Origin of the sequence: Oceanobacillus sp. E9, from assembly GCF_001741975.1 — a bacterium.
In the GTDB taxonomy this organism is placed as follows: domain Bacteria; phylum Bacillota; class Bacilli; order Bacillales; family Amphibacillaceae; genus Oceanobacillus; species Oceanobacillus kimchii.
The window spans coordinates 57,672-115,342 of sequence record NZ_LSNA01000008.1 but is presented as its reverse complement, the minus strand read 5'-3'; the positions used below and the strand labels follow the sequence as shown (position 1 = coordinate 115,342).

The window sequence follows — 57,671 nt, the reverse complement described above, 5'->3', positions numbered from 1 at the left end:
CGTGAAGAACTGTTTATAACTACAAAAGTGTGGAATAGTGATCATGGCTATGAAAATACATTAAAAGCGTTTGATGCTAGTTTAGAAAAATTAGGTTTAGACTATGTCGATCTATACTTGATCCATTGGCCAACTCCAAACTTTGACCAATATGTAGAAACATATAAAGCTTTAGAAACGTTATATAAAGATGGAAAAGTTAAAGCAATTGGTGTATGCAATTTTGATATTGAGCACTTAGAAAGAATTCTTAATGAATGCGAAGTAGTGCCGGTACTTAATCAAGTAGAATGTCACCCGTATTTACAACAAAAAGAGCTCCGAGGTTTTTGTGAGAAACACAATATCTATGTAGAGTCATATAGTCCATTAATGAATGGGAAAGATGTGCTTCAAAGTGAAGAACTACAAAATTTAGCAGGAAGAAAAGGAAAAACGGTTGCCCAAACGATTCTCCGTTGGCACTTGCAATCTGGAATGATTGTTATTCCTAAATCCGTTACACCTAATCGCATTGAAGAAAATCTAGATGTATTTGATTTTGAACTAACGGATGCTGAAATGCAGGAGATTAATGAATTGGATAGGAATGTAAGAAGTGGTGCACTACCAAGTGAAATGAATGTGAGATAAGTAATGAGACTCAGCAACAGTCTAAAATGTATAGACATTATTTGAAATAATAAAAACACCTCCGAAATGTTACAAAGAAATATGTACAAAATCGGAGGTGTTATTTTTGAGGAAATACACGCTCGACAGCATTTTCATACTCTGAAAAATAACCTGGTACTTCTGATTTATCCAATCCAGCATACATATATTTAACAATCGATTGATTATACCATTTTTGTTGTTCATACCCTGCATTAAAATTTGCCCAAATGGCTTCTCCTAGAATTTGATATTCTTTTTCAAGTTCAAGTAAATTGTCTAATTTATCAGCGATAATCAAATATTTTACTTCTTTAGGGGCGTTTTGAATGCTATATATTGTGTGTTGTTTTCTTTCTTTCCAAGTCTTAGATTTATCTTCTGTATGAGCAGCTACAAGTTGTGCGATTTCATTACCGAACTCATGTTGAATGTCATCGATTGTTACAGGAGTATCTTCAACAACATCATGTAGATAGGCTGCACAAACGAGTGAGTCCGAACTGCCTTCTAGCTCAAGCCTTTGAGCAACACGGATTGGATGTGTGATATAAGCTTCATCAGAATTCTTTCTAGTTTGTCCTTGATGCGCCTTTGTAGCAAAATTTTTTGCCTTCTCTTTTAACATAGCTTCCTCCGAATATAGATGTTTAGTATTAATAGAATATGAAACAGAATAAGTTTGTGTTCAATTATAATTATCAATTAATTCAGTTAAATTAATTTATTCTATATTTAATAGTATCTTAATTGCCGAAAGGATACAATCAAATTTTAAAAGAAGAGGTAAGTTATCAAATTGAGATTCAGTGGTATTAATAATTCAATTTTATATTACCGGTAGTGAATACATATCTTTAAATCGAATTAGTTTATATACGAATATATTTCATTTACGTTGAAATAGGAGAGTTGTTTTTCTTAGGAAAGCTCTTTCTTTATTTTCAGTACATAAACCATTACACTAGAGGTAATGATATAACATTAGCGGAGGTCACATCAATGGAAAAAGGAATTAACCAACGTAAGACAGAGCATATACGCCTTTGCCTTACTGGAGATGTAGAAGGAGTAAATAAATCTACAGGATTAGAGGGCATTAACTTTATACATAACGCATTACCAGAGATTGATTTTGCAGACATTTCTTTGGATTCAAATTTCTTAGGGAAACAATTAAAAGCGCCGTTCTTGGTAAGTTCGATGACTGGTGGATCGGAACTAGCGACAACTATTAATCAGAATCTTGCTATTGCTGCAGAAGAGAAAGGATGGGCATTAGCAATTGGTTCAACAAGGGCTTTCTTAGAAAGTGATCAACATAAAGATTCATTTCTAATCAGAAATCAAGCGCCTACTGCACCATTAATTGTTAATATTGGAGCTGTTCAATTAAATTACGGCTATGGTCCAGAAGAGTGTCAAAGAATTATTGATAAAACCAATGCAGATTCTATTGTTCTTCATCTAAATAGTCTACAAGAAGCGGTTCAAGATGGAGGGGACCTTAATTTTAAAGATTTACTACCAAAAATAGAGCAAGTCTGTAAACAAGTAAATGCTCCAGTGGGAGTTAAAGAAGTAGGTTTTGGTATTGACGGTGAAGTAGCAAGACGCTTGTATGATGCAGGTATTTCCTACATTGATGTAGCAGGTGCTGGAGGTACATCTTGGAGTCAGGTGGAAAAATTACGTTCCAAAGATCCATTAAATAAAGCAGCTGCAGAAGCATTCAATAGCTGGGGAAATCCAACAAAGGATTGTCTTGTTTCTGTTCGTGGAGAATTACCTGAAGTACCATTAATCGCAAGTGGAGGAATGAAAACAGGTTTGGATGCAGCGAAAGCAATTACGATTGGAGCTGATATCGTAGGCTTTGCAAGACATTTATTGAAAGCTGCAATGGAAACACCAGAAGATGTTATCCAAACAATGGAACAGCTAGAGTTAGAACTGAAAATGACGATGTTTGGAATTGGGTCTGTTAATTTAGAAGAATTAAAAAATACTTCACGAGTAACTATTATGGGACAATCATTAATGGATAAGTAATATGGCGAGTTATGAAAGGGAATTCCCCTTTTATGGCTCTTTTTTATATCTTAATTTATGATGAAATTGATTTAAATACATAAGAATAGGGAAGTCAATATAAAAAAGGAGTGAAGATGTATGGTGTGGACAATGCAAGATTATCCAAGTTCAATGAAGAATCTTGATAAAGTTACAAGAAAAAAAGCGATTGATATTGCAAATTCCATGATTGATGATGGTTACAAAGAAGGGCAAGCAATTCCAATAGCAATTGAACAAGCAAAAAATTGGAAGCAAAATGCATCACAAAGCGAAATAGATACGTATCATGATCAAGGTAGTCCGACTAAACGATCGGAAGAAGGAAAACAATCGACAAGTAATCCAGAGCGATTAGAAGAAGGCGAAGAAGTTTATAAGCATGAAGATGGTTGGGCAGTTGCATCCGTTGGTTCTGATATAGCAAGTGAAGTATTATCGACAAAAGAAGAAGCCGTAGCAAGAGCAGTAGAAATTGCACGTAAGAAAGCAACTTCACTAACCATCTATAAAGAAGATGGCTCTAAAGAAGAACAGCGTTCATACGCTGACCAATGATATAAGCATTATACAGAACAAAAAATAGCAGTATAAGGGATAAATATCCTTTTACTGCTATTTTAATTTTCTTGATTATTATCCATATATGTATAATTGTTCTCTATAACACTAATTTTCTAATGTTGTTTTGAGTAAAGTAGGTTGATTTTACACCAAGCCTTATATATAATTAAAACCGTACTTAGTAATGATAATCATTTTCAATTAAGTCGAAATATACTAGGATATGAGGATTACTTATGAAGTTATGGATATTAATTATTTTTACTGTAATCTTATCATTTGTCTCTCTTTTCATAGGAGCAATTGATATTAAGGTAACGGATTTACTAGATTGGGAGTCTGATAAGACCCAAACATTTCTCATCAGTCGAGTACCTCGTTTAATGGCAATTATATTGGCAGGAGCTGGAATGAGTATTGCCGGTTTAATTATGCAATCACTTAGCAGAAATAAATTTGTTTCACCAACTACTGCTGGTACATTAGATGCAGCTAAGCTCGGAATTTTGATATCCATGTTGTTTTTTACAAATGTTACATATACACAACAAGTGGTCTTTAGTTTCGCGTTTGCATTAATTGGAACTTTCGTCTTTATGCAAATTTTAGATCGTATTAAATTTAAAGACGCAATATTTGTTCCGTTAATTGGTATCATGTATGGGAATATTTTATCTTCTATAACAACGTTTTTTGCATATGAGGCAGACCTTCTCCAAAATATATCATCTTGGTTAATGGGGAGCTTTACATTAGTAATTGCTGGTCGATATGAATTGTTATATGTGAGCGTTCCAGCTGTCATATTAGCATATATATACGCTAATAAATTTACAGTAGCAGGTATGGGTGAAGAATTCGCAAAAAATCTAGGATTGAGTTATAAAGTTGTACTGAATATCGGGCTTGTACTTGTAGCTATTATCTCAACAACTGTTGTACTTACTGTTGGAGTTATACCGTTTTTAGGGTTAATTGTTCCAAATATTGTTTCTCTATATTTAGGAGATAACTTACGTAAAACGATTCCACATACAGCGGTAATGGGAATTGCGTTCTTACTAGTATGCGATATTATTGGGCGTATTGTGGTACATCCGTTTGAGATCCCTGTGAACGTAACTGTAGCAGTTATTGGTAGTGCGATCTTCTTAATTATGTTGTTTAGGGGGAGAGCATATGCGAAAAAATAGTACGAAGTTGGTATTTTTAGCCGTAATAGGATTACTCTGTATTTTGTTTTATGCTTTTTATGATATTAAGGGTGGTTTTGACTATGCCTTCCCTAGAAGAATGAACCGAGTTCTTGCAATGGTAATAACAGGTATTGCTATTTCTTATGCGACAGTTATCTTTCAAACTGTTACTCGAAATCGAATTTTAACACCATCGGTAATGGGAATAGATTCCATGTATGAAGTAGTTCAAACACTGATTTATTTCTTTGCAGGTTCTATGTCGATGTGGGTCTTGAATAAGTACTTAAACTTTGGAGCAGCATTATTGGCAATGGTTCTTTTTGCATTCCTTTTATATCGCTTCTTATTCAGAGCGGATAAGCATCCAATTTATTTATTATTATTAATAGGAATGATTATAGGTACATTTTTAGGAAGTTTTGTAACGTTCCTACAAGTGCTAATTGATCCAGTCGAGTATTTAGGATTGCAATCACTATTATTTGCTAATTTTTCTAGAGTAAATGTTGAAATTTTATATATTGCTGTAGGGATCCTGCTAATTTCATTTATATTAGGCTATTTTATGTTAAATAAACTAGATGTAATGTCGCTAGGTCGAGAAAATTCAATTAATCTAGGTATTAAATATGATCGAATGGTAATGCAAGTACTAATTTTATCATCTATACTAATTGCTACTTCTACTGCTTTAGTAGGACCAATTACATTTTTAGGGTTAATTGTAGCGAATTTAGCTTATCAATTTTTAGCCTCCTACAAACACTCTGTTTTAATTTTGGGATCTAGTTTAATTAGTATAATTGCACTGGTAGGTGGTCAATTTCTTGTTGAGCATATTTTTGAATTGCGAACGACGTTAAGTGTAATTATTAACTTTGTTGGTGGGATTTACTTTATTTACTTATTATTAAAAGAAAGTAGGTCGTCAAAATGATAGAAATGAAAGCTTTGACTAAGAAATTCGCAAAAAAGAAAGTTGTTGATGATGTATCGGTAACGATAAAACCAGGGACAATTACATCTTTCATAGGACCGAATGGAGCTGGTAAATCTACATTATTGTCCATGGTTAGTAGATTACTGGACTCTGATTCAGGGGAAGTGTTATTGGATAAAAATGAAGTCAACAAATGGAAGTCCAATGAATTTGCGAAAAGAGTAGCTATATTACGGCAAGCAAATTTTATTAATGTAAAGCTTACTGTACGTGAGTTAGTATCATTTGGACGTTATCCATACTCGAAAGGCCGTTTAACGAATGAAGATCAACAATATGTTGATCAAGCGATTCAATATATGAATCTGGCAGAGATGGAAGATCAGTTTTTAGACGAATTATCTGGCGGACAAAAACAAAGAGCTTTTATTGCCATGGTTATAGCACAAGACACGGACTATATTCTTCTTGATGAACCATTAAATAATTTAGATATGAAGCATTCTGTACAAATTATGAAGATCTTACGTAAACTTGTTGATGAATTGGGTAGAACGGTAGTCATCGTTTTACATGATATTAACTTTGCATCTGTATACTCTGATCAAATTGTTGCGTTGAAGGATGGAAAGCTTGTAAAAAATGGACCAACCAATGAAATAATTAACTCTACTGCCTTAAGAGAAATTTATGATATGGATATACCTATTCAAGAACAAAATGGATGTCGTATTTGTGTTTACTTTAATTCACATACAGAAGTAAATTAGGATATCTATTTAAAAATTGTACCTAGAGAGAAGTATTTAATTTTGATCTTTTCTCTAGGTTTTTTATAAGACAATAAATAAATATGTGACAAAAAGTTAAAATAATATTACAAAGGAGTAATATTTATGTTGACGGGAGTCTAAAAGGTAATTATAATAAGAAATATATTAATTGATAATGATTATCATTATTAATTAAATACATAGTACATACACAGAAGAGGAGAGAAGTACATGAAGAAATGGCAATTAGCTATAGCACTTATAGTTTTAGCTTTAGTATTAGCAGCATGTGGATCAGATGAGGAAAATGCTTCTGAAGAATCTACTGATAGTAATGCATCAGAGGAAACTACAGAAGAGGATGAGAACGCTGCATATCCGATGACGGTTTCTCCAACTGTATCTTCATCAGAAAGTAGAGATGGTGGTAGCTATACTTTTGAAGATGTTGAATTTGAGTCTATGCCAGAAAACATTGTCGTGTTTGATTATGGTATGTTAGATACATTAGATACACTAGGTGTAGAAGGAATTGTTGGGGTACCAAAAGATTCTACACTTCCAGAAAATCTTTCGGATTATGAATCAGATGAGTACGCAAACATTGGTACATTAAAAGAACCACGTCTTGAAGAAATCGCTTCATTAGAACCAGATGTGATTTTCATTTCTGGACGTCAATCAGCTTTCTATGATCAATTAAAAGAAATCACTCCGAACGTTATTTTTATCGGAACACAACAAGATGACTATTGGAATACGTTCTTAAAATCGGTAGATATTGCTGCGAAAATGTTTAATAAAGAAGAAGAAGCTCAAGAATATCTTGATAAATATGATGCAGCTCTAGCAGAATTAGAGGAAAAAGCAGGCAATTATGAAACAAGTCTTGTAACGATGTACAATGAAGGAAATCTATCAGGATTTGCAACAAATTCAAGATTTGGATACATTTATGACCTATATGGATTTGAGCCTGTAACGGAAGATATTGAATCTTCTTCTCACGGTTCTAACTTTGGTTTTGAAGCAATTCTTGATCTCGATCCACAAGTACTATTCGTCATTGATCGTACTGCAGCAGTTGATGGAGATTCCAACATTGAATCTGACCTAGAAAACGATATTATTAAACAAACGGCAGCTTATGAGAATGAAAACATTATTTACCTAGATGGACCTCTTTGGTATCTAGGTGGTGGCGGATTACAATCTGAACTGGATAAGATTGATGAAGTCCTTAATGAATTAAAGTAAATAGTTTATAAGGGAATCCGAACTTATTTCACATTATTTGTGAAGCAAGTTCGGATTTTTTGCGTTTTGATAATATTAGGGTATAGCTATCAAAAAATCTGATGAAACAAGTAATTTTTCCTTTTACATACGGTTGTGCTACAATTACGTCTAGAAAAGGGGGCTTTTGATGAAAATAGAAGTTTGGTCTGATTTTGTATGTCCATTTTGCTATATTGGAAAAAGAAGACTAGAGAAAGCATTAAATAAATTTGAACAAAGTGATAAAGTTACAATAGAGTATAAAAGTTATCAATTAGATCCAAGTGCAAAACATATCCCAGGTAAAAATTTTTATGATACATTTTCTGAATTAAAGGGAGTTCCGCTTGATCAAGTAAAAAACATGAATCGTCAGGTAAAGGAACAAGCATCTGAGGTTGGTTTAGATTATAACTTTGATGATATGAAATATTCGAATACATTCGATGCTCATCGTGTTGCCAAGCTTGCAACAATGCGAGGCAAAGGGAAAGAAATAACGGAACGACTCCTGTATGCTTATTTTACAGAATCAGAATTACTAAGTGATCATCAGACTTTAATGAGATTAGCAGAAGAAGTAGGATTAAAAACCTCCGAAGTGCAAGAAGTGATGAACACTGAAAAATTTAGTAATCGGGTTAATGAAGATATTGATACAGCACGTCAAATTGGAGTCCAGGGAGTGCCTTTCTTCGTATTTAACGAAAAGTATGCAGTGTCCGGAGCACAGCCTGAAGAAGTATTTCATGAAGTGCTAACCAAAGTATGGCAAGAGGAGAAAGAAAATCCTAAATTGAAGACAATTCATACTGGAAATAGTGAAACTTCATATTGTACAGATGAAGACTGCGGTTGTTAATAACGTATTTAATTTTTATCGTAAAAGTAAGTAAAATTTGTTATCAAACTGTAACCAAATGCTTGTTTTTCCCGTTATAAGGCGATTTGTATTTATTACAGATAATTCTGACATTTGATAATGGAAATGATGTATGATTGAATGAAACCAGACTTACTTAAGAAATGAGGGATGTAGCGATGAAAAAATGGACGCTATTGATAATATTAAGTTTAACCATGTTCCTTGTAGCATGTAGTGATGATGAAGCAGAAAGTGATGAACAAGCTAATCAAGCTGAAAATCAAGAGGATCAAGCGCAACAACAAGAGCCCTTAGAAATCTCAGATGAAGAAGTTGTTAATGAGGGTGAATCTGTTGTAGTCGTAAATGGTTCAGAAGTTAATGGAACTACGTACAACGCTGCATATTCTCTTGTGAAATCAATGATGCATCAGTCTGGACAAGATACAAGTGATTTAGATGCATTAAAGGATCAAACAGTAGATTTTCTTGTTGAACAAGAATTAATGCTTCAAGAAGCGAATAATGTAGGAATTGAAGTAACAGATGAAGAATTAGAAGAAGAATTGAAAGCATATAAAGAGAGTGCAGATGAAGGACAATTCAATACGATGCTAGAGCAATTAAACATGACGGAAGAAAACTTTAAGAATCAACTAAGATATGATTTGACAACGATGGAATATGTAGAACAAGAATTTGAAGTAGAAGTGACAGACAAAGAAGTAGAAGAACTCTACAATCAAATGACAGAACAAAGTGAAGGAGAAGCTCAAGAACTTTCTGAAGTAGAAGATCAACTAAGAGCTTCTATAGAACAACAAAAACAACAGCAACAATATGCTCAAAAGGTAGAAGAACTTAAAGAATCTGCGGAGATTGATAAAAAGATTTAAGAATAAAGACAGAAGCACCCATCTAACACTTTTTTACTAATAAAACCATCGCTAACATTATGGCGATGGTTTTATTATGTGGTCAATTTTCTTTAGAAGCTTATCTATTTGTTCAGGTGTACCAATTGAAATACGCAAGAAATTTTCCAGACCGGGTTTTTGAAAATACCGTACAAGGATCCCTTGTTTCTTTAATTCTTGATATAATATTTCAGCGTTTACCTCTTTATGAGATACAAGCAAGAAATTAGCTTGTGACGGGAGAATGTCGAAATGTCTTGCTTCTAATTGCTTTTTTAAATAAGATCTAGATTCAATAATCTTACTAGTAGTTTGCTGAAAATACTTATTATCTTTTATTGCTTCGATGGCACCTGCAATAGCTAATCGATCAACAGTATAGGAATTAAATGAATTTTTTATTCTTTCTAATCCTTTTATTAGTTCAGGATTACCGATGGCAAATCCAATACGCAATCCTGCAAGTGAACGAGACTTTGACATGGTTTGGATAACAAGTAAATTCGGAAAGGTATCAATTAATGATACTGCACTCTCCTTTGCAAAATCGATATATGCTTCATCAATAATCACCACATGGTTAGGGTTATTTTCAATTATTCGCTTAATTTCTTCTAATTCTAAGTAAATTCCAGTTGGAGCATTAGGGTTAGGAAATATCAACCCACCGTCGGAATCATAAAAATGCTCCACAGGTATCGTATAGTCGTCATTTAACTGGATTTGCTCAAAAGATATATTAAATAACTTTGCATAGACTGGATAGAAACTATAAGTGATTTCTGGATATTTGATCCTTTTTCCTGGCTCAAAGAATGACATGAAACTAAAAGCTAGTACCTCGTCAGATCCATTTCCAATAAATATATGATCTTGACTTAGCCCATACATATTTCCAATTTCGCTTCTTAATTCATCAATTGTTGGGGAGGGGTACAACCTCAAGTTTTTAGACTCTTTATCTATAGCTTGGATTACTTGGTTAGACGGTGGGTATGGATTTTCATTTGTATTTAATTTGATAATCGTCTCATCATTTAACTGTTCTCCGGGAATGTATGGATTCACTTGTCTAGCTAAAGAGCTCCAAAATTTACTCACGTTGTTGGCCTTCTTTCTCGACATGACGTTTATATAGCTCTTTTTTAATATCTTCTAAAGTGACTCCTTGTTGTTCCATAAGTACTAGTGAGTGATATAAAAGATCTGACAACTCGCTTGTTAATTCTTGCTTATCCTCGTTTTTAGCAGCTATAACAACTTCCGCAGCTTCCTCACCAATTTTTTTTAAGATTTTATCTACCCCTTTTTCAAATAGATAAGAGGTGTATGCACCTTCTACCGGATGTTCATGCCGTTCCTTAATTTTAGAGGTCACTTGAGGGATAATTTGAAACAACGCAACATTATTTATATACAAATCTTCATAAAAACAGCTTTCTTCGCCTGTGTGACATGCTGGACCTTGTGCTTCTACAAGTACAAGAAGTGCATCTGCGTCACAATCAGAGTAAATTTGTTTTACTGTTTGTTTATTTCCTGAGGTAGCCCCTTTATTCCAAAGCTCTTGTCTTTTTCTAGAATAAAACCACGTTTCGTTTGTTTCGATTGTTTTGGTGATAGAATCGCTATTCATATAAGCTAAAGTTAATACCTGTCCAGATCGATATTCTTGGACAATTGCGGGTATTAATCCATTCTCGTCAAATTGTAATTTCTCGATGGAGATCGTTTTGGTCATTTCGTATTCCTCCTTACTGGAATTTCCTGTTCATTTAAATATGTTTTCAGTGCTGGTATTTTAATTTCACCATAGTGAAAAACAGAAGCTGCTAGAGCGGCATCTATTCCTAGTGAAAGCACTTCTGAGAAATGTTCGATGTTTCCAGCTCCGCCACTTGCAATTACTGGTATATTTACTGCTGTTGCTATTGCTGTCGTTAAGGGAAGGTTGTAACCATTTTTTTCTCCATCTGCATCCATAGCATTCACAACTATTTCACCAACACCATAAGCTTCACCTTTCTTAGCCCATTCAATAGCATCCATTCCGGTATCTTTTCTACCTCCATTGATAAAAACATTCCATTTTCCAGATGCCACCTCTTTTGCATCAATAGATAGGACTGTACATTGACTACCGAATTTTTGTGCTGATTCGAAAATAAGATCAGGACGTTGAACAGCTGCACTATTTATCGATACTTTATCAGCTCCAGAACGGAGTACTTGATGAATATCTTTGGTTGTACGAATACCCCCACCTACCATAAAAGGGATGGCGATTTCTTTTGCAACTTTTTCAACAACGTCTAAAAATATTCCCCGTTGTTCGTTAGATGCTGTAATATCATAGAAGACAAGTTCATCAGCACCTTCATTGTTATAGCGTTTTGCTAATTCAACCGGATCAGCAACATCTTGTATATTTTGAAATTTCTTCCCCTTTACTACCCGTCCATTATCAACATCAAGGCAAGGAATAATTCGTTTAGCGAGCATCCATTTCACCTTCCAATATGTCTTGTAATTTTATGGAACCGTCATAAAGTGCTTTTCCGATAATTGCACCGTAGAGATTCATACTTTCAAGTTGTTGAATATTTTCTTTTGTAGTAACTCCTCCAGAAGCAATAATGTTCATGGTAGTAGCTTGTTGTACAGCTTCTAGTTCTTGGAAGTTAGGACCGCTCATCATTCCGTCTTTTAAGATATCCGTGTAGATAATTGTTTTTACTCCAATGGTTTCTAATTGCTGGATAAAAGGAATTGCTTCAATCGTACTGTTTTTTGTCCAACCATCCGTAGCAATAAAGCCTTTTCTGGCATCAATCGATACTGCAATTTGCTCAGTGTATCTTTCAACGGCAGTTTGTAAAAAAGCAGAATCTGTTATCGCTGCTGTTCCAAGAATCACTCGACTCACACCTGCTTGAATATATTTGTCAATGACTTCGAGCGATCGAATGCCTCCTCCTACTTGAATTGGAATAGAGAGCGTTTGGGCCACATCTTGGATAATTTTGACGTTAATTGATTCCCCTGACTTTGCCCCATCTAAGTCTACAGCGTGTAAATATTCAGCACCGGATGCTTCCCATTCTTTCGCCATTTTAACAGGTGAGTTGCTATAGATTGTTTCTTGATTATAGTCGCCTTGCCTTAATCGAACACATTTACCATTTCGGACATCAATTGCTGGAAAGATAATCATACAATCATCTCCTCATATCTTTTTAGTAATTCAATTCCAAATTCTCCGCTTTTCTCCGGATGAAATTGCATACCAGTTATATTTCCTTTTTGAACGATAGCTGGAATGAGCTGTCCATATTGAGAACTAGCAAGTAATGTACTTTCCTCGTAAGAAGAAACGGCATAGGAGTGGACGAAATATACATAGGGATTTTCTAGCTTTGATTCAAATAATGGGGAAGCTTGTTGAATGTCTAATGTATTCCAACCCATGTGTGGTACTTTAACTTCACTTGAGATTCGTGTAATGGAACCTTTTAACAACCCTAGGCCTTCCCAATCACCATTTTCAAGGCTTTGTTCATAAAATAGTTGCATACCTAGACAAATTCCTAATATTGGTTTTCCTTTTTGCGCTTCTTCTTGTAGAACTGTATCTAAATGAAGCTGACGTATTGCTTCCATTGCATCTTTGAATGCTCCGACCCCGGGTAAAATAATCGAGTCTGCTTGTTTGATTTCCGCTACATCTGTTGTAACAATGGAACGTTTATTTAATTTATCTAATGCAAATTGAAGACTTTTTATATTTCCTGCTCCATAATCAATAATTGCAATCAATGTTATAGCCTCCCTATAAACTTCCTTTAGTTGAAGGTATTCCTTTTTGATTTGGATCGATGGAACAACCTTGGCGGATAACGCGCCCAAATCCTTTAAAAATCGATTCAATAATATGATGAGAGTTAACTCCGTATAATAGATTAATATGGAGTGTTACTTGAGCGTTGCTAGTAAAAGCTTGAAAAAATTCTAATACTAACTCTGTATCAAAGGTACCTACTTTTTCTTTTAATCCTTCCACGTTGTACACGAGGTAAGAACGTCCACTTATATCTAATGCAATCGAAGACAATGCTTCATCCATCGGGCTCATGACATTGGCATAGCGGGTGATTCCTTCTTTATTACCTAAAGCTTCACGTAATGTGTGACCGAGCACAATCCCAATATCCTCCACAGTGTGGTGTTGATCTACTTCTAAATCTCCGTTACATGATATATCTAAATTTATACCGCCGTGTTTTGCGAATAGTGTTAGCATATGATCTAAGAAACCAATGCCTGTTTGGATAGTAGAAGTTCCTTCGCCATTTAGTTGTAGAGATAAGTTAACGGATGTCTCATTGGTTTTTCTGCTTAAAGATGCTTTGCGCATGGTTATTCTCCTTTCGAATACGAATTGCATTTGCATGAGCTGTTAATCCTTCAGCTTCGGCTAGTGTAATTATTGTATCTGCAGCTTCTTCTAACTTGTTTTTAGAGTATTGGATTAGACTCGTTTTTTTAATAAAATCATAGACTCCAAGAGGAGAAGAAAATTTAGCTGTGCCGTTGGTTGGTAATGTATGACTAGGACCAGCTAAATAATCGCCTAATGGCTCACTTGAATAATTACCAATAAATATTGCACCAGCATGTTTAATTTTTGTGCTGATTTGTTCTGGGTTAGTAGTCATTAATTGTAAATGTTCTGGTGCCAGTTGGTTAATAGTGTCGATTGCTTCTTTATTGTTCTCACAAATGATGATCTTTCCATTTTGAGATATAGAAGCATCAATGATTTCTTTTCGTTCTAATAAAGGGATTTGTCGATTTACTTCCTCCTGCAATAATTTTGCATAGGAACGATCATTTGTAATGCAAATAGAAGTTGCTTCTTCATCGTGTTCGGCTTGTGAGAGTAAATCTGCTGCAACATAGGAAACGGGAGCATTGGAATCTGCAAAAATACAAATCTCACTTGGACCGGCTATCATATCAATCGCTACATCTCCATATACCCATTTCTTCGCCCGGGTAACATATATATTTCCTGGACCTACAATTTTATCGACACTAGGAATAGTTTCGGTTCCGTAAGTAAGTGCTGCAATTGCTTGAGCTCCTCCAACTTTATAAACCTTGGTAACTCCCGCAATTTTTGCTGCTGCCAAGACTACTGGATCTATTTCGCCATTTTTATTAGGTGGAGAGGTAATGATAATTTCCTTAACACCGGCGACTTTTGCTGGAATTGCATCCATTAGTACCGTAGAAGGGTAGCTTGCTTTTCCACCAGGAATATAGATACCAACACGATCAAGGGGAGTTACTTGTTGACCTAGTTTTACTCCTGTCTCTGGAGTAATTGACCAGTCGAATTCTATCATTTCAGATTGATAGCGTTGGATATTTTGAGCTGCGATTTCTAAAGCATCTAATAATGTTGAATTTACTTTTTTGATCGCTTTTTCCCATTCATCACTCGTCACCTCGAATGAATTTAGATTTACTTGATCAAATTGAAGTGTATATTGCTTTAATGCTTCATCTCCCTGTATTTGTACTTGTTCAATAATGCGGAGGACATCTTGATCGACTTGTTTGTTTCGACTACTAGACGTTTTTTTAGCCTGTTGCTGCTTCCATTGATGTAAAGAAAGTATTTTCATATTTTTCACCCCACTACTGTACTTAATCGATTAATGATGTTTTGAATTTCAGTAGAACGTGTTGCAAAACTAGCTTTATTAACGATAGCTTTTGTACTTATTGTCTCGATATCTTCAAGAATTTCTAAACCATTTTCTCTTAATGTATTTCCTGTTTCGACAATATCTACAATATAATCTGCCAATCCAATAAGGGGAGCAAGTTCAACAGATCCATTTAATTTAACGATATCTATCGATTGATTTTTTCTACCAAAGTATCGTTTAGCAACAATTGGATATTTTGTTGCAATAGTGATTTCATTATCGGAAGAAAGAGAAACACCCTGCTTAGCTGCAATAGAGAATTTACATTTACCAATGCCTAGGTCTAGTAACTCGTAAACTTCTGCTTGGGATTCGATGATATTATCTTTACCGACAATACCAATATCAGCAGCACCTTTTTCCACATAAATAGGTACATCCATTCCTTTTAGAAAAATGACCCGTACAGATTGATCTTCATTGTAAAATACAAGTTTTCTTGATGAAGCATCAAGTTCTTCGAATATTAAACCAGCATTTTGGAGTAACTTAATGGTTTGTTTCGCTGGTCTTCCTTTTGCAAGAGCTATAGTAACTGGTTGCATCATATTCACCCCTTTTTTAATACATGTTGTAGTATTTGATCAATGGATAAAAATGTTGTTTGTTGTTTTGAGTTCTTAAATTGGTAACTACCAGAGTCTACTTGTATGATGTTAAATGCTTTTAATTCGGACGATACTTCTGTGGGTTGTATAATGACTTTTTTATTTGCTTGACGAATTTTTCTTGCTAGTAAGAATGCATCTTGTCGACAATTAGTTCGATACTTAATAAGGAAATCTGCTTGTTTAATTAATGGGTCATCGCCTTGAGTAATTACAGTTAATAACTTATCGACTTCAAAAGCAAAACCTACTGCTGGTATTTCATTTTCAAACTGTAAACTGAGATGATCATAACGCCCCCCCATTAAAATAGGCTGACCGATGTGTTCTGTAAAACCTTGAAAAATAATACCAGAGTAATAATTCATATTATTAATTAAGCCAAGATTAAACGAAATATATTCTTTCATTTGATAGTCTTTTAATAATGAAAAGACTTTGAATAATGTGTCGACAACTTGTTGCATTTTTTTATTGGTTACTAACGCTTGAGCCCTTTCAATTACTATCGATGGATCTCCATATAACATTGGAATCAGTTCTATTTTTTGTTTTAAGTCTTGATCGATGGATAAATGATCCAGAAAGCTTGATGTTTCAGACATGTTTTTGGATTGAATTAACGCATGCAAAGTTTGTTGTTCATGAGAATTCAGATTTGCCTGTGCAAGTAATTCTTTATAGATACCAGAATGGCCAATTTCTAATTTAAAAGGAGCAATCTTTAAATCTTTTAAACTATCAATTGCAAGAGCGATAACTTCAGCATCGGCTTCTGGGCTTTCATCTCCAAAGAATTCAACGCCTGCTTGTGTGCGATATGCTTGTTGAGTTTCGTTATACCGAAATATATCGAGAACATATGAAAAACGGTGATAGTGATTATTCATATCTGCTTCTACATATTGTCGGGTTATGGGTATGGTTACATCCGGTCTTAATACAAGTACTTTACCCGATGGATGAATCACTTTTACCATATCATCTTGATGAACGGTTCCTTGTACATTGCTATACATATCATAATCTTCAAAAAGAGGTGTTTCGATTTGGTCATATCCATACGTATAAAAACGATTTTGTATTTGTTTAATTACATTCGATTTTTCTAGAAAACCTTCAGGAAAGGATGTTCGATTACGGAAATTGTAATTTCTCATCATATACCCCTTTAATAATTATTTCTTTAATAATTTATCGCTTTATCGCTTTATCTAATTAAAGTTATATAGTATTATATAAATAATCAGAAAAAATGTCAATGGAGGGTTTAAAAATGTTCGATTTTCATATGCATAGTAATTTTTCCGCGGACGGCGATTTTGAAATGGAAGCAATGGTGCAATCTGCTATAAAAAAAGGGCTTAAAGAAATTTGCTTCACAGATCATTTAGATATAGATTATCCAGATAAAGATTGGGATTTTACATTTGATCCGAATAGATATACAAAGGAAATTGAACAATTACAAAGCAAATATCAAAGCCAAATAACCATCTTAAAGGGTGTAGAAGTTGGGGTGCAACCGCATGTATTAAATGAGACTGCGAATTTTGTAAACATTTTGCAGCCTGACTTTGTTATTTGTTCTATGCACGCAACTATGGAAGCAGACTTGCATTCTGGTGATTTTTTTCAGAATAAAACAGTAGAGACTGCTTACCGCCAATATTATGAAGAGTTATATGAATGTATTAAGAAGTTTGATTCATATCAAGTGTTGGGACATGTTGATTTAGTGAGGCGATATACGAAACAGTCAAGTAAAGATGAATGCTTCGACGTTCTTGAATCTATATTGGAACTTGTAATTAATCAGGGTAAAGGCATTGAATTAAACACTTCAGGATTTAAATATGGTTTAGAGGCAGGACTTCCAAGTAAAGAAATATTAGAACTGTATCGTCAATTGGGAGGGGAGATATTAACAATTGGTTCGGATGCTCACCGCCCAAACGAAATTTCACAAAGTTTCCACGATTCATTGGAACTACTGCAATTAGTTGGCTTTACCCATATTACTTCATATGAGAATCAGAAACCAAAGTTCACTTCTATTGAAGATGTAAAAAAGATTTATTGAAAATAATCGAATTGGTGTTTGTGTTTGTGAAGGAATGGTATAATAACGTGAAGAAATTAAACCTATTACATTCGAAGTGAATGTTGGTACAGTTATAAAGGAAGATAAATCGTGGGTAAAAAGTCAATCATCAGCTTAGTAGTCGGCATAGTTATATTAATAGGTGCGGCAATATTTATGTTCTTATATCCAGGTAATACTCGTTCTGAAATTTACGAGGGAGAGCCAACTGTATTTATTCATGGATACAAAGGTACAGAGCACTCCTTTGGGTTCATGTTGGATCGGTTCGAAAATAAATATGGTTGGGGAAATAAGGGATTTGTCTATTATGTGACGAAAGATGGTCAAGTACTGGATTATAATTTAAATAAAGGAAGATATGCTCCTACATTTGTACAAATAGTATTAGAGGATAATCGGGCTAGTTTTGCTGATAGTGCGCAATGGATTTCTTCAGTACTACTGCATATGCAGTCAACGTATAATATAGATCGGGTTAATTTAGTGGGGCATTCAATGGGTGGAATTATTGCTTTAAAGTATACGATGGAGTTTGCATCACAAGGATATCCGGAAGTGGATAAGCTTATAACCATTGGTAGTCCTTTTGATGGTATATATAGTGAGGAGTATTTCCAAATTCATAATGACGAGGCCGCAGAAGACTTAAAACCAGGATCAAATGCGCTTCAGCTCTTACAGACAATGACATTTCCAAGCGATGTAAAAGTATTAAATATTGCAAGTACGGGGGATTCTGTAGCCGTGCCACAAAGTGTAGGAACTTTACGAAGTATTATACCACCGGAGAATTTTAAAGAAGTGATTATTGAAAATCAAGAACTAGGGCATAGCGGTTTGCATGAGAGTGTGAAAGTCGACAAATTGATTCATTCTTTTTTGTGGCAGGAATCAGATGAATAACTTACAATAGAATAAGATTTAAAATGGACACATGTTAAACCGTAATTGAATGATTAAAGGAATGATAAATATGAAAGTCAGCCATCATTTATATGATCAACTATCACGTATTACTTCTGAAGAAAATGTGATGGTCGATGAATTAATCAGAAATCATACTTATACGAAATTAGGTGGGAAAGCAGATGTCTATATTACACCTGAAACGTATAGTGAAGTACAAGATATTATTAAGTTAGCTAATAAAGAAAAAGTTTCTTTTACAATGTTAGGTAATGGATCGAATCTGATTGTAAAAGACGGTGGAATACGTGGTATTGTAATGAACTTACAAAAACTCTCCTCTATTTGGAGGGAAGAAGATAAGATAGTGGCCCAGAGTGGAGCGCGTATTATTGATGCATCTAGGACAGCATTAGCAGAGAGCCTTGCGGGGTTAGAGTTTGCTTGTGGAATTCCCGGTTCTGTAGGTGGAGCACTCTATATGAATGCTGGTGCCTATGGTGGGGAGATAAAGGATGTCTTAGAAAGTACGATCGTAGTGACAAAAGAAGGGGATATTCGCACATTGACTGCAGCGGAGCTAGACCTTGATTATCGTACTAGTAATATTCCGGATAATGGATATATTGTATTGGAAGCAACCTTTGCATTAAATAAAGCTAATTCAACTGATATTAGAGAAGTCATGGATGATTTAACGTTTAAAAGAGAATCAAAACAACCACTTGAATATCCATCTTGTGGAAGTGTTTTTAAGCGGCCACCGGGTTATTTTGCAGGAAAACTTATTCAAGATAGTGAGCTACAAGGAACACAAATTGGTGGAGCAGAAGTATCAAAAAAACATGCTGGATTTATTGTTAATAAAAACAATGCCAGTGCTACAGAATATATTAATTTAATTCGTCACGTGCAAAAAACCGTCAAAGAAAAGTTTGATGTTCAGCTTGAACGTGAAGTAAGGATTATTGGAGAAGATCCAGTAGAATAATTAAAGTGCTACCCGTTTATTTTAACGGTTAGCACTTTTTTGTAGTAAAGTCTTGTCTTATGTCTAAATTTTAACGACCTATCTAGCCTCTAAAACGATGTAAGAATTCTTGAAGTCTGTCATTTTCAGAGTGCTCAATCACTTCACTGGCTGTACCTTGTTCGGCAATTATCCCTTCATCTAAGAATAGAACTTTATCGGCTATATCTAGAGCAAAGTCCATTTCATGTGTTACAAGAATCATCGCCATATCATCGTTTTTTGCAATGTCACGTATAACATTCAGTACTTCTCCAACTAACTCTGGATCAAGTGCAGAAGTAACCTCATCAAACAACATAATTTTCGGGCGCATAACCAGTGCGCGGGCCATTGCAACACGCTGCTTTTGCCCACCAGATAATTGGCTAGGGTAGTTATCTACTTTATCTCCTAGACCAACACGTTCTAACATTTCTATAGAACGTTTTTTAACTTCTTCTTTCGGTTCTTTTTTTACATTTATAGGAGCAGTCATGCAATTCTCTAAAATTGTCATGTGTGGAAACAAATTAAAATGTTGAAATACCATTCCGATATCTCCACGTATTTCACGCAAGTGATTCTCATTAGCAGGCACTGTTTTCCCTTTTTTCTCCATTTTCCAGAGATTCCTTCCTGCTACAATAATGTCACCGTCGGTTGGCTCTTCTAATGTCATAAGCATTCGAATAATAGTCGTTTTACCAGAACCACTCGGACCAATTACAGCAACCTTTTCAGCTGGATGAATATCTAAATTAATTCCCTTTAATACCTCTACATCACCAAAGGACTTATGGATATTTTGAAATTTTACTATCGGTTCTGTCATTACGTTAAGGCTCCTTTTTTCTTAATTTGGTTTTTATCGAAGCGTCTATTAAATTTTAACTCTAATCGCTTAATCAGCATAGCAGAAGGTAGACTCAATACTAAGAAAATGATACCTACAATGGTCAATGGTTCTACATAAGACCAGTGCTCTGAACCATATGATCTTGCCATAGACATAATTCCTGCTACGGTTATGGTGGAAGCTAGTGGCACTTCTTTAAACATAATTATAAAATAATTACCCAACATGGGAATGGTGGGTGGTATTGCCTGTGGTAAAACAATTTTCTTCCATTTATCCCAAGTAGAGAAATTTAAAGCTTTTGAAGCTTCCCATTGGCCTTTATCAACACTTTCAATACCAGAACGATAGATTTCTCCGATATACGTACTGAAATGAACTCCTAATCCAATTACACCACATAAAAATGGTGGAAGTGATACACCGATTACAGGAAGTGTAGGTAGAGCATAGAATATAAAGAACAGCTGTACAATCGGAGGGGTGGAACGTATAAATTCCATTATCCAAGTGACAATGAAGTTAAATGGTCTATTTGGTACACGTCTTAGGAATGTCCACACAAACCCAAAGACGAGTGCAAAGGCGAAACTAGCAAATGTTAAACCAATTGTTACCCAAATTCCATCAAGAACATAGGGTAGGGCATCTATAAAAGTTTCAAAACTAAATCCCATTAACTAGCAACTCCTTTCTTCGATATGTTTTCTGCTTTTCTTGTAAACCAAATTAAAGGCAATGCAAGTAAGAAATAGAAAACTAGTACTAATATATAGATAATCGGAGAAAGGTCTAGATTCGTATTGCGCATCATATTTCCATAATAAAGAATATCTGTTAATCCAATTAAGTATACAAGTGATGTACCTTTTAGCATTTGGATCGTATAGTTTCCAAACTCTGGTAACATCATCCGTATTGCTTGTGGAAGGATAATGAGACGCATACGTTGTTTTTTCGACATATTCAATGCAACCGCAGCTTCTGTTTGTCCTTTATCTACAGAAACGATTGATCCGCGTACTACTTCAGATAGATATGCCCCGTAGTTTAAACCAATGGCAATCACACCTATTACCCAGTTATTTCCTAATTGAATTCCGAAAATGATTGGAATGGCATAATATAGCCAAAATAATTGAACGATCAGTGATGTTCCACGGAATATTTCAATATAAAATCCAGTAGCAACACGTACAATTTTCGAGCTAGAAAGACGACAAAGCCCAGCGAAAAAAGCCATGAAGTATGCTAAAATAGCTGAAGCAATTAGTATGGAAACAGTTATTCCCAACCCCCGGGAGAGTTGACTGATAATATCAATTGTATCACTAATGGTGATTCACTCCTTATCTCATTTTAGTATTCACAACAAAAAAATAAGGTACGCTCCCTCGGGCAGGGAAACGGACCCTATGGAGTCTATCAAATTAAATTAAACTTCCCCATTACAAAGCTGTTCGGTCGTTACAGAACCATCTTCTACAAAGTTGTTTTCAGGGTGAAAGCCATTCTTTTCAAGCAATTCAGCCACAGTTCCATCTTCTTTTAGTTCTTTTAATTTTTCATTATAAGCATCACGTAATTCTTCGTTATCAGGATGGAATGCTGCTCCACCATAGCTTGGAACACCAGGAATATCTGGTTGCTCAAATGTTTCTACAAGTTCTAGGTCCTCTGTATTAGCAGAAGCAAAATTTTCTCGAACAGTCATCTCTGTTCCGGTTGTTGCATCAGCACGTCCTGATTGAACCGCAGAGAATGTTGCAGGAATATCACCTGCAGTAGTGATCTGATCAGGGTTCACTCCAACTTCTTCTAAGTAACCAATCTCAGTTGCACCCTCCATTACGATAACTGTTACATCGGGATTATCAGCAATGTCTTGATAGCTTTCTAAACCGTGAGGGTTTCCGGCAGCTACAACAAGTCCTTCCCCATACTGCATGGTAGGTTCACTGAACAATGCATTTTCACAACGAGCTGGTTGAATTGCCATTCCAGCGGTAATTACATCAAATTGGCCAGCTTGAACACCTGGGATTAATTCTCCCCATTCGGAAAGCTTTCCTTCTACATTATCGATACCAAGTTCTGCAAAGACTGCTTTTGCAATATCAACTGATGCCCCTGATAATTCACCATTATCATTTTCATAAGCATAAGGAGATTCGTTTGCGAAACCAACTTCCACAGTTCCTTCATCTTGTAAGTCTTCTAAACTACCGCTGTCAGAACCGCAGGCAGCTAAGAAGAACACTAGTATTGCACTAAGTATGACTACCGTTATTAACTTTTTTTTCAACTTTATTGACCTCCTAGTAATTTTATATAATTCTATGAAAAAATAACTATGAATACGGACTGAATTCTATCATCTCTAGTAAAATATCACCGCATCATAGTTTCAAAAAAAGAATGTGGTGTTTGCCCAACATTCGTTACTAAACATGTTACAGAGATATGAAAAACTTCTCAAATGCTGTGTATTCTGATAATTTACAATTAACCTTTATATTTTTATATTTCAAGAATATAAGCAGGCGTATGCAAAGATATACTTTTATATAATTATATATGCTTGGGTATACATGGAATTTGCTGTAAAAGAGTGGTTAGAATCAAAATATTGTGATTGAAAGAAATTTGGATATTCGATACTCTAAAAGAAGCAAGTATGTAAAGCGAGGGATAGTATGTCTGGTTCCATGATAACTGTCATAATTGTTTCTGTAGTTGTTGTTGCAATGGTAGTCGGGTTATCGTTGTTAACTCTGTCTAAAGGGTATGGGTATAACCATACGATTGATCCGCTTCCAGATGAGGAAAAAAATAAGGAAGAAAATGAAAAAGACGGAGAAAAAAAGAATAACCAATAAAAAACAAAACCATTCATGATACCGACCAAAAAACGTTCAGTTATACATGAATGGTTCTTTATTTATCTGGAGGCCTATAGCCTTTTTGAAGCTCATTTATACTTAAGCCGAATGTCATTTGAAGGTGAGGATAATCCTTAAAGTGCTGCCAATCGCCTCCCCATTCAAAACCGATATCTTTAGCAATCTCAGCGACTTCAAACCAATCGGATTCACCATTATCATTGCCGTCGTAATGAATATCCCAAATCACATTGCCATTATTGTCTTTAATAGCATAATCAATTGCTAATCCATAATTATGATAGCTTTCTCCACCTTGTGCATGTGTTACAATGGTTCCTTCTTTGGATCGTCCTCTTGCATAAAGTTCATCCTGTCTCTCTTTGGAGCGGACATCATCAGTTATTATGACATCAATATCTATCTCCGAAGCTTGATCAATCAAATCATTTTTAGCTTTTTCCACTACGGGGTGTAATTCAGAAGCCTCGGTTGCTTCTTCACCAACATAAACAGTTTCTGGCTGATTTGCTTCTTGATAAATCATAAAAACAATAGCTACAAAAAGGATAATGAGCATCCAAGTAGTTATAAAATGTGTTAAGCCTCTCATTAAGCTTTTTGCTCCTTTTTTGACAAGATAAATGTCTTTAAAAGAATAACATGGATAGTCATATAGGGAAATTAAATTATACGTATTGAAGAAAAATTGTCATGATTTATCTATTTGATGGAAATCATTCCAATTTACATTTTAACTTCCCTCTCACCTATAAATAAAGGTGATTGATTATATGAAAGCGTAAACATATAATGAAGTAAAACTTCATTCTTTTGAAGGGGTTTTAAAATCGTAAGGGGAAGTGAGACTTATCAAAGTTATTCGTTTCTGCTATAACGAGCATATACTTCATTAGATGGTGACTTGCGAATAATTGCATAATGCGGCGACGATTAAAAGGGGGGAGAAGAATGTATTATGTAGTTGCTTGTTTACTAGGATATATATTTGGTTGTATACATGGTTCTCAGTTCGTAGGTAAGTTAAAAGGTGTTAATATTAAAGAAGCAGGTGTAAAAAATGCAGGCGCTTCGAATACAACCATTTTATTAGGTTGGAAATATGGAATTATCGTAGCATTTATTGATATATTTAAAGCAACAGCCGCCATATTATTGCTGTTAATATTACTTCAGGAAAATGCAGTACCCACTCAAGAACAACATATTTATATCTATTTAACGGCATTATTTGTTATTATAGGACATAACTATCCGATAACGATGCATTTTAGTGGTGGGAAAGGAACTGCATCTCTTGTTGGAGCTTTAATAGCGATTGATTGGCGGATAGCATTAATTGGGATAGGAATATTGATAATATTTACTATCGCTACGGATTATTTAGCAATCGGAGTTTTGTGTATGTATATCTCATTTCTCATAACAACCTATTACTTCTTTGGTTTAGCTCCATTTCTTATCGTAATTGGGTTATCTGTTTTGGGTATTTATAAACATATTGAAAATTATAAGCGGATAAAAGGGAAAGAAGAAACAAAACTATCCAGTATGTTTGGAAAAAAAGCAAGTTAGAGATGTGATTGGAGGTATTTCTTTGTTTGACATTATCATATGGATTATTATCGCACTATTATTTGTCGCTAGTTTTATAGGTATTATTTTTCCGATTATACCTTCAGTTCTAGTAATCTGGATTGGTTTTATACTTTATCAATTTGTTCTGAGTGGAGATCAATTAAATACGTTATTTTGGATAGCAATGATAGTTATTACTGTTTTACTATTTGGTGCCGATATTATCGCCAATAGTTATTTTGTACGACGTTTTGGAGGCAGTAAAACAGGGGAACGTGCAGCTGCGGTTGCGGTCATAATTGGATCATTTATAACCCCTCCATTTGGAATTATTTATATACCGTTCTTAGTAGTATTAATTGTTGAGAAAATACAAAACCGAACGTTTAAAGAAGCATTTCGATCAGCAATTGGTTCTCTTATTGGTTTCCTGGGAGGTTCAGTTGCAAAGATTGTCTTACAGCTAATTATGATTATTTGGTTCTTAATTTTAATCTTGTTTTAAGAAAGGGAGTTTAGAGTAGATGACAAAAAAAGCATTAATAAATATTGATTACACTATTGATTTTGTAGCAGAAGATGGTGCACTTACTACTGGAAAACCTGGACAAGCCATTGAAAGTAAAATTGTACAAATAACAAAGTCATTTGCTGAACAAGGTGATTATGTAGTGTTTGCTATTGATGCACATCAACCCGATGATGAACATCATCCCGAACAAAAACTTTTTCCTCCACATAATATAGTTGGTACAAAAGGTAGGCAATTGTTTGGAGAGTTAGAAACTCTATATCAACGTATAAAAGAACAGGAAAATGTTTATTACTTTGATAAAACGAGATATAGTGCCTTTGCTGGTACAGACTTAGAGTTGAAGCTAAGAGAACGTGGAATTGAAGAAATCCATCTTGTTGGTGTTTGTACAGACATATGTGTTTTGCATACAGCTGTAGATGCATATAATAAGGGCTTTCGAATTGTAATTCATAAAGACGCAGTGGCTAGTTTTAATCAAGTGGGACATGAATGGGCGCTTGGGCATTTTGAACAGTCGATTGGTGCAGAGGTAAGATAGTCGCACACTTGACTTTCATAGCGTCTGACTATATATTTAAAACATAAATGAAACGTGGACGGAGACTAGTACTTTTGTTTATCTAACACAGAGAGGGAGAGAATGCTGAGAATCTTCCATAGATAATTTTAGGAACCTACCTCCTGAGTTCGCCATCGAAAGGCTTTGCTATAAGATGTGCGCGGTGAAATCCGTTATCTACATAAAGTGTGTATCCAATCTGGATGCAAACAAGGGTGGTACCACCAGACCTCGGTCCCTTTTACGGATGGAGGATTTTTTGTGTTTTCAAATACATTTTAAATGAGTCAATTTCATAATTGCAAATTTACATTTAATAAACGAATAATTAATGATATCTATATATTAAAGTTCGCATTATAGAAAATATTTGGCTTTGATTAGAATGTAAGACGGCGACTCATGCAGGAACAGCGCGGGCTGAAGATACACTCATAAATTGTGTTTTTCTTTTTAAGTTAGTTAAAACCAGTCCCTGCTAAAAAACAACTGTCTGCAACGGAAGTCAAACAGTATAACATTCAGATTTCATGCAAAATAACTTTTTATGAAATTGATTTAAATAGATGAAAATGAGGTGTAAGAAGTGGGAAAGAAAAATAAACAGTTCGTGGAAAAAATTACTGCGATGGAAGATGATTTTGCACAATGGTATACCGATGTTGTGAAGCAAGCAGACTTGGTAGACTATGGTCAAGTTAGAGGAACAATGATTATTAAACCTTATGGGTATGCTATTTGGGAAAATATTAAAAATGAATTGGATCGTATGTTTAAAGAAACTGGACATACAAATGTAGCCTTTCCTTTATTTATACCAGAGAGTTTGCTTCAAAAGGAGAAAGATCACGTAGAAGGATTTGCTCCGGAAGTTGCATGGGTAACTCATGGTGGAGAAGAAGAATTAACAGAACGTATTGCGGTCCGTCCAACATCAGAAGTGCTTTTCTGTGACTACTATTCTAATAACATTCATTCCTATCGTGACCTTCCAAAACTTTATAATCAATGGGGAAATGTTGTTCGTTGGGAGAAGACAACACGTCCGTTTCTACGTTCTTCAGAATTCCATTGGCAAGAAGGTCATACTGCACATGCTACAGATGAAGAAGCAACAGAAGAAACAAATCGCATGTTAGAAACCTATGCAAAACTTGTGGAAGAGTATCTAGCTGTCCCAGTACTAAAAGGACGAAAAACAGATAAAGAAAAATTCGCAGGTGCAAAATTCACGTTAACGATTGAAGCATTGATGCATGATGGTAAAGCTTTACAATCAGGAACTTCTCATCATTTTGGAACTGGATTTGCAGAAGCATTTGATATTAATTATCTTGATAAAGATGGCAGGAGCCAATTTGTTCATCAAACATCTTGGGGATTATCGACGCGTATCATGGGCGCATTGATTATGGTACATGGAGATAATCGTGGACTTGTTGTTCCTCCGAAAATTGCACCAACGCAGGCGATGATTGTTCCGATTGCTCAACATAAAGAAGGCGTACTTGATAAAGCTTATGAACTACGGGATAAATTAGCGAAAGTTGCTCGAGTAGATATTGACGGTAGTGATAAGATGCCAGGTTGGAAGTTCAATGAATATGAAATGAAAGGGATACCTGTTCGTGTAGAAATGGGTCCAAAAGACATTGAAAAAGAACAAGTTGTCCTCGTGCGACGTGATACTGGAGAGAAAGAATTTGTTCCAGTAACTGATGTGGAGACTCGTTTAGTTGAATTGCTCGATGAAGTTCAATCGAATCTATATCAACGTGCGTTAGATCATCGAGATGAGATGACTACTGTTGCAAAAGATATGGATGAATTTAAAGAGAAAATCGAAAAAGGCGGATTTATTAAAGCGATGTGGTGTGGAGATGTGAGTTGTGAGGAATCCATCAAAGAAGAAACAACTGCAACATCTCGCTGTATACCTTTTGAAGAAGAAAAAGTAGCAGACACTTGTGTATGTTGTGGTAAAGAAGCAAAAGAACTAGTATATTGGGCTAGAGCATACTAAAATATGTGAATGATGAGCGGTAATTCAGAGTGATATCTGATTTACCGCTTCGTTTTGTTAACTCAATACCTTGCAATACAAGGTATTGAGTTATATACTGATTACATATCTTGTATTACAAGGTATAAGCATTTAATAATATTATGCATTACAAGATCATAAGTGGAGGCTATGTAATGTCACAAACTCAAATGTTGAAAGGGATCCTAGACGGCTGTCTGCTCGCAATTATTCATGGTGAAGAATGCTATGGATACGAAATGGCTCAGAAATTAAGCGATTATGGATTTCATCATGTCAGTGAAGGAACAATCTATCCGTTACTCATGAGAATGCAACGAGAAAATCTAGTTCAATCTGTAAAAAAAGCATCAATTGCTGGACCGCAAAGAAAATATTATTCATTGACGGAAGAAGGAAAGAGAGAATTAACAGAATTTATAACAAAATGGAATCAACTTCAATCGAGTGTGAATGACATTTTACAAAAAGAAAGTGAGGATAAACAATGAGTATGGAATCGTCGTTAAGTAAAGAAAGTGTTCGTTTTATAGAGAACCTGCGATTATATCTATTTGCAAGTGGTAAGAAAACAGAAGAAATCAATGAAATTGTTGAAGAATTACAAGGTCACTTATTGGAGGCGGAAGAGTCAGGAAAAAATATTCATCAGGTAGTAGGGGATTCCCCAGAAGAGTATATGCAAATGATCTCAAAAGAAATGAAAGTAGATGTAAAATCTTGGATGATGTACATACCATTAATTTTAATTGGTGGCATATCTTTTAGTATATTTGGAAATTTATTAGAAGGAAGCAATTTTACACTAAACTATAGTTTGCTACAAATCATAGGTATTGTGTTGCACGGTATTTTCTTTTTAACAGGAACAGTCATTGCTTTTCGGTATGTTTCAAGAAAGCAAACGTTAGGATTAAAACAGTATGTGATTATTGCTGTACCAGTTATTTTAAGTATGTTGTTTTATTTGGCAGTGCTGTTTATCAATCATTTATATCCATCACCGATGTATCATTTTAGCCTATTAACAAGTTTAATTGTTGCATCACTTGCGGCTATACTAGTGATTGGTCTATCTGTATGGGCAAAAACTGCTGTTCTACCGTTTGTATTAATTGCATTACATCTACCAAGTTATCTGCTAATGTATACGAATGTTAGCGAAGATAATCGATTAATTATCGGTATGTTAATTAGTTATGTACTTATTGGAGCCTATTTCTTTTTTGAATTAAGACGACTGAAAGGTGATACAGAAGAATGATAGTATGAAAATATAATTATTTGATTGGGGTGTATGGGGTGAGTAAATCTGCATTAGTAATTATTGATGTGCAAAATGCGATGTTTGATGAAGGAGTTTACAATGGGGAACAGTTATTGGAAGAGTTACAGATGCTCATAGTAACAGCAAGAGAATCATCCGTACCAATTTTTCATGTGCAACATAATGAAGCGCCAGGGGAGTCATTAGAGAATGGATCTGTTGGATGGGAGATTCGACAAGAGATAACACCTAAGGGCCAAGATGTCGTTATTCAGAAAACAACTCCAGATGCATTTTATCGTACCAATTTTCTAGATGAACTAATGAGATATGAAGTGGAACATCTCTTGGTAACGGGTATACAAACAGAAGTATGTGTCGATACGACGATGCGAAGTGCATTTAACCACGGATATAAAGTTTCCTTAGTATCGGATGCACATAGTACATTTGATAATGAAATATTAACCGCAGATAAAATTATTGCGCATCATAATCAAACGCTACGCTTTTTTGGAAAAGTAATTAAACGTAATGAATGTACGTTTTAATAAAGTTGATGGAGGATTAGAATGAAGCAGCTTTTAAATCATAAAATGGAAGAAATTATACCAGCTCTAATAGATATTAGTGATTATTTGTACTACCATCCAGAGCTAGGAGATCAAGAATTTGAATCAATGAAACTCCTTACCAATCTTCTAGAAAAGCATGGTTTTCAAGTGCAGACAAATATTGTAGAAAGACAGACTGCATTTCATGCAACCTTTTCTGGAGCACAACCTGGTCCTAATATTGCTTATTTAGCGGAATACGATGCACTGCCAGGTGTTGGACATGGATGTGGCCATAATTTAATCGGAACAATGAGTGTTGGAGCTGCCATTGCTCTAAGTAAGCTAATATCTGAAATTGGAGGAACGGTGCATGTATTCGGAACACCTGCCGAAGAAACGAATGGAGCCAAGGTTCCGATGAGTGAACAAGGGATTTTTGATAAATTAGATGCCGCAATGATTCTTCATCCTGGAAATATATCTCATGAAAGTGGCGATGGATGCGATACAGTTTAGCTATACGGGTAAACCTGCACATGCAGCGGCTGCGCCTGAACAGGGAATCAATGCCTTAGACAGTGTGATTCAGTTGTTTAATGGTATTAATGCTCTACGTCAACATGTAACAAGTGACGTTCGGATGCATGGAATTATTACAGAGGGTGGTGTAGCAGCGAATGTTGTGCCAGAAAAGGCAACCGCTCAATTCTATATTCGTGCAAAGGATCGTAGTTACTTAAATCGCTTGGTCCTTCAAGTAAAAGATATTGCAAGTGGTGCTGCAGCTATGACGGGTGCAGCATTAGAAATAACAAACTATGAGTTGAGCTATGATAATATGATTACCAATCAACAATTATCAGAGGTATTCACAAAAAACTTAAAAGAAACAAGTGAACTTCCAGTACATCCTGCGAAAGAATCTTATGGCTCTATTGATATGGGAAATGTGAGTCAAGTTGTACCTGCGATTCATCCATATATTGGGATGAACAAATCGGATATTATTGCACATACAACAGAGTTTGCTAAGCAGACAATAACGGAAGATGGGCATAAAACTTTATGTGATGGAGCATTGTCGCTTGCTAAAACAGGTTATGATTTATTAACCGATGAAGCTTTAATTCATGCAATTCGACAAGAGTTTAATCAATTGAAGAAATAATGAAGAATGGTTGTTGCCGTAAAATCATGTAAACTCATAGAAAATCTCTCCTTTGTAAAAATTATATCAATGGCCATGGAGTGGTCAAAATAGAAAGGTAAGGTTATTATTATGCAGCATGTATTACGAGATGGTACGAATGTTGACGTAAGATACTTAACTAGAGAAGATTTACCTGTAATTATGCAACTACAGGATATAGTAATTGAAGAATTAATTGATAAAGATAGCTTAGAACCTTTGTCAAGAGAGGAATTTCTTACTATCCTATCCGATGATAAGTTAATGATAGGAGTATTTGATCAACAGATATTAATTGGTTTTCGAGCATTTCTAAACCCTATAAATGATGAGGAAGGGTTAGGAAAGGATATCGGATTACTAGAAAGCGATTACCCTCGTATTGTGTATTCGGAGATATCAAATGTTCACCCCGATTATCGGGGAAATGGTTTACAGACATTTATGGGGAAAACTTGGATGGATTCATTGGATAGACGAGATTTTCGGTACATTTTAGCGACAGTAGCTCCTTTTAATATAGCAAGTTTAAAGGATAAATTTGCTTTAGGGATGAAGATTTATCGATTAAAGAATAAATATGGCGATAAACTCCGCTATATTTTTTGTAAGGACCTACAAGCTAACAATAATCAAATAAAAGAAATAACAACAATTGAAATGGGAGATATCCAAAAGCAACAGCAATACTTAAATGATGGATATGTAGGATTGAAGATGATGCAGGTGAAAGATACTTGGCATGTAGAGTATGTTAAATATGAATAAGAAAAAAAAGATCTGACAGGGTAGAGTTTGTCAGATCTTTTTTTATCTAAAGCTATACTTCTTGTGTTAAAGATTCGCCAATCGCTTGTAATCTTTCTTCGACTTGAGTTCCAGTGAGTTCATGTTCTTTCACATATAAGTTGCGAGGAGTAACACGACATTCATGTGTACAACCCCGTAAATATTTATGCTCATTTTCCTCTGAAGCAAGTATTTGTTTATTACACTCTGGGTTTGCGCAATTTACATATCTCTCACAAGGTTCACCGTCAAAGTAATCTTTCCCAATGATAACATGTTCTTTACGGTTTACTGGTACACTAATACGCTCATCAAATACGTATAGCTGACCATCCCAAAGTTCACCTTGTACTTCAGGGTCTTTTCCATAAGATACAATTCCACCGTGTAATTGAGCGACGTCTTCAAAACCTTCTTTTACCAGCCATCCTGAAAATTTCTCACAACGAATTCCGCCTGTACAATAGGTAACGACTTTTTTACCTTCTAACATATCCTTATTCTCTTGAACCCAATCAGGAAGGTCGCGGAAAGTTTTGATATCAGGTCGGATTGCACCTCGGAAGTGCCCTAAGTCATATTCATAATCATTACGTGCATCCAATACAACTGTATTTTCATCTTGTAATGCTTGATAAAAATCTTTTGGTTCTAAATATTCTCCTGTTGTTTCTAATGGATTCACATCATCTTCAAGACGTAAAGTCACTAGTTCAGGGCGTGGGCGAACGTGCATTTTTTTAAATGCATGACCCTCATGAGAATCCACTTTAAATGTCATATCATGGAAGCGTGCATCGTTGTGCATGTGGTCCATATATGCATTGGTTTGTTCAATAGTTCCTGACACAGTACCATTTATTCCTTCATTTGCAACTAAGATGCGTCCCTTTAAACCAATCTCCTTGCAATAGCGTAAATGCTCTGCAGCAAAGGTTTCTGGATCATCAATGGTTACATATTGGTAATACAACAATACTTGATATTCTTGCTTTTTTTCCATTTTCTTTACCACCTATTCATTCATATTTGCAAGATATAAATGTTGGTAGGTATCTATACTATTTTTTATCTTGCAAATAAACATTGTAGCATGGCTTCATTGCTTTTTCAATTCCCTATAATTTATCAAGGTGCAAATGGCTTTCGACTTGTATTCCTAAAAAAGAACAAGAAAAAGAACCTTGAATAACCAATCGTTTTGTTGCTCATTTCCACTTGTTTTCTGTTCAGAAAGATAAAAACTTAAAGGATTTTTTGACAATCTCTTTTTTCTTTGTTAAGCCATCCGTCAACCTTAACCAATGATCTGTATGATGGCACTGCTTATAATGATTTTGGGGTTTAGTCTGATTTGTACTTATTTTAGCATGTCTTTTTTCTTAATTACCTTTGCCTTTCTCAAAGCCAATTCTAACTATGATAGCAGGATAAACAAGACCGCGTAAACCCATTATTATAGTTATTACCCATATGTGAATACACCCCCTTTTTTAATCAGAGGTCTGTATTATATACGAAGGTAACAGCATTACCTTAGTAAACGGGTAAAACTGAATAGTTGATTCCGCCCTATTTAGGTTTATTAGAAAGACTCTTTAGCCTTGTAACATAATTAAGCTTTCATGTATATAAAGTTATTAGCACCAAAAAATTATCATATTATGCCCCATCTTAATCCCCTTGTTTTAAAAAAAAGTGCCATACGGAAGTAAAAATAAAATAGTCAACCGCATAGTCAATTTAGGTTTTTAAACCATAGAATATTAATATAATAAAATGGAAGTGGGTGAATATTTATGGCAAATTCAGATAATTCATTGCCTAATAAAGTTGTAGAAGTAATGGTGGATAGCATCTTTAGAAAAAATGGTCTGAAATCAGAAGACTTGAAAGAGAAACTATCCGACGATCAGAAAAAAATGTTGAAAGAAATGGTAGAAGATTTAAAGGAGCAGGTAGAACAATTTAATAACAAAGAAAAAGACGAAAAAAAATAAAAAACGAGTCAATAAGTAATATTTTTTATAGCTTGTAAAGAAAACAGATGTTTTTTCTTTATAAGCTTTTTATTTTATAAAAATAATAAACATATATCTTTTTAGACAAACAGTCCGTTTAGATCTGAGTGTAGAGCAGCTAGTGTAACTTTCTCATATCTGTTCTTATACCTTTGTGGTGAAAGCCACCTTCGATTCATACAACTCCCTAAAGAACCCGAGCGCAGTTCGCACATTGCTGCGACGCTTTAGAAGGGCTAGTAAAGGCGTTGGGACAGGATGGCAACTCTTGGGCTGCAAGGGCACTGTACCATTGTAAGATCAGTTTTATCATATTTGTGATGAACCCCCTAAAAACTTTTGTGTTCTTAACCTAGAACTAGGTGTTTTCATTAATTTTTATAATATTAGGGAAAGTGTGCAACCATCTAGTTGAAAAATCCATAGATTATTTTATAACCACTAGAAAGGAGTGTTAATATGACAACTTATCGAAGTTCAAATGCTGGGGACCGTTACCAAGAAAATCGATACTTTTATTATGATCATGAACAAAAACATCTTGAGCCTGTAGCGGAAAAACGGCATGAATGTGGATGTGATCATCACTGTGATTGTCATTGTGATCACGATTGCAAAGATACTTGCGACTACGATTACAAGAGTAATTCACATTTCGATAAAAATTATTTTAACGATAGTAACGATGATGCAACAGTTGTACAGGATGCTAACCAATACTCATTTATGGATCAGGAATCTGCTGAACTGATTTGGGTAAGGGAATCCTGTGATATCGAAGTGAACACGACAGATACTCAAGTTGGAGTAACTTTGCAGGCAGCATTACAGTTGGCAATCGCCTTAGTTATTAGAGTCACAATTGGAGATTCAGAACGAGGGGATGCTGTAGCCCAAGAATTAATACAGTTTTCTGATATTGACCAAGTAAACAAACAAAAAATTTATATCTATAATACCAAAGATGCTAGAGTAACCACTACAGATACAGATTTGGCTATTAATATTCAACTTTTGCTTCAAGTGTTAGTAGCGATAATCCTGTTAGTTGATATTTTATAAATTTAATGAATTGAGGTGAGAAGGATGACATACGCTAAAGAATGGCGTGCATTGGATCATTGTGATGACGACAAAAATAATGCTGATATAGAGCAAGAGGCGGATCAGGTTAAATCGGAAAAGCAGTTCTCAGATGAATGGATTATCATTAAAGACTCTGAAGGTGTAGAAGTTACCAGTACAGATACGCAGGCGGCAATTTCTCTTCAGATCGGTATTCAGGTCGCAATCGCAGTTGTTCTTAGTATAACTATTGCAGACTCCGAACGATCCGATGATGTATTACAAGACTTTAAACAGGTAATTAAAGTAAAGCAAAGTAATCGTCAAAAAACGATTGTGGAAAAATCGAAAAATGTAAGCATTACAACAACTGATACCGATATTGCTATTAATATTCAATTGCTTATCCAAGTGCTTGTTGCTATAGTAGTTAGCCTGGATATTCTATAATCACAATTTTTAAAGAAAACAGATAGTAGGTTTATTTCTACAAGTTTCTATTCATGGGTTCCTGTTATGTTGGAAAATTTAAAACAGGAAGGATGAAAGAAATTGGCTAATTTGACAGAGCGCCAGGCAAGGTTGTTATCTCTTCTTCAAAACTTGCAAAACTTAAATACAAACTCATTAACGAATACTGATTTTTCAATTGATTTTCCGAGCATTGATTTAGGTATAGACTTGGGAGGAATTAGTATTGGTAGTGGTGGAAATGGAGAGAACGGAAACGGAGGTAGTTTACCAAGTAATATACGACAAGTATTACTTGGCCTATTAAATGAAAATGTGGATGTCTCTACTCCGTTTGGTATCGTATCAGGACTTCTTATTTCTGTGTTAAATGACTATATTGTTCTGATTGATAATGGAGAACAAGTGCTAGTTTTAATTGATAAAATCGAAACAGTAAACGAATCTTAAAAAGGAGAGATAATTAATGAATAATACGTTTGCAGCTGAATTAGCTTCCCGTATAGGAACAACAATTGAGATTGCTACAGACAATAACCTGATTGAAGGCGTATTATCCAGTGTTTCACTTGGAGTGGTTCTAGTGATTGAAACTGGTGGTTATAGTGGTAGTAATAGACGATATATTGCTTTGAGTGCAATTAATTTTGTCCGCTTTTCTAGTGCGGCATAAGTTAAGATCCTAGTCAAAGATATATTACGGTAACACTTGGTTGGCTGGCGAGTCTATGAGTAATTTTAAATTTAAGAAGGCTCGCCTGTGCCATCCTCTCACTAGATTATTCATTTTTTTCAATTAAGGTATTTTATAAAGCGTTATATTACTAATTGTTATGTCACATCCCTTATGCACTTAGTTTAATCTGTCTTGAAATTTTGTTCCATATACTTTACATAATCTCGCCATTTGAAATGATTATTTTTAGTAATGCTTTGATCATGTACTCTTACATTGTAAATAGTAAAATCATAATAACAAAAATTTCCGCGATCCAATAAGGAATGCAGTACTGTCACATCTTCATATAGTCTACCTTCTTCAAAAGGAATTGTTGGAAATCCATGAATTGATTTTAAACTAGATGTACGATAGATTCTTGGACCCAGAGGTAAGGAGTATTTAAATAATTGTTGTTTATGATGAATTTGTTTTCCTTTTGCATGTGTGGTATATATTACTTCATCGTTAGGGAGTTGCTTCCATTTTCTGAAATTACCATAAAGAAGAACATACTTTTTTTCTAAATAGTGGAGATAATTTTTAATGGTTGATATAGCGTCGTAGTCTAACCAATCATCCGCATCTAATTCAAGAATGAAATCGCTATTTACGTAAGAGAGCAATTTATTTAATGCCTTCGCTTTTCCTTTATTCTTTTGATAGTAGGTACGTATTGGTTGAAACTTGGTCCATTGATTAATACGGGAAGCAGTGAAATCAGTTGATCCATCATCCATAATAAGAATTTCATCCGCTGGTTCATTTTGTAAGTATGCAGATTGGATGGCAGTGTCAACATAAGATTCTGCATTATAAGCACAAATTAAGACAGCGATTGAAGGAGCTTGTTTGTGGTTAAGTTTAGAACTATAAGAATGGATTACTTGTTGTTTTTCCACTTCAGATCTAGAATTATTAACCTTTGTTGGTTTGATATTTAATATCTTTGATGTACTAAAATTTTCTTTACTTAACCATAAGGGAAAGATTGCCTCTTGAAATACAAGGTGTTTACTTGAATGAAATGGATACTTTATTAATGTTGATATTGGAACTAAGGCAGGGTAGTTAATCGTTACATTTCTATATTCTTTTTCTATATGATATATTGTGTCATTTGCTATCGAAAAATTACTTTGTAAATAGTCGGTATTATAAAAAAATAATACCGCTGTTGCTTTTGATTTTTCGATTATACGATTAAGCGTTAAACCTAAATCATTGTCTATAAGAGAAATTTGTTCTAGTAGAGGATTGTTAATATCTTTCGTCAAACTGTTATTTTTTAAATTAATACATCGAATCTCCGAAACAGATGATTTTAGTGGTTTAAGGGATTGTAATGTATTCATAAATGTCTGTTTATTCAGGCTATTAATAATACAAACTAGAAAATTGTTCAATTTATATTCCTCCATTCACGGTTAAAATTTATGTATTGAAAAAGAAAATCATGCTTAATAAGTGGTGATTTTTTTATGGGAAGTTGAGCAGGTGAATAGCGAATAATGTCAGATTTTGCGCTAAGATAAACGCTTGCAATTTACTGACAAAAAGAGTAAAATAAAGTTGCAAAAGGAAATTGGAGTTTCAGAAATACTTTACGGTCTCTTTTTCAAGATGATGTAAAAGTATTTAGGATTCAATTTACTTGCAGATCTTGTTAAAGGAGGTCATTTTAATGACTGGTAAAGTAAAATGGTTTAATGCAGAAAAAGGCTTTGGTTTCATCGAGCGTGAAGATGGAGACGATGTATTCGTACATTTCTCAGCTATCCAAGCTGAAGGTTTCAAAACTCTTGAAGAAGGTCAAGATGTAGAATTTGAAATCGTTGAAGGTAACCGTGGCCCACAAGCTGCAAACGTTGTTCGTTTATAATTAATCATTAAAATAAACAAGGACTACCAAATCGGTAGTCCTTTTCTTCTTTTTACTGCGTTAGAAGGGAAGTGTTCATATGGGAAAAAATGAAGAAGTAATTCGTCAATATCAAGAAGATGAAAAAAGAATGGTACTTATATTTGCGCAATGGTGCATCAACCATCAACTAGACCCATTTGCTGTTTATGGAGAAGCTTATCCAACACAAATGAATAATTCCATTCTTAAAGAAGTTATAGATTGGACAGTTGATGCTTCAGAGTCAGATCCGATTGATACGGAAATGATTATTCAGATCCTTCAAGCGTATGGCAATGATGATTTAGCAATGATAGTATTTGAAAAAAGCCAAGAGATGAAACAGAAATAGCTGAAACATTTCTTGGCTATTATATTACTATAAAAGGCATTCGGCTTTGATTTTGTAATTGTTACTTCCACTTATCAAAATCCAAATATATCTATACTGTCATTTCTGATCTGTAGGCAAGAGTTTTAATTAACGCTTGGGTTCCACTATCCTGTTCACCCATATTTGCAAGTTCTTCATATAATTTTATAGCTAGCTTTAATCCTGGAGTATCCAATCCGAAATCTTGAGAAGATTCAAGAGCAATTTTCATGTCTTTAATAAAATGTTTTACATAGAAGCCTGGAGCAAAGTCATTTTCAAGCATCCTAGCTCCCAATTTTGAAAGTGAGAAACTAGCTGCAGCACCAGTAGAAATGGTAGCCAATACTTTTTTCGCGTCTAGTCCAGCTTTTTTTGCATATAGTAAGGACTCACAAACTCCAATCATGTTGGAAGCAATCGTTATTTGATTTGACATTTTAGTATGCTGACCAGCTCCTGCAGGTCCTTGGTAAGATATATTTTCTCCAAGAACTTGAAAAACAGGAAGAACGTAATCATATACACTTCTTTCCCCACCTGTCATAATAGCTAAGGTGCCACTTTCTGCTCCGATATCTCCTCCTGATACAGGGGCATCTAATACGTACAAACCATGTTTTTTTCCGACCGAAAAAATTTCTTCAGCTAATGATGGTTTAGAAGTAGTCATATCAATGAGATAGGAACCTTCTTTGCAATTTTTTATTAAACCTTGATCACCTAAATATACTTCTTCCACATCAGAAGGATAACCTACCATGGTTATAATTACATCACATTGTTTTGCCAATGTTGGTATATCCTCATCCCATTTTGCACCTATATTTAATAAATCATCAGCCTTGGATTTTGTTCTTGTGAATATTCGTAAATAATAACCAGCATTGATTAAATTTTTTGCCATGCTTTTCCCCATTACTCCAGTACCTATGAAACCTATCGTAGTTGTGTTAGCTGACAACATTTTACATTCTCCTTATTTTAAGACCTATACAACCATTCTACAAAATTCCAGTGAATCCTTCTTTTACTTAATAGAAAAATTAATTAAATGTCTTGTCAGTAACTGGAATGTTTGAATAGGAATCATTCATCTAAAATCACACATAGTATAACTAGCCATTATTTTATTGTATCAACGTAGCATGTACCAAAAGGGGGAGAAAAAATGATATCCAAACAACAGCAACTTGAATGTAAGGAAGCATTGCTGCAAAGGCAATCGACGTTAATTGAGCAAGTGCAAAAGCATACTTTTGGATTGGATGTAGAGTTTGCACGTGAGGATGTCGGAGAACTATCCAATTATGATAATCATCCTGGAGACACTGGGACGGAATTATTTGAAAGAGAAAAAGATATTTCTTTGCAAGAGCACACGGAAAAAGAATTAGAGGACATTAATAAGGCATTACATGCATTAGAAGAGGGGAGTTATGGTATATGTACGGTATGTGGAGAAGATATACCGTATGAAAGGTTAGAGGCAATACCAACCACTGATCGTTGTATCGAGCATGCAAATGAAGGTGGTAGAGAAAGATACCGGCCAACTGAGGAGCAATCGTATAGTCCTAACCTCAATCCAGATGAAGAATATGAAGACGAACAAAATGTGTATGATAAAGAAGACACATGGCAAGATGTTAGTCGGTATGGAACATCAGAAACCCCTTCCGATTTATATGGAGACCATGAAAACTATGATGATATGTATGCTAATAGTGAGGAGCTAACAGAAGATATTAGTGATTTTGCTGCAGCTAATATTTACGGGGAATTTGAAAAAGTAATGCCAAATCATGAGAAGTATGAAGCTGATTTGGATGAAGAATGGAATTAACGAAGATTGGATTTAAAGTATGTAATATAAATTGAAATTGCGTAGGATTAATAAGAGTGGGACAAAAGTTAATTTGGAATAAATAGGTTTTGAAACCCACTTCAGTAATATACACCGCTTTCCGTGGGCGGCAGGTGAGCCTTCGTTTGCTATATGCAATCCGGAGTCTCATCTATGCCTTCTCCCCACAAGGGGCCTCCGTATATTTCTTACGCTTGTTTTATCCTAACATCCGCTTCTTTTGCCCCAATTTTTTAATGTCCCAACCTCTTTGAAATAAACCTCTAAAATATTATTCTGTCTGAAATTCATCTAATTTTAATGTGATGGAATGTACTTCACCATCACGAACATATTCGATTTTAACATGTTCACCAGCTTCTCCATTCTCATAGAGATGTTTACGTAATTCTATAATAGAAGTTACTTCATTATCATTGACTTTAGTGATTACATCAAATTGTTCCAGTCCAGCGTTATCTGCTGGAGAATTAGCTTGAACATCTGCAATAACCATACCGCCTTTCACATCATCTGGAATTTCTATCTCAGCATGATATTGTGCAGGCACTTGATTTAGTGGAGCTGTACTAATTCCGATAAGTGGACGAGACACTTCACCTGCTGTTTCTAACTGTTCAATGATAGGTAATGCTTCATCAACTGGGATAGCAAATCCAATTCCTTCTACACTGCTTTGTGCAATTTTCATGGAATTGATGCCAATAACATCTCCATTTTCATTAACTAATGCTCCACCACTGTTTCCGGGATTAATAGCAGCATCAGTTTGTAATACTTCAGTAATCCAATCTGCTCTACCATCACTATTGGTATCTACTTCTACAGAACGGTTTAACCCACTAATAATTCCTTTTGTAACTGTATTTACAAATTCCATACCAAGTGGATTTCCGATAGCAAGTACGGTCTCTCCAACTTGTGTATCTGCACTAGAACCGAAGTTAGCGATTGTATCTACATTTTCGCCATCTATTTCAAGTACTGCCAGGTCACTTAAAGAGTCTACGCCAAGTACTTCAGCAGAAACACGGTGCTCTTCATCTATAACGACTTCTACTTCTTGTGCTCCATCAACAACATGTTGATTGGTTACAACATAAGCAGTGCCGTCTTCTTTTTTATAGATAATACCAGAACCAGTGCCTGCCTCTTGACTACCCTCCCACACACTTTGCTGTTGCTTATTAATTACACCAACAACAGCTTTAGATACTTCATCGATATTTGTGGATTTTTCCGCATCATCAGAAGCTAAAGTCTGAACAATATTAGACGTTTCATTATCACCTTCTGAATTATCTTGATTACTTTCTACCGAATTATTAGAAACAGGGAGTATATTGTTACCTAACAGCATCAAGATAATAAGTGAGGAAATTATCCCGCCAATAGCTCCTCCAGAAAAACTTCGTAACCATCCCCCACGTTGTTTGTTTTTTGCAGCTTTTGATGTTGAGGAATTGCTATCAATATCGTTTTCTGATGTAGAAGCAGTTTCATTATATGGAGATGAATGGTCATCATAATAAGTCTCATCACTACTCTCTCTATCTTGTCGCTCTTGTTCAATATTTGAAGGACTTTCTCGATTCTCCTCTTCTGGAAAATTTCTTTCATCGTTATTATTGTCTCTATAATTCATGCAAAGCACCTCCAATGGATGTTGATATCTTTATTATAGGTGGTTTGAAAGGTAATCATTTGGTACAAATGTGGAAAAAATGTGTAATGACACCTTCTATTGTAATTATTAAATGAATTATGTAAAAATGTATATAACTATAAAAAGAAAAGGTGAAGGTCAATGACAGTTCATATTGGTCTAGTTGAAGACGATACAAACATTCAAAATATTGTTTCTGCGTATTTAAAAAAAGAAGGATATCAAACTACAATTTTGGATAATGCAGAGGATGGCTGGAAGCTTTGGGAAAACAACCCACCTGATATGTGGATATTAGATATTATGTTACCAGGAATGGATGGATATGAATTCTGCAAAAAAATCCGTAATGAAAGTGATGTTCCCATTATCATTATTTCTGCAAAAGATGAAGAAATTGATAAAATACTTGGACTGGAATTAGGTGGGGATGATTATTTAACTAAGCCGTTTAGTCCTAGAGAGTTAATAGCTAGAGTGAAGAGACTATTTAAACGTTCAACTTCACAACGCCAAGATGATGTGGAAGAAGACCGCGTAAAAGTAGATCAGCTGCTGGTATACAAAAATGAACGTCGGGTATTTTTTGAAGGAGAAGAATTTGAAACAACGACGAAAGAGTACGATATGCTTCTTTTACTTGCAGAAAATCCAAACAGAGCATTTTCAAGAGAAGAGTTGCTTATGAAAATTTGGGGAAATGATTATTTTGGTAGTGATCGTGCAGTTGATGATTTGATTAAACGAATACGTAAAAAAATGGGCAATATTCCATTAGAGACCGTATGGGGATTTGGATATCGCTTAAGAAAAGATGAGGAATAACAATGAAGCTTCAGTCTCAATTAAACGCTGCCTTTACGGCATTACTTCTAGTTATAATGACAACGGCGGGCTACATTATTTATTCTTTGATATTGGATCTACTCATTCAAGACGAAAAAAGACAACTAGCTGAAACTGGGGAGCTGTTGGTTAGTTTTCTTAATGAACAATATAATGATGATGTCAATAATTATCAAAATATAAATGATTTCTTACAAGATCAGGATTTACAGTTATTCTTATATGATCGAAATTTAGACACAGTATTATTTTCAACTATGAATATTACGGTCGTAAATGAATTTTTCCAACAAAACAATTTTGAGAATAATGAAGAGTTTCTATGGGAATATGGAAATGATAATTTTGTTACCTCACGTATTATTTTCTCCCCGGAGCAAACTGGATTGGAACTTATCCTATTAACTCCGATGCATGATTTGCAAGTGGTACAGCAAAATTTCTTTGTTCGTCTTCTTTTAGTATTTCTTGTTGGGGCGGTAGCTGCTGTTATACTTAGTTATTTCATGACGAATAAGCTTGTGACGCCATTGTCGCAATTGAAAACCGAGTTAAAAAAGGTAGAAAACCGTCAGTTTGATCGAATGAGCAGGGTGAAAGCAACTGGAGAAATAAAAGAAGTAGAGCAAAGTGTATATGATATGGCTCAAACGTTGGAGCAATATATGAAATCCCAACAAACATTTTTCCAAAATGCGAGTCATGAATTAAAAACACCATTAATGACGATTCAGGGATATGCTGAAGGTATAAGAGATGGAATTTTTGATGAAAAAGATACAGAAAAAGGATTAGAAGTAATGGTTACAGAGGTGAATCGACTGAAAGGAATCATTAATGAAATGATTTTACTTGCAAAATTAGATACGGAGCCTGCTGAATATACTCCTTTTCCACTTAAGGCGGATCAATTTGTACGCCAAGTAGTCGACCGAGCACATCCAATAGTAAGTGAAGAAGGTATAGAATTAAACCATCAAGTAGAGAGCGGGATTATCATTTTTGCAGATGAAGAGAAATTACTTCGTGCTTTACTTAATGTTGTATTCAATGGAATTCGTCATTCAAAATCAACTGTAAATATACAAGTATATGAAAAAGAGCAAAAGGTAATGATTGATGTAGAAGATGACGGGAGCGGTATAACAGAAGAAGATGCAGAGCATATTTTCCATCGATTTGTAAAAGGGAAAGATGGCGAGACTGGTCTTGGACTAGCAATAGCTCGTGCAATCATTGAACAAGCAGGTGGTGCTATTTCTGCATCGAATTCCGAAATTGGTGGAGCCAAATTCACTATTCAATTGCCTAGATATCAGCCGACAAATGACAATAAACAAAAGTCAAAATAACTTTCTATTTGTTACGCATGTAACTGATAGTAATACTTTTTAGACTATGCGACTTATTGAAAAGATGACTAGGGGATAAACTGTCGGTAAAAATTCGTTTCTGTTGGTCTTTTGAGACATAGCCTTATAGCATTAATATACATTGCGAGAAGAACGAAATTCCTACTGTATATATTTTCACTTTGTTTGGTTATATGGTATAATTAATTGGTTATTCATTTTGAAGATGATAGAGGAGCGTAAAATTTATGCAATTAAGAAATGATATTCGCAATATCGCAATTATTGCGCACGTTGACCACGGTAAAACAACGCTTGTGGATCAACTATTAAAATATTCTGGAACTTTCCGAGACAATGAGCATGTCGATGAACGTGCAATGGACTCTGGAGATATAGAACGTGAACGTGGAATTACAATTTTAGCTAAAAATACAGCTGTTAAATATAAAGATACAACGATAAATATTTTAGATACACCTGGGCACGCTGACTTTGGTGGAGAAGTAGAACGTATCATGAAAATGGTAGATGGTGTTGCCTTAGTAGTAGATGCATATGAAGGTACAATGCCACAAACACGTTTTGTTTTAAAGAAAGCATTGGAGCAAAAATTAACGCCGATGGTAGTGCTCAATAAAATTGACCGTCCAAATGCACGCCCAGAAGAAGTAGTTGATGAAGTACTTGATCTATTTATTGAATTAGGTGCCGATGATGAACAATTGGAATTTCCAGTTGTATATGCATCAGCTATTAACGGAACTTCAGGATTAGAGCCGGAAGAACAAGAAGAAACAATGGATCCGGTTTTCCAAACGATTTTAGAACATATTCCAGCGCCGGTTGATACGAAAGAGGAGCCTTTACAGTTTCAAGTAACCTTACTAGATTACAATGATTATGTAGGGAGAATAGGTGTAGGAAGAGTTGTTAGAGGAAGTATAAAAGTTGGCCAACAAGTGGTTGTATTAAAACAAGACGGATCTCAGAAATCATTCCGAGTTTCTAAGCTGTTTGGTTTTATTGGATTAAAACGTATTGAAATCCAAGAAGCTATAGCTGGTGATATCGTTGCACTTTCTGGTATGGAAGATTTAAACGTAGGAGAAACAGTATGTCCTGTGGAACATCCAGAGGCACTGCCTTGGTTACGTATTGATGAACCAACGTTACAAATGACATTCTTAGTCAATAATAGTCCTTTTGCCGGTAAAGAAGGAAAATTCATTACTTCTCGCAAAATTGAAGAACGTTTAATGAAACAGTTGGAGACAGATGTAAGCCTACGTGTAGACCCAACGGAATCACCAGATGTATGGACGGTATCTGGTCGTGGAGAGTTGCATCTATCTATTTTGATAGAAAACATGCGTCGTGAAGGTTATGAATTACAATTATCCAAGCCAGAAGTTATCATTCGTGAAATTGATGGTGTGAAATGTGAACCAGTAGAACGCGTACAAGTAGATGTACCAGAAGAGTACACGGGTGCAATTATGGAATCGCTAGGTGAACGTAAGGGTGAAATGATTGATATGGTCAATCAAGGAAATGGTCAAGTCCGTATTGAATTTAAAGTTCCTTCTCGTGGATTATTAGGTTATACTACTGAATTTATGTCGCAAACTCGTGGATACGGTATTTTAAATCATACATTTGATGCTTATGAGCCACTTATTAAGGGTCAAGTTGGTGGACGTCGTGAAGGTGTGTTAGTTGCACTGGAAAACGGAAAGGCATCTACTTACGGTATTATGAATTTAGAAGATCGTGGTGTGATTTTTGTATCACCAGGAACAGAAGTATATGCCGGTATGATCGTCGGAGAACATAATCGTGATAATGACTTAACGGTTAATATAACACGTGAAAAACATTTAACTAATGTTCGTTCAGCTACGAAAGATCAAACAACAACAATCCGTAAGTCTAGAACTTTATCTTTAGAGGAAGCACTGCAATATTTAAGTGATGATGAGTTTTGTGAAGTAACTCCTGAATCCATTCGATTAAGGAAGAAAATCTTAAATAAAAATGAGAGAGAAAAAGCTGCAAAGCGTAAAGCATAATAAAAAATATTAAGCTGTCGAATTAGTTTCTATACTAGTTCGACAGCTTTTTTTACAAGGCAAGAAACAGTCATGGTCCATGTGAACCGCTTCAGAGATATACTCCGCCATTCTCTCACGGGCGCTTACACTTTGCTCATAATTTAAAGAAATAAAATTGTAATAAGGGGTTTTTTTCTAGAGTAAAATGGGTAAACAATTTAGTAGTAGTTTTTTCAGTCACCATGAACCTTACTGTTGGAAATCTTATTTTATAAGGAGGATATAATGCGTATTATATACGGTCTCTTATTCTGCATCTTATTTATAACTGGATGTGCCGAACAATCCAATCCATCACCGGAAGAATCTTCAGATGCCACAACTTCGAGTAATGAGCAACAAGTCGTTGCATCTCAATTACAAACCCCTTGGGCTATTGAGCAAGTAGACGAAACGATTTATTTAACTGAACGTCCTGGTAATATAGTCGAGATCGCAGATAATGGCGAGTTAACAAGAAAGCCGGTAGAATTTATGGATGATTTAGCAGGAGAACCGGAATCTGGACTTTTAGGTATCGCATTCCCAAATGATTTTACAACTTCTAATAGAGCCTATATTTATTACTCCTATCGTACCAATAACGGTAATTTTCAACGAATTACGACTATCTCAGAACAAGGAGAATCATGGGTAGAAGAAGAAATATTGCTAGATGAAATTCCAGGTGGTACATATCATCATGGTGGAAGAATTCAGTTTGGACCAGATAATCTTTTATATATTACCGTTGGTGATGCTTCAGAACCAGAATTAGCACAAAATCTAGACAGCTTAGCAGGTAAAATTTTACGGATGAATCCGGACGGTTCCATACCAGAAAATAATCCATTTGATAATTCCTATGTGTATAGCTATGGACATCGAAATCCGCAAGGCCTGGCTTGGGATGAAAAAGGAGAATTATATGCTACAGAACATGGTAATAGTGCGTTAGATGAAATTAATTTAATAGAAACTGGAAGCAATTTTGGATGGCCTGTTATTGAAGGAGATGAAACAGGGGAAAATATGGTAAGTCCCATTATTCATTCTGGCGAAGATACATGGGCTCCATCAGGAATGGAATTTGCTAATGATGTACTCTATTTTTCTACATTAAGGGGCGAAAGTGTCAAGTCGTATAATCCTGGTGATAATGAAGTAGAAACAATATTAGAAGATGAAGGAAGAATTCGAGATGTTAAATATGGAAATAATGGATTATATATAATCACAAATAACACAGATGGCAGAGGCGATCCATCAGATAATGATGATCGGTTATTATGGATCCCATTGGAAGAGTAGTTTAGAATTCAATGATTCGTATCTTATAATTAAATAACCTATAGTATAATAAGGAATTTTAAAGGGGGAAGAAAAATTGGAACTTGATAGTAGAAAAAGAATGCATTTGCTAGAGCAAGCTTTAAATTATACACGTGTAGGAATAATCGTTACTGATCCTTCTATCGAGGATAATCCAATAATCATTGCTAATAAGGGGTTTTTAGAGCTAACTGGTTATGAAGAAAACGAAATAATTGGAAAGAATTGTAGATTCTTACAAGGTAAAGATACAGATGAACGTAGTATTCAATTGCTTCGAAAAGCAATACACAATAAAGAGTCGATCACCATTCAACTATATAATTATAAGAAAGATGGAACGGGTTTTTGGAATGAATTATCTATTGATCATATGTGGAATGAGCAAGAAAAGAAGTACTTCTTTGTAGGTGTTCAAAAAGATATTACTAATGAAAAGCAAAATGAGTTACTGTATGAGAAGAGTTTAAAAGAGATTGAAAAAATATCTACACCAATTGTTCCGATTATGAAGGATGTGTCTATTCTTCCGCTAATTGGAACCATGAATGACACGAGAATAGAAGCTCTAATAACTTCTCTCTCGGATTACTTAGAGAGTTCCGATCAACAATATTTAATTATTGATTTATCTGGTTTGTTTGAAATGGATACATATACGGTTTCTCGATTCTTGAAAATTCATCAATTTGTATCGATGATGGGAAAAGACTTACTTGTAGCAGGAATTCGACCAGATATGGCGATGAAGACTCTATCGATTCAAGATACTTGGAGTGGCATGCAAACATTTAAAGATGTAAAAATGGCAGTCGAATTCATAAAACAAAAAGAATTAAATGCTAAATAATATTGGAATCACCGAATGGAATTGTAATTTCATTCGGTTTTTCAATTAAATGAAAGCATTTGCAAAATATGTATATACAAGTTATACTGTTAACAAATAATATACTTGTATATACAAGTTTGCGATATGAAAAAAGGAGGGGAATTCCTTGGAGGAAGCAATTAGACAAGTAGTTTTAGCGCCAATGAATGGAAAGCAAATCTCGATAGATAAAGTACCTGATCCTACATTTTCACAGAAAATGATGGGGGAAGGAGTTGCTATTGAACCGATAGAAGGTGAAGTTGTAGCCCCAGCTGATGGAAAGGTAACACTTACATTTCCTACCAAACATGCAATCGGTATAACAACAAATAATGGTTTAGAAATATTAATTCATATTGGATTGGAAACAGTAAATTTAGATGGACAAGGATTTGAAGTTCATGTGTCAAAAGGAGATCAAGTACAAGCTGGAGATAGACTAGTTAGTTTTGATCTACCGTTTATAAAGGAAAATGCAGCAAGTATCATTACACCTATAATTATTACGAATAGTAATCGTGTACATGAATGGAGTTTCTCGGAAGACCAAGAGGTAGAGAAGGGAAAATCCACTCTATTTGAAGTGAAAATGAAAACAATAAACAATGGATCTTCTTCAAAAAAAGCACAAAATCAAAAAGATGATTATGCTGAAGAAGCTAAAGCAATCGTGGGAGCGGTAGGTGGTCTTGACAATATTTATGCAGCAACTCATTGTGTTACAAGACTGCGTTTTGCATTAAAAGATGATGAAGAAGTAGATCAGAAGAAGTTAGATGAGATGGATATTGTCCAAGGAACATTTGTGACAGGCGGGCAGTATCAAGTTATCATTGGCCAAGGAACTGTAGATAAAATATATAAGTCCATGGTTAATAATGTTGGAATAAAAGAATCCTCTAAAGAAGAAGTAAAAGCAGCAGGAGGAAAAAAACAAAATGCATTACAGCGTGGTGTAAAAACATTAGCCGATATATTTATCCCGATATTACCTGCGATTGTAACAGCAGGTCTGTTAATGGGAATAAATAATTTACTTGCAAACGAAGGTGTCTTCTTTGATGCGTCAGTGGTGCAAGTATATCCTTCTTGGGCTGGAATAGCCGATATGATTAATATCATTGCTAATACGGCTTTTACCTTTTTACCAGCATTAATTGGATGGTCAGCGGTGAAGCGGTTTGGCGGTAATCCGCTTTTAGGAATTGTTCTTGGTTTAATATTAGTACATCCAGATTTATTAAATGCACATTCCTATAGTAATGCAGTGAGTAATGGAGATACTATTCCGACTTGGAATTTATTTGGATTAGAAATTGAAAAAATCGGTTATCAAGGTCAGGTCTTACCGGTTTTAGTAGCTGCTTGGGTATTAGCTAAAATTGAAATATGGTTAAGACGTAAAGTAATTGATTCATTACAACTACTTGTTGTTGCACCAGTTGCATTATTAATTACTGGGTTTCTTGCATTTACATTAATTGGACCAGTTACGTTTACAATTGGTGGATGGATAACAGATGGTATCGTAACTATATTTGAAGCAGCTCCAATTATTGGTGGAATGATTTATGGAGCAATTTATGCACCATTGGTAATCACAGGAATGCATCACACATTTCTTGCAGTAGATTTACAATTAATAGGTTCAACAGGAACGACATTCTTATGGCCAATATTGGCATTATCTAATATTGCCCAAGGTGCTGCAGTATTCGCGATGATGTTTGCATTAAAAGATGAAAAATTAAAAGGCCTGGCTGGCACGTCAGGGATTTCTGCTTGGTTAGGAATAACAGAACCAGCTATGTTTGGGGTCAACTTGCGCTTTAAGTATCCATTCATTGCAGCAGTATTAGGAACTTCTATAGCAGGGGCTTTTATTACGTTGCAAAATGTTCTTGCTACAGGAATAGGAATTGGTGGAATGCCGGCATTTTTATCTATCGTTAATCATACTTGGGGAGCTTTCTTTATCGGGATAGCAATAGTAGTCATTATTCCATTCTTATTAACGTATTTCATCGCAATAAGAAAACAACGTACAAGTAATAAATAAGTCAGTGCCTGCAAAAAAGCAATTCCGTCTGCAATGGAAATCAAACAGCGCAGCATTCGGAATTTCATACCAAATTCCTTAATTGTGGAAATTGATTCAAATAAGTTTAGGAGTGAATTCAACATGGCAGAGTCAGCATGGTGGCAAAAAGCAGTAGTATATCAAATTTATCCAAAGAGTTTTCAAGATACAACAGGAAATGGTATGGGAGATATACAGGGGATAATTTCCAGACTTGATTATATAGAGAAACTTGGAGTAGATGTCATCTGGTTAACACCTATCTATCAATCCCCACAAAATGATAATGGATATGATATTAGTGATTATTACACGATTGACCCAGCGTACGGAACGATGAAGGATTTTGAACAACTATTAAAGGAAACACATACACGTGGTATGAAATTAATTATGGATTTAGTCATTAATCATACTTCCACCTCCCATAAGTGGTTTCAACAAGCAAAATCTTCTAAAGAAAACCCATTTCGAGATTTCTATATTTGGAAAGATCCTGTAGGGGATGCAAAGCCGTCAAATTGGAAGTCAAAATTTGGTGGATCTGCGTGGGAATTGGATGAAAATACTGGACAATATTATTTACACTTATTTGATACTTCTCAAGCAGACCTTAATTGGGAAAATGAAGAGATGAAAACTAAACTAGTTGATATGATGGGATATTGGGCGGAAAAAGGTATTGATGGATTTCGTTTAGATGTCATTAATCTTATTTCTAAAGATCAATCCTTTCCCGATGATGATATAGGAGATGGAAGGCGTTTTTATACAGATGGACCAAAAGTTCATAAGTATTTACATGAAATGAATCAGCGCGTATTTTCTAAATACAATATGCTTACTGTAGGGGAAATGTCTTCTACTTCATTAGAGGAGTGCATCCGTTATACGAGACCGGAAAGGCAGGAATTAACAATGACATTCCAATTCCATCATTTGAAAGTAGATTACCCAGGTGGGCAAAAGTGGACGAAAGCTCCTTTTGATTTCTTAGAATTAAAACGAATCTTATCTGAATGGCAAGTTGGTATGCATGAAGGAAATGGATGGAATGCTCTATTCTGGTGCAACCATGATCAACCAAGGGTAGTATCGCGTTTTGGGGATGACAAGACGTATTGGAAAGAATCTGCAAAAATGCTTGCATCTACGTTGCATATGATGCAGGGTACTCCTTATATTTATCAAGGAGAAGAAATAGGAATAACGAATCCATATTTTGAAAATATAGATGAATATAGGGATGTTGAAAGTTTAAATGCGTTTCAAGAAATGAAGGAAGACGGCAAATCATTGTCTGACATTATGGAGATTTTACAACATAAATCTCGGGATAACGGCAGAACTCCTATGCAATGGTCTGCAGATAAACATGCTGATTTTACAACAGGGGAACCATGGATAAAACCAGTATCAAATTATAGTACTATTAATGTAAACAGTGCATTAAAAGATAGTGAATCGATTTTTTATCATTATCAAAAACTCATTAAATTACGTAAAAAGTATGATATTATTACTTATGGTGATTATCAGCTATTATTAAAAGACCATCCATCTGTATTTGCTTATGAACGAAAATGGATGAATGAAAAAATAGTAGTTGTGAGTAATTTCTATGAAGAATCGGTTACGGTCCGTCTCCCTATCGACGAAGGAGATAAAGTCAAAGTCTTGATTTCAAATTATAAAGACGTTAAAGATTCTTTATCTGAATTGCACTTACGTCCTTATGAATCCATTGTTTATTTTATTAACTAAAGAGGTTTGAACATGCAGAATAAGTATATATCAATTTATGATGATCTTGTAAAGAAAATAAAGCAAAATATATGGCCGATTGATAGTCTTTTACCTTCTGAGAATGAACTAACAACACACTATGAGACATCCAGAGAGACCATTCGCAAAGCGTTAAATTTGCTCTCTCAAAATGGTTATATTCAGAAAGTAAGAGGAAAAGGCTCTGTTGTATTAGATTATGATAAATTTACTTTTCCGGTGTCTGGAATTGAGAGCTTTACGGAGCTTATGGATAAATTACAACAAGATAGCCATACCTATGTTCATGAAATAGGGTTTACTCCAACACAGAATAAAATTTACCGTACGCTTAGTCCAGATAAACAGGATGCTGTATGGTATGTGCATCGGGTTCGTGAGATAGCAGGAGAGAAAATTATCTTAGATAAAGATTATTTTAATGAAGCTATTATTCCAAAGCTTTCAGAGAAAATATGCAGTCAATCCATTTATCAGCATATTGAAGAAACGTTGGGATTAAAAATAGGGTTCGCACATAAAGAAGTAACTGTAGAAGAGCCAATGGAAGAAGATAAGGCTTTATTAGACTTAAAAGGATTTTATAATGTAGTTGTTATTCGAAGTCAAGTGTATTTAAATGATACTACTTTATTTCAATACACGGAGTCTCGACATCGCCCAGATAAATTCCGTTTTGTTGACTTTGCTAGACGTACAAAATGATGCATTACTGACTGTATACTCACGCCATTTAACATAAAAACGAACAATATTTTTGGATTTCTGTTGCCCACTTTCCATCCATTTTATTGTTCGTTTTTTATATAACTATCCATTATCCTCGAGAAATAGGCAGTGTACAACATCGGAATGAACCACCGGACTTAATAATTTCAGAGAAGTCTACTTCGATGACATCAAATCCTGCTTTAGTAAGTTCATTATTTACACGTTTATTTTCAGGAAGACTAATTATTTTACTATTTCCTATAGAAAGTACATTTGGTGCCATATGAAATTGTTCTTTCTCTGTTACCTCAATCAACTTATACTTTTGCTGAATTATTTGGTAGGATTGACTATCCATCCCGTCTTTGTAAATCAATGCATATCCATTTTCCAATACATTAAATATACAATCCAAATGTAAAATGTCCTCACGCAATGGTATGGTATGCACCTTATTATTCGGTAAGTAAGAGATAAGCTCTGCAATGGCTGTTTCCGAGGTTCTTTCACTTTGACCTATCCAAATATCCTCATTGTCAACAATGACGTCTCCACCTTCTATTGAAGCGGATTTAACGGAAGTAAAGGGAATTCCTTCTTCATGTAGCCACTCCTTGAGAACAATACTTTCTTTTTTTCTAATTTCACGTTGCATATGTGAAACAAACAAATGATCTCCAACTACAAATCCTATATCTCTAGTAAAAACCTGCTCATTTAACTTAGGGTCTACCTCAAGTTGAATAACTTCAGATCCAACTTTCTTCAACGTATTTATAAATGCATGATGTTGTGTGGTTGCTTTTTGGATATCGATATTATCGTCTGCATAATGTGATTGAGTTTCATTGATGATTTCTTTTATTTTCATATATTTTGGGGAAACGGTGATTACTTTGTGTAAAGAATCATATTCATTTTTGCAATATACGTTGGATATTGGTTCCATTGCTGTTGTGTTCCTCATTCTTCATCCTCCAGTACTTAAGCATCTAAACATCAAAAGTATTATAATTCCAATTATAAACATTATTGCTTAATTATTGAAAAAAATCTATTTTTCATGTAGTTTTTTCTACTCTGATATATGTCAAAAGCATCAGTTATCAGTTAACACTATAATCAGAATAGTAATTTAAAGTAATACTGAACTCTAAAATACCTTGTACAACATTCATTTCGAATGTGAGAACCTCATTTTCATTCCTTCCCAATTTGCTCCAGTACAAAACATTTCACTTTACTACGAATATTATCCTCATAATCCTTTATATAATTGAATGATTTAATATAAATACGATTTATTAACACATTATAAACGCATGACGAGGAATTGTGACAACATTCTAACAGATGTGGATTCTAATGTTTATTTGAATCAAAAAAGAGGTTGGGACAAAAGTATTTACGCAAAAGATAAATCCAAATGAATGTCCTTTGAAAAACCGCTTCAGAAATATACTCCGTTTATCCTCAGGCTAGCCTAGGCCTCCCACCCATAAAGATTCTCCGTGTATTTCTTACGCTTGTTCTAGCTATCATCCGTCTTTTGATTAAACCTTTTTGTTATGTCCTAACCTCTTTTTGGAATAGTGATTTTTGTTTCATAACCTTAAATCGTACTTGTTCTTTTCTACACTTCTCCGTTTTTCTTATCTTGTTCTTTTTCATTTGGAATATATCTAGAATAGTATGCTGCAAATACTAAACAAATTAATGCTAAGCCCCATGCTACAATACCGCTCCAATAAACCTCAACTTTAGAACCAATATAAATAATCAGAGCGCTAAGCAAAATCAATATTAATGTATAATATCTCTTCATGATCGATCATTCCCCCAGGTAAGGCACCTATATAATTATTGTTTATTTATTAGTATGTGTTTTTATATGTCCTTATTATACCAAATGAACTTACCTTCTACATATTATTTGTTTTTTTAATCTATGATTTTCATAATAAGATATTTTATAAAATCCGAATGTTGCTTTGTCTGATTTTTTATTGCGGGAAAGAATGTGAAATTGATTGATTCAGGTCAAAGAAAATATCATTAAATTTTGATGAATTTATCAAAAAAGAATCGAAAATTTAGTGGATAAAATGGTATGATATAGACTAGTGAGGGAGTGCTGGGTTCTGAGAATGTTACATCGATTTTTTCCTGTTTCTATAATCGCTATTTTCATCTTAATATTCATTAGTTTTATCAATATTGAAACCACTGAGAAAAGGTATAATGTTCATGCTGGACATACATCATTGTTACAGGAAAAAAATTCTCCAACTATAGAAAAAGAAATTACTGTATCTGCTGTTGGAGATGTATTGATTCATAGTCCGATTTATGAAGATGCAAGAGTGGAAGATGGATTTGATTTTAATCCAATGTTAAAACATGTTAAAACACATCTTGATTCCTCTACTGTTACGATAGCTAACCAAGAAACCATGATAGGTGGAGAAGAAATGGGTTTATCATCTTATCCGTCTTTTAATAGCCCATTTGAGGTTGGGGATGCACTCAAAGAGAACGGGGTGGATATTGTAACGCTTGCCAATAATCATACACTAGATCGCGGTGAACAAGCTATAACTAATGCAATTGAACATTGGCAGTCGATAGACATACTTTATGAAGGTGCTTATCAAAGTCAGGAAGATCAAGAGAATATCAGAGTATTGGAAACTGAAGAAGATATTACAATTGCTTCTTTAGCTTTTACATATGGTACAAACGGAATACCAGTTCCACAAGGAAAAGAATACTTAGTCAACTTAATTGATCAAAAAAAAATGAAAGAAAAAATTATCGAGGCAAAAAAAATAGCGGATGTGATTGTTCTTTCGCTACATTTTGGTGATGAAAATGAGCGCTATCCTAACCAATCTCAGAAAGACTTAGCAAAATTCGCTGCTGATCTTGGGGTAGATGTAATTATCGGACATCACCCACATGTATTACAACCAATTGACTGGGTTGAAGGAGAAGACGGACCCCGGACTTTAGTTGCCTATTCACTTGGGAATTTTCTTTCTAATCAACAAAAGTATAATCAACGTGTTGGTGGGATATTTGGATTCTCGATAACCAAACAAATGAAGGATGAAGAAGAAAAAATAGAAATTCATTCTCCGACGTTTGTACCAACATATGTTGATTTTGAAAATGACTACACTAACTATAGGGTCATCCCGATGTTTCAATTAACGAATGATCAATTAACTAATGCTCAAGAAAAATATGAAGAAACAAAACAACATGTCAATCAATATATAAACGAAGTGGAATTTCTAGAAAAATAATAAATAGAGATCTTTATTGTATCGTTTCTGTTCATTTTGGTATGATTGATTTGTTCAAGATTGTTGGTAAAAAAGAGGAGAAATAATGACATGGAATGGAAAAATATATATCGTGGTTTAGCTATGGGAGCAACCGATGTTGTTCCTGGTATAAGTGGAGGTACAATAGCTGTTCTGTTAGGCATATACGATCAATTGATACAAGCATTGAATGGAATTTTTAGTAAAGAATGGAAGAAGCATTTGAGCTTCCTAATTCCCCTAGGTATCGGAATGCTAACAGCAATATTCTTATTAGCTAGTGTAATTGAGTGGTTATTCGAGCATCATCCACAACAAACACAATTTTTCTTTTTAGGATTAATTTTAGGCGTATTACCCTACCTATTTCACAAAGCTAACGCAAAAACAGACTTTACAATTAGACATTACGTATATTTAATCATTGGATTTATCGTTGTGAGTATTATGGCATTTTTTAATCCTACAGAGGGGCAAGCAATTGAGAATATGACTCCAGCGACATATTTATGGTTATTTGTTTCGGGTTTTATTGGTAGTAGTGCGATGATCATTCCTGGTATCAGTGGTTCGTTTATGCTGTTATTACTCGGAGTGTATGCTACGGTTATATCAGCACTTAGCAATTTATATTTTGATATAATTATCGTTACTGGGTTAGGAATTGCGATTGGTTTTATTGTCATGAGCAAAATTATTGCCTACTTTTTAAGGAATCATTATACTTCCACTTATGCAGTAATAATTGGGCTTGTAATTGGAGCAGTAGTAGTTGTTTATCCAGGTTTTTCAGATGGAATAGTAGGATTAATCATTAGTGTTATCACATTCGGTTTTGGTCTCTTTGTAGCGTATATATTAGGTCGTGTAGAGTATAAATAACAATAGATTGGAGCGATGCGTAATGAAAGCAATTGAAAGTGTTGAAACGTTTAACGAAATTATTGCTAGTGAACAACCGGTAATTATTAAGTTTTATGCTGATTGGTGTCCAGATTGCAAACGGATGGATATGTTTATCGATGGAGTAATCGAAGAATTTAACAATTATGATTGGTATGAAGTGAATAGTGATGAGGTAGAGGGGCTAGCAGAAAAATATGAAGTGATGGGGATTCCGAGTATGTTAATCTTTAAAAACGGTGAGAAAATTGCTCATCAACATAGCGCATATACTAAATCACCTGAATCTGTGTCGGAGTTCTTACATCAACAATTAGATTAAAATTACA

Annotated in this window: 61 protein-coding genes, 1 pseudogene and 1 other annotated feature (1 of these 63 only partly in view); of the genes and pseudogenes, 41 read left to right on the top strand and 21 right to left on the bottom strand. The window is 34.8% G+C overall.

The features are described from left to right. A protein-coding gene (locus AQ616_RS14250; RefSeq protein WP_069686061.1) for an aldo/keto reductase crosses the window boundary here: on the top strand, positions 1-633 show its 3' portion. It extends 192 nt beyond the left edge of the window; only the last 633 of its 825 coding nucleotides appear in the window; its start codon lies off the left edge, out of view; the stop codon is at positions 631-633. A gap of 100 nt (positions 634-733) precedes the next feature. On the opposite strand, the gene AQ616_RS14245 is transcribed toward AQ616_RS14250, so the two are convergent. Next, positions 734-1,282 (bottom strand): HD domain-containing protein, encoded by a 549-nt coding sequence (locus tag AQ616_RS14245; RefSeq protein WP_069686060.1) that lies wholly within the window; start codon positions 1,280-1,282, stop codon positions 734-736. 374 nt (positions 1,283-1,656) lie between these two features. On the opposite strand from AQ616_RS14245, the gene fni reads away from it, so the two are divergent. The 8 genes from fni to AQ616_RS14205 all read left to right on the top strand — a co-directional run bounded on the left by fni (position 1,657) and on the right by AQ616_RS14205 (position 9,242). Next, positions 1,657-2,706, top strand: a complete 1,050-nt coding sequence (fni, locus tag AQ616_RS14240) for a type 2 isopentenyl-diphosphate Delta-isomerase (RefSeq protein WP_017795618.1) — start codon at positions 1,657-1,659, stop codon at positions 2,704-2,706. Between the two features lie 120 nt (positions 2,707-2,826). Next, positions 2,827-3,285: a DUF2188 domain-containing protein gene (locus tag AQ616_RS14235; RefSeq protein ID WP_017795619.1), complete on the top strand. Its 459-nt coding sequence runs from the start codon at positions 2,827-2,829 to the stop codon at positions 3,283-3,285. Positions 3,286-3,527: 242 nt separating this feature from the next. After that, positions 3,528-4,484, top strand: a complete 957-nt coding sequence (locus AQ616_RS14230; RefSeq protein WP_069686059.1) for an ABC transporter permease — start codon at positions 3,528-3,530, stop codon at positions 4,482-4,484. Beyond that, on the top strand, positions 4,471-5,427 hold the full coding sequence (locus AQ616_RS14225) for an iron chelate uptake ABC transporter family permease subunit (RefSeq protein WP_017795621.1): 957 nt from the start codon (positions 4,471-4,473) through the stop codon (positions 5,425-5,427). Before AQ616_RS14230 ends, AQ616_RS14225 begins: the two co-directional genes overlap by 14 nt. Next, positions 5,424-6,200 (top strand): iron ABC transporter ATP-binding protein, encoded by a 777-nt coding sequence (locus tag AQ616_RS14220; protein WP_017795622.1) that lies wholly within the window; start codon positions 5,424-5,426, stop codon positions 6,198-6,200. Before AQ616_RS14225 ends, AQ616_RS14220 begins: the two co-directional genes overlap by 4 nt. 234 nt (positions 6,201-6,434) lie before the next feature. Beyond that, positions 6,435-7,460: a siderophore ABC transporter substrate-binding protein gene (locus AQ616_RS14215; RefSeq protein ID WP_017795623.1), complete on the top strand. Its 1,026-nt coding sequence runs from the start codon at positions 6,435-6,437 to the stop codon at positions 7,458-7,460. Positions 7,461-7,629: 169 nt separating this feature from the next. Continuing rightward, a complete protein-coding gene (locus AQ616_RS14210) occupies positions 7,630-8,343 on the top strand; it encodes a DsbA family oxidoreductase (protein WP_069686058.1) in 714 nt (237 codons plus the stop codon). A 179-nt stretch (positions 8,344-8,522) separates the two neighbouring features. Continuing rightward, positions 8,523-9,242 carry a SurA N-terminal domain-containing protein gene (locus AQ616_RS14205; protein WP_017795625.1) on the top strand — a complete coding sequence of 240 codons (720 nt, stop codon included), beginning with the start codon at positions 8,523-8,525 and terminating at the stop codon, positions 9,240-9,242. Positions 9,243-9,299: 57 nt separating this feature from the next. Here AQ616_RS14205 and hisC read toward each other — a convergent pair whose 3' ends face one another. From hisC to hisZ, 9 genes are read right to left on the bottom strand one after another with little or no spacing between them, the layout of a single operon-like run. Next, entirely contained in the window at positions 9,300-10,364 is a 1,065-nt protein-coding gene (gene hisC / locus AQ616_RS14200; protein WP_069686057.1) for a histidinol-phosphate transaminase, read from the bottom strand. Continuing rightward, positions 10,357-11,004, bottom strand: coding sequence for a bifunctional phosphoribosyl-AMP cyclohydrolase/phosphoribosyl-ATP diphosphatase HisIE (gene hisIE / locus AQ616_RS14195; protein WP_017795627.1), 648 nt, complete (start codon positions 11,002-11,004; stop codon positions 10,357-10,359). The genes hisC and hisIE overlap by 8 nt, the downstream gene beginning before the upstream one ends. Continuing rightward, positions 11,001-11,765, bottom strand: coding sequence for an imidazole glycerol phosphate synthase subunit HisF (hisF, locus tag AQ616_RS14190; protein ID WP_069686056.1), 765 nt, complete (start codon positions 11,763-11,765; stop codon positions 11,001-11,003). The genes hisIE and hisF overlap by 4 nt, the downstream gene beginning before the upstream one ends. Beyond that, entirely contained in the window at positions 11,755-12,477 is a 723-nt protein-coding gene (gene hisA / locus AQ616_RS14185) for a 1-(5-phosphoribosyl)-5-[(5-phosphoribosylamino)methylideneamino]imidazole-4-carboxamide isomerase (RefSeq protein WP_017795629.1), read from the bottom strand. Before hisA ends, hisF begins: the two co-directional genes overlap by 11 nt. After that, complete coding sequence (hisH, locus tag AQ616_RS14180) at positions 12,474-13,079, bottom strand: imidazole glycerol phosphate synthase subunit HisH (RefSeq protein ID WP_017795630.1); 606 nt, start codon at positions 13,077-13,079, stop codon at positions 12,474-12,476. The genes hisA and hisH overlap by 4 nt, the downstream gene beginning before the upstream one ends. 13 nt (positions 13,080-13,092) lie before the next feature. Then, positions 13,093-13,677, bottom strand: a complete 585-nt coding sequence (hisB, locus tag AQ616_RS14175; protein WP_069686055.1) for an imidazoleglycerol-phosphate dehydratase HisB — start codon at positions 13,675-13,677, stop codon at positions 13,093-13,095. Continuing rightward, positions 13,643-14,953 (bottom strand): histidinol dehydrogenase, encoded by a 1,311-nt coding sequence (hisD, locus tag AQ616_RS14170; RefSeq protein WP_069686054.1) that lies wholly within the window; start codon positions 14,951-14,953, stop codon positions 13,643-13,645. The genes hisB and hisD overlap by 35 nt, the downstream gene beginning before the upstream one ends. A gap of 5 nt (positions 14,954-14,958) precedes the next feature. Beyond that, a complete protein-coding gene (gene hisG / locus AQ616_RS14165) occupies positions 14,959-15,585 on the bottom strand; it encodes an ATP phosphoribosyltransferase (protein ID WP_017795633.1) in 627 nt (208 codons plus the stop codon). A 5-nt stretch (positions 15,586-15,590) separates the two neighbouring features. Next, entirely contained in the window at positions 15,591-16,808 is a 1,218-nt protein-coding gene (gene hisZ / locus AQ616_RS14160) for an ATP phosphoribosyltransferase regulatory subunit (protein ID WP_017795634.1), read from the bottom strand. Positions 16,809-16,924: 116 nt separating this feature from the next. Here hisZ and AQ616_RS14155 point away from each other — a divergent pair, with 116 nt between their 5' ends. From AQ616_RS14155 to murB, 3 genes are all read left to right on the top strand, one after another. Next, positions 16,925-17,731, top strand: coding sequence for a histidinol-phosphatase HisJ family protein (locus AQ616_RS14155; protein WP_017795635.1), 807 nt, complete (start codon positions 16,925-16,927; stop codon positions 17,729-17,731). A gap of 111 nt (positions 17,732-17,842) precedes the next feature. After that, complete coding sequence (locus tag AQ616_RS14150) at positions 17,843-18,658, top strand: alpha/beta hydrolase (RefSeq protein WP_017795636.1); 816 nt, start codon at positions 17,843-17,845, stop codon at positions 18,656-18,658. A gap of 70 nt (positions 18,659-18,728) precedes the next feature. Beyond that, positions 18,729-19,652, top strand: a complete 924-nt coding sequence (murB, locus tag AQ616_RS14145; protein ID WP_017795637.1) for a UDP-N-acetylmuramate dehydrogenase — start codon at positions 18,729-18,731, stop codon at positions 19,650-19,652. A gap of 82 nt (positions 19,653-19,734) precedes the next feature. On the opposite strand, the gene ehuA is transcribed toward murB, so the two are convergent. From ehuA to ehuB, 4 genes are all read right to left on the bottom strand, one after another. Then, positions 19,735-20,505 (bottom strand): ectoine/hydroxyectoine ABC transporter ATP-binding protein EhuA, encoded by a 771-nt coding sequence (gene ehuA, locus AQ616_RS14140; RefSeq protein WP_017795638.1) that lies wholly within the window; start codon positions 20,503-20,505, stop codon positions 19,735-19,737. After that, complete coding sequence (gene ehuD, locus AQ616_RS14135) at positions 20,505-21,206, bottom strand: ectoine/hydroxyectoine ABC transporter permease subunit EhuD (protein ID WP_017795639.1); 702 nt, start codon at positions 21,204-21,206, stop codon at positions 20,505-20,507. Before ehuD ends, ehuA begins: the two co-directional genes overlap by 1 nt. After that, on the bottom strand, positions 21,206-21,865 hold the full coding sequence (locus AQ616_RS14130) for an amino acid ABC transporter permease (protein WP_077596652.1): 660 nt from the start codon (positions 21,863-21,865) through the stop codon (positions 21,206-21,208). Before AQ616_RS14130 ends, ehuD begins: the two co-directional genes overlap by 1 nt. A gap of 99 nt (positions 21,866-21,964) precedes the next feature. Further along, positions 21,965-22,834 carry an ectoine/hydroxyectoine ABC transporter substrate-binding protein EhuB gene (gene ehuB, locus AQ616_RS14125; RefSeq protein ID WP_017795641.1) on the bottom strand — a complete coding sequence of 290 codons (870 nt, stop codon included), beginning with the start codon at positions 22,832-22,834 and terminating at the stop codon, positions 21,965-21,967. Between the two features lie 403 nt (positions 22,835-23,237). Here ehuB and ytzI point away from each other — a divergent pair, with 403 nt between their 5' ends. Further along, the gene (gene ytzI / locus AQ616_RS14120) at positions 23,238-23,408 is read left to right on the top strand and encodes a YtzI protein (RefSeq protein WP_168156648.1); all 171 of its coding nucleotides are present in this window, start codon (positions 23,238-23,240) and stop codon (positions 23,406-23,408) included. Positions 23,409-23,466: 58 nt separating this feature from the next. Here the strand turns inward: ytzI and AQ616_RS14115 are convergent, their stop codons facing one another. Continuing rightward, positions 23,467-24,024, bottom strand: a complete 558-nt coding sequence (locus AQ616_RS14115; RefSeq protein ID WP_069686053.1) for a M15 family metallopeptidase — start codon at positions 24,022-24,024, stop codon at positions 23,467-23,469. A gap of 359 nt (positions 24,025-24,383) precedes the next feature. On the opposite strand from AQ616_RS14115, the gene AQ616_RS14110 reads away from it, so the two are divergent. The 9 genes and pseudogenes from AQ616_RS14110 (at position 24,384) to AQ616_RS14070 (ending at position 31,932) form a co-directional block, all read left to right on the top strand. Continuing rightward, positions 24,384-25,007: a glycerol-3-phosphate acyltransferase gene (locus AQ616_RS14110; protein ID WP_069686052.1), complete on the top strand. Its 624-nt coding sequence runs from the start codon at positions 24,384-24,386 to the stop codon at positions 25,005-25,007. After that, a complete protein-coding gene (locus tag AQ616_RS14105; protein WP_240490510.1) occupies positions 24,988-25,515 on the top strand; it encodes a DUF456 domain-containing protein in 528 nt (175 codons plus the stop codon). The genes AQ616_RS14110 and AQ616_RS14105 overlap by 20 nt, the downstream gene beginning before the upstream one ends. A gap of 19 nt (positions 25,516-25,534) precedes the next feature. Next, positions 25,535-26,086 (top strand): cysteine hydrolase family protein, encoded by a 552-nt coding sequence (locus tag AQ616_RS14100; protein WP_017795646.1) that lies wholly within the window; start codon positions 25,535-25,537, stop codon positions 26,084-26,086. Between the two features lie 46 nt (positions 26,087-26,132). Further along, positions 26,133-26,350, top strand: a binding site (T-box leader). 343 nt (positions 26,351-26,693) lie between these two features. Further along, complete coding sequence (gene proS, locus AQ616_RS14095; protein WP_069686050.1) at positions 26,694-28,130, top strand: proline--tRNA ligase; 1,437 nt, start codon at positions 26,694-26,696, stop codon at positions 28,128-28,130. 176 nt (positions 28,131-28,306) lie between these two features. Next, complete coding sequence (locus AQ616_RS14090) at positions 28,307-28,642, top strand: PadR family transcriptional regulator (RefSeq protein WP_017795648.1); 336 nt, start codon at positions 28,307-28,309, stop codon at positions 28,640-28,642. Further along, positions 28,639-29,415 (top strand): DUF1129 domain-containing protein, encoded by a 777-nt coding sequence (locus AQ616_RS14085; RefSeq protein ID WP_017795649.1) that lies wholly within the window; start codon positions 28,639-28,641, stop codon positions 29,413-29,415. The genes AQ616_RS14090 and AQ616_RS14085 overlap by 4 nt, the downstream gene beginning before the upstream one ends. Positions 29,416-29,453: 38 nt before the next feature. Beyond that, positions 29,454-29,969 (top strand): cysteine hydrolase family protein, encoded by a 516-nt coding sequence (locus AQ616_RS14080; protein ID WP_069686049.1) that lies wholly within the window; start codon positions 29,454-29,456, stop codon positions 29,967-29,969. A gap of 21 nt (positions 29,970-29,990) precedes the next feature. After that, positions 29,991-31,143: pseudogene (locus AQ616_RS14075) on the top strand (M20 family metallopeptidase). A gap of 111 nt (positions 31,144-31,254) precedes the next feature. Further along, entirely contained in the window at positions 31,255-31,932 is a 678-nt protein-coding gene (locus AQ616_RS14070; protein ID WP_069686048.1) for a GNAT family N-acetyltransferase, read from the top strand. Between the two features lie 52 nt (positions 31,933-31,984). On the opposite strand, the gene trhO is transcribed toward AQ616_RS14070, so the two are convergent. Beyond that, complete coding sequence (gene trhO / locus AQ616_RS14065; RefSeq protein ID WP_017795653.1) at positions 31,985-32,956, bottom strand: oxygen-dependent tRNA uridine(34) hydroxylase TrhO; 972 nt, start codon at positions 32,954-32,956, stop codon at positions 31,985-31,987. 796 nt (positions 32,957-33,752) lie between these two features. On the opposite strand from trhO, the gene AQ616_RS14060 reads away from it, so the two are divergent. The 5 genes from AQ616_RS14060 (at position 33,753) to AQ616_RS14040 (ending at position 36,183) form a co-directional block, all read left to right on the top strand. Then, positions 33,753-33,953, top strand: coding sequence for a hypothetical protein (locus AQ616_RS14060; RefSeq protein ID WP_017795654.1), 201 nt, complete (start codon positions 33,753-33,755; stop codon positions 33,951-33,953). A gap of 480 nt (positions 33,954-34,433) precedes the next feature. Continuing rightward, on the top strand, positions 34,434-35,036 hold the full coding sequence (locus tag AQ616_RS14055) for a spore coat protein (protein ID WP_017795655.1): 603 nt from the start codon (positions 34,434-34,436) through the stop codon (positions 35,034-35,036). A 24-nt stretch (positions 35,037-35,060) separates the two neighbouring features. Then, positions 35,061-35,489, top strand: coding sequence for a spore coat protein (locus AQ616_RS14050; RefSeq protein WP_017795656.1), 429 nt, complete (start codon positions 35,061-35,063; stop codon positions 35,487-35,489). 102 nt (positions 35,490-35,591) lie between these two features. Then, positions 35,592-35,960 (top strand): DUF2642 domain-containing protein, encoded by a 369-nt coding sequence (locus AQ616_RS14045; RefSeq protein WP_017795657.1) that lies wholly within the window; start codon positions 35,592-35,594, stop codon positions 35,958-35,960. A gap of 16 nt (positions 35,961-35,976) precedes the next feature. Further along, positions 35,977-36,183, top strand: coding sequence for a hypothetical protein (locus tag AQ616_RS14040; RefSeq protein WP_017795658.1), 207 nt, complete (start codon positions 35,977-35,979; stop codon positions 36,181-36,183). 185 nt (positions 36,184-36,368) lie between these two features. Here the strand turns inward: AQ616_RS14040 and AQ616_RS14035 are convergent, their stop codons facing one another. Then, positions 36,369-37,634: a glycosyltransferase family 2 protein gene (locus AQ616_RS14035; RefSeq protein ID WP_069686047.1), complete on the bottom strand. Its 1,266-nt coding sequence runs from the start codon at positions 37,632-37,634 to the stop codon at positions 36,369-36,371. A gap of 278 nt (positions 37,635-37,912) precedes the next feature. Here AQ616_RS14035 and AQ616_RS14030 point away from each other — a divergent pair, with 278 nt between their 5' ends. Both AQ616_RS14030 and AQ616_RS14025 read left to right on the top strand, forming a co-directional pair. Further along, entirely contained in the window at positions 37,913-38,110 is a 198-nt protein-coding gene (locus tag AQ616_RS14030; protein WP_017795660.1) for a cold shock domain-containing protein, read from the top strand. 79 nt (positions 38,111-38,189) lie between these two features. After that, complete coding sequence (locus AQ616_RS14025) at positions 38,190-38,483, top strand: hypothetical protein (protein WP_017795661.1); 294 nt, start codon at positions 38,190-38,192, stop codon at positions 38,481-38,483. Between the two features lie 91 nt (positions 38,484-38,574). On the opposite strand, the gene AQ616_RS14020 is transcribed toward AQ616_RS14025, so the two are convergent. Next, positions 38,575-39,471 carry an NAD(P)-dependent oxidoreductase gene (locus AQ616_RS14020; RefSeq protein ID WP_017795662.1) on the bottom strand — a complete coding sequence of 299 codons (897 nt, stop codon included), beginning with the start codon at positions 39,469-39,471 and terminating at the stop codon, positions 38,575-38,577. A gap of 204 nt (positions 39,472-39,675) precedes the next feature. On the opposite strand from AQ616_RS14020, the gene AQ616_RS14015 reads away from it, so the two are divergent. After that, a complete protein-coding gene (locus AQ616_RS14015) occupies positions 39,676-40,350 on the top strand; it encodes a yteA family sporulation protein (protein WP_069686046.1) in 675 nt (224 codons plus the stop codon). A 292-nt stretch (positions 40,351-40,642) separates the two neighbouring features. On the opposite strand, the gene AQ616_RS14010 is transcribed toward AQ616_RS14015, so the two are convergent. Beyond that, a complete protein-coding gene (locus AQ616_RS14010) occupies positions 40,643-42,016 on the bottom strand; it encodes a S1C family serine protease (RefSeq protein WP_069686045.1) in 1,374 nt (457 codons plus the stop codon). A 162-nt stretch (positions 42,017-42,178) separates the two neighbouring features. Between AQ616_RS14010 and AQ616_RS14005 the strand changes: the two genes are divergently transcribed. From AQ616_RS14005 to treR, 8 genes are all read left to right on the top strand, one after another. Beyond that, positions 42,179-42,862 (top strand): response regulator transcription factor, encoded by a 684-nt coding sequence (locus AQ616_RS14005; protein WP_017795665.1) that lies wholly within the window; start codon positions 42,179-42,181, stop codon positions 42,860-42,862. A 2-nt stretch (positions 42,863-42,864) separates the two neighbouring features. Further along, positions 42,865-44,235 carry a sensor histidine kinase gene (locus tag AQ616_RS14000; protein WP_069686044.1) on the top strand — a complete coding sequence of 457 codons (1,371 nt, stop codon included), beginning with the start codon at positions 42,865-42,867 and terminating at the stop codon, positions 44,233-44,235. A gap of 248 nt (positions 44,236-44,483) precedes the next feature. Next, the gene (typA, locus tag AQ616_RS13995; protein ID WP_017795667.1) at positions 44,484-46,307 is read left to right on the top strand and encodes a translational GTPase TypA; all 1,824 of its coding nucleotides are present in this window, start codon (positions 44,484-44,486) and stop codon (positions 46,305-46,307) included. 267 nt (positions 46,308-46,574) lie between these two features. After that, complete coding sequence (locus AQ616_RS13990) at positions 46,575-47,639, top strand: PQQ-dependent sugar dehydrogenase (RefSeq protein WP_069686043.1); 1,065 nt, start codon at positions 46,575-46,577, stop codon at positions 47,637-47,639. 76 nt (positions 47,640-47,715) lie between these two features. Next, positions 47,716-48,510 carry a YtvA family blue-light photoreceptor gene (ytvA, locus tag AQ616_RS13985; RefSeq protein WP_017795669.1) on the top strand — a complete coding sequence of 265 codons (795 nt, stop codon included), beginning with the start codon at positions 47,716-47,718 and terminating at the stop codon, positions 48,508-48,510. Positions 48,511-48,694: 184 nt separating this feature from the next. After that, positions 48,695-50,593 carry a PTS system trehalose-specific EIIBC component gene (treP, locus tag AQ616_RS13980; RefSeq protein ID WP_069686265.1) on the top strand — a complete coding sequence of 633 codons (1,899 nt, stop codon included), beginning with the start codon at positions 48,695-48,697 and terminating at the stop codon, positions 50,591-50,593. 123 nt (positions 50,594-50,716) lie between these two features. Next, positions 50,717-52,378 carry an alpha,alpha-phosphotrehalase gene (gene treC / locus AQ616_RS13975; RefSeq protein WP_069686042.1) on the top strand — a complete coding sequence of 554 codons (1,662 nt, stop codon included), beginning with the start codon at positions 50,717-50,719 and terminating at the stop codon, positions 52,376-52,378. A gap of 12 nt (positions 52,379-52,390) precedes the next feature. Next, positions 52,391-53,104 (top strand): trehalose operon repressor, encoded by a 714-nt coding sequence (gene treR, locus AQ616_RS13970; RefSeq protein ID WP_069686041.1) that lies wholly within the window; start codon positions 52,391-52,393, stop codon positions 53,102-53,104. Positions 53,105-53,216: 112 nt separating this feature from the next. Here treR and AQ616_RS13965 read toward each other — a convergent pair whose 3' ends face one another. Both AQ616_RS13965 and AQ616_RS13960 read right to left on the bottom strand, forming a co-directional pair. Continuing rightward, a complete protein-coding gene (locus AQ616_RS13965; protein WP_069686040.1) occupies positions 53,217-54,077 on the bottom strand; it encodes a dimethylarginine dimethylaminohydrolase family protein in 861 nt (286 codons plus the stop codon). 666 nt (positions 54,078-54,743) lie between these two features. Next, positions 54,744-54,935, bottom strand: a complete 192-nt coding sequence (locus tag AQ616_RS13960; RefSeq protein ID WP_017795674.1) for a hypothetical protein — start codon at positions 54,933-54,935, stop codon at positions 54,744-54,746. Positions 54,936-55,251: 316 nt separating this feature from the next. Between AQ616_RS13960 and AQ616_RS13955 the strand changes: the two genes are divergently transcribed. From AQ616_RS13955 to AQ616_RS13945, 3 genes are all read left to right on the top strand, one after another. Continuing rightward, entirely contained in the window at positions 55,252-56,418 is a 1,167-nt protein-coding gene (locus AQ616_RS13955; protein ID WP_069686264.1) for a CapA family protein, read from the top strand. Between the two features lie 90 nt (positions 56,419-56,508). Then, positions 56,509-57,321 (top strand): DUF368 domain-containing protein, encoded by an 813-nt coding sequence (locus tag AQ616_RS13950; protein ID WP_069686039.1) that lies wholly within the window; start codon positions 56,509-56,511, stop codon positions 57,319-57,321. A gap of 22 nt (positions 57,322-57,343) precedes the next feature. Further along, the gene (locus AQ616_RS13945) at positions 57,344-57,664 is read left to right on the top strand and encodes a thioredoxin family protein (RefSeq protein WP_017795677.1); all 321 of its coding nucleotides are present in this window, start codon (positions 57,344-57,346) and stop codon (positions 57,662-57,664) included. The last annotated feature ends 7 nt before the right edge of the window (positions 57,665-57,671 follow it).

Coding starts and splice junctions, on each gene's coding strand:
- AQ616_RS14000 (WP_069686044.1), top strand. CDS start 42,865: ATGAAGCTTCAGTCTCAATTAAACGCTGCCTTTACGGCATTACTTCTA.
- AQ616_RS14090 (WP_017795648.1), top strand. CDS start 28,307: ATGTCACAAACTCAAATGTTGAAAGGGATCCTAGACGGCTGTCTGCTC.
- AQ616_RS14055 (WP_017795655.1), top strand. CDS start 34,434: ATGACAACTTATCGAAGTTCAAATGCTGGGGACCGTTACCAAGAAAAT.
- AQ616_RS14245 (WP_069686060.1), bottom strand. CDS start 1,282: ATGTTAAAAGAGAAGGCAAAAAATTTTGCTACAAAGGCGCATCAAGGA.
- AQ616_RS14030 (WP_017795660.1), top strand. CDS start 37,913: ATGACTGGTAAAGTAAAATGGTTTAATGCAGAAAAAGGCTTTGGTTTC.
- AQ616_RS13950 (WP_069686039.1), top strand. CDS start 56,509: ATGGAATGGAAAAATATATATCGTGGTTTAGCTATGGGAGCAACCGAT.
- AQ616_RS14110 (WP_069686052.1), top strand. CDS start 24,384: ATGTATTATGTAGTTGCTTGTTTACTAGGATATATATTTGGTTGTATA.
- AQ616_RS14050 (WP_017795656.1), top strand. CDS start 35,061: ATGACATACGCTAAAGAATGGCGTGCATTGGATCATTGTGATGACGAC.
- AQ616_RS13990 (WP_069686043.1), top strand. CDS start 46,575: ATGCGTATTATATACGGTCTCTTATTCTGCATCTTATTTATAACTGGA.
- AQ616_RS14070 (WP_069686048.1), top strand. CDS start 31,255: ATGCAGCATGTATTACGAGATGGTACGAATGTTGACGTAAGATACTTA.
- hisA (WP_017795629.1), bottom strand. CDS start 12,477: ATGATTATCTTTCCAGCAATTGATGTCCGAAATGGTAAATGTGTTCGA.
- AQ616_RS14225 (WP_017795621.1), top strand. CDS start 4,471: ATGCGAAAAAATAGTACGAAGTTGGTATTTTTAGCCGTAATAGGATTA.
- ytzI (WP_168156648.1), top strand. CDS start 23,238: ATGATAACTGTCATAATTGTTTCTGTAGTTGTTGTTGCAATGGTAGTC.
- hisF (WP_069686056.1), bottom strand. CDS start 11,765: ATGCTCGCTAAACGAATTATTCCTTGCCTTGATGTTGATAATGGACGG.
- trhO (WP_017795653.1), bottom strand. CDS start 32,956: ATGGAAAAAAAGCAAGAATATCAAGTATTGTTGTATTACCAATATGTA.
- AQ616_RS14025 (WP_017795661.1), top strand. CDS start 38,190: ATGGGAAAAAATGAAGAAGTAATTCGTCAATATCAAGAAGATGAAAAA.
- AQ616_RS14230 (WP_069686059.1), top strand. CDS start 3,528: ATGAAGTTATGGATATTAATTATTTTTACTGTAATCTTATCATTTGTC.
- AQ616_RS14040 (WP_017795658.1), top strand. CDS start 35,977: ATGAATAATACGTTTGCAGCTGAATTAGCTTCCCGTATAGGAACAACA.
- AQ616_RS14085 (WP_017795649.1), top strand. CDS start 28,639: ATGAGTATGGAATCGTCGTTAAGTAAAGAAAGTGTTCGTTTTATAGAG.
- AQ616_RS14060 (WP_017795654.1), top strand. CDS start 33,753: ATGGCAAATTCAGATAATTCATTGCCTAATAAAGTTGTAGAAGTAATG.
- AQ616_RS14020 (WP_017795662.1), bottom strand. CDS start 39,471: ATGTTGTCAGCTAACACAACTACGATAGGTTTCATAGGTACTGGAGTA.
- AQ616_RS14220 (WP_017795622.1), top strand. CDS start 5,424: ATGATAGAAATGAAAGCTTTGACTAAGAAATTCGCAAAAAAGAAAGTT.
- murB (WP_017795637.1), top strand. CDS start 18,729: ATGAAAGTCAGCCATCATTTATATGATCAACTATCACGTATTACTTCT.
- hisB (WP_069686055.1), bottom strand. CDS start 13,677: ATGCGCAAAGCATCTTTAAGCAGAAAAACCAATGAGACATCCGTTAAC.
- treC (WP_069686042.1), top strand. CDS start 50,717: ATGGCAGAGTCAGCATGGTGGCAAAAAGCAGTAGTATATCAAATTTAT.
- hisD (WP_069686054.1), bottom strand. CDS start 14,953: ATGAAAATACTTTCTTTACATCAATGGAAGCAGCAACAGGCTAAAAAA.
- AQ616_RS14115 (WP_069686053.1), bottom strand. CDS start 24,024: ATGAGAGGCTTAACACATTTTATAACTACTTGGATGCTCATTATCCTT.
- AQ616_RS14155 (WP_017795635.1), top strand. CDS start 16,925: ATGTTCGATTTTCATATGCATAGTAATTTTTCCGCGGACGGCGATTTT.
- treR (WP_069686041.1), top strand. CDS start 52,391: ATGCAGAATAAGTATATATCAATTTATGATGATCTTGTAAAGAAAATA.
- AQ616_RS14010 (WP_069686045.1), bottom strand. CDS start 42,016: ATGAATTATAGAGACAATAATAACGATGAAAGAAATTTTCCAGAAGAG.
- AQ616_RS13945 (WP_017795677.1), top strand. CDS start 57,344: ATGAAAGCAATTGAAAGTGTTGAAACGTTTAACGAAATTATTGCTAGT.
- fni (WP_017795618.1), top strand. CDS start 1,657: ATGGAAAAAGGAATTAACCAACGTAAGACAGAGCATATACGCCTTTGC.
- AQ616_RS14015 (WP_069686046.1), top strand. CDS start 39,676: ATGATATCCAAACAACAGCAACTTGAATGTAAGGAAGCATTGCTGCAA.
- hisIE (WP_017795627.1), bottom strand. CDS start 11,004: ATGACCAAAACGATCTCCATCGAGAAATTACAATTTGACGAGAATGGA.
- AQ616_RS14205 (WP_017795625.1), top strand. CDS start 8,523: ATGAAAAAATGGACGCTATTGATAATATTAAGTTTAACCATGTTCCTT.
- hisG (WP_017795633.1), bottom strand. CDS start 15,585: ATGCAACCAGTTACTATAGCTCTTGCAAAAGGAAGACCAGCGAAACAA.
- typA (WP_017795667.1), top strand. CDS start 44,484: ATGCAATTAAGAAATGATATTCGCAATATCGCAATTATTGCGCACGTT.
- AQ616_RS14100 (WP_017795646.1), top strand. CDS start 25,535: ATGACAAAAAAAGCATTAATAAATATTGATTACACTATTGATTTTGTA.
- treP (WP_069686265.1), top strand. CDS start 48,695: ATGAATGGAAAGCAAATCTCGATAGATAAAGTACCTGATCCTACATTT.
- AQ616_RS14005 (WP_017795665.1), top strand. CDS start 42,179: ATGACAGTTCATATTGGTCTAGTTGAAGACGATACAAACATTCAAAAT.
- AQ616_RS13965 (WP_069686040.1), bottom strand. CDS start 54,077: ATGAGGAACACAACAGCAATGGAACCAATATCCAACGTATATTGCAAA.
- AQ616_RS13960 (WP_017795674.1), bottom strand. CDS start 54,935: ATGAAGAGATATTATACATTAATATTGATTTTGCTTAGCGCTCTGATT.
- ehuD (WP_017795639.1), bottom strand. CDS start 21,206: ATGGGATTTAGTTTTGAAACTTTTATAGATGCCCTACCCTATGTTCTT.
- hisZ (WP_017795634.1), bottom strand. CDS start 16,808: ATGAGAAATTACAATTTCCGTAATCGAACATCCTTTCCTGAAGGTTTT.
- AQ616_RS14215 (WP_017795623.1), top strand. CDS start 6,435: ATGAAGAAATGGCAATTAGCTATAGCACTTATAGTTTTAGCTTTAGTA.
- AQ616_RS14235 (WP_017795619.1), top strand. CDS start 2,827: ATGGTGTGGACAATGCAAGATTATCCAAGTTCAATGAAGAATCTTGAT.
- ehuA (WP_017795638.1), bottom strand. CDS start 20,505: ATGACAGAACCGATAGTAAAATTTCAAAATATCCATAAGTCCTTTGGT.
- AQ616_RS14210 (WP_069686058.1), top strand. CDS start 7,630: ATGAAAATAGAAGTTTGGTCTGATTTTGTATGTCCATTTTGCTATATT.